Raw genomic sequence first — 56241 nt, 5'->3', positions numbered from 1 at the left:
AGCCGGAGGGGCAGGCGCCATCGGTCGACCAGGCACGTCGTTCCCCGGGCCGGGCGCCGCGAGCGGCTCCTCGCGCAGTGCCGTCGTCCGGCGGCCCGCTGCTGTGGGTGCGCCAAGCGCTCCTGGTGGCCGCTCACCTGGTGCCGCGGCCAGGCGGCGCCGCTTCCTCAGCCCGCCCGGCCTTGCCGCCGCCGGCCTCGGGGGCGTAGACGTCCAGGTGGGATCAGGCCTCGTCGCCCCCGCCCGGTGCCTCGCTCCGGTCCCCGCCGCCGTACCGCTTCTCGAAGCGTGCGACTCGCCCCTCGGTGTCCACCGTCCTGGCCTTGCCGGTGTAGAAGGGGTGACTTTCCGAGGAGATCTCCACGTCCACGACCGGGTACGTCCGGCCGTCGTCCCACTCGATCGTCTGGTCGCTGGCCGCGGTGGACCGGGTCAGGAAGGCGTACCCGGCGGCGCGGTCACGGAAGACCACGGACTGGTAGTCGGGGTGCTTGTCCTGCTGCATGGGAACTCCTTGCTTGGGGAGCGGGAGCGGGAGCGGGAGCGGGGGAGCGGACAGGGCGGGACGGAGGCGGAGTCAGCCGGACAGGGCGTCCTCGTCGACGATGTGCATGGCGGCCTCCTCCGCCGAGGCCGCCGCGCCGTCGATGCCCACGTCGGTGGCGATGAGCCCGCTCTCCTCGTCCTCGTGCGCGCCTTCGTCGGGGGCCACCAGACGTCCGGAGCGGACGGCGCCCACTTCGTTGTCCAGGGGTTCCCCGTCCGAGTCGGGACAGTCTCCGATGCCGTCGCCGTCGGCTGCCACGACATCGGGCAGTTCGTCCGCCAGACGTTGGGCCAGGGTCTCGCCGCGCTGCCGCCCAGCTGCTGTCACGTCACTGCGTTCCACCGCCCAGGGGCGCTCCGGAGGGGACCAGCCGCGGTCCAGGGGGTCGCTCACGCCGTCGGTTTCCAGGGTGTCCTCGGCGTCCAGCAGCCCGGCGTCGTCCTGGACCTCGGATCCGTCGGGCTGGTAGACGTCGTCTCCCCATCCGTCGGAGCTGTTCACGGCTACCTCCAGGTGGTGCGGGCCGGCCTGTCGTCACCGCGCTCGGCGGCTGGTACGGGGACTTCCCGGCCCAGGCCTCGCCCGTACGGACCCCGCGGAACCGGTCGGTTCCCGGGCGCTCCCCGAGCCGGTGCCGAGATCCACCCTTCCACCCCTCTTCGACACCGCGCAACGGCACGGAGGCCGGCCACGCGCGACCGGCCCGCTCACCAGGGGCGGAAGCGGGCCGCGAGCGTGACGCTGCGGAGCCCGGCCCCGGCCTCGAGCAGATCTGCTGCGGCCCCCGACCCGCCCGGGGCCGGGCGGCCAGACGCCGGCCTGCCCGCCCGGACCGGCATGTGCGGGTGTCGGCCCGCCTTCGAGGACCTTGGTGGTGTGCAGGCGGCCCGCCCTCGCGGACCGGGGCGGTGCGCTGTCAGCCGGTCGGCAGGGGAGTGCGCGGAGCACCGTCGGCCTGTTGCGGCCGGTCCTGGAACGCCCCGGAGCGGCCCGGAGCGGGCAGCGGGTCGAGACCGGTGGCGATCCGGCCGGTCCAGGCCTCGCCGAGACGCCGGCGACGACCCCACCGGTCCGCGTGGGGCCGAGGCCGCCGGCGACCCCGACGGCATGGGCGCGGCCGGCACGGGTCCTCCCGGACCCGGGAAAACCCGAGGTGGTGGGAGGGCCCGAGGGGGCGGGAGGACCCGAGGACACGCCCACTCAGCCGTGCCAGGACCGCCACAGTGCCGCGTACGCGCCGTCCGCGGCGACCAGCTGGTCGTGGCTGCCGAGTTCGCTGATGCGGCCGTTCTCGACGACGGCGATGACGTCCGCGTCGTGGGCGGTGTGCAGCCGGTGCGCGATGGCGACCACGGTGCGGCCGTCGAGGACCCGGGCCAGGGAGCGCTCCAGGTTCCGGGCAGCTCGCGGGTCCAGGAGCGAGGTGGCCTCGTCCAGGACCAGCGTGTGCGGGTCGGCGAGCACCAGGCGCGCCAACGCGATCTGCTGGGCCTGGGCCGGTGTGAGAGCGACCCCGCCCGAGCCGACCTCGGTGTCGAGGCCGTCGTCCAGCGCCCGGGCCCAGCCGTCGGCGTCGACCGCGCCGAGGGCGGCCCACAGCTCGGCGTCGTCGGCACCCGTGCGGGCGAGGAGCAGGTTGTCGCGCAGGGCGCCCACGAACACGTGGTGCTCCTGGTTGACCAGCGCCACATGGGAGCGAACCCGTTCCGCGGACATGCGGGAGAGTTCCGCGCCGCCCAGCGTGACCTGGCCGGAGCGGGGCGCGTAGATCCCGGCGAGCAGCCTGCCCAGTGTCGACTTGCCGGCGCCGGACGGGCCGACCAGGGCCAGCCGGGTGCCGGGCGCGACCTCCAGGGAGACCTTGCGCAGGACGTCGACGCCCGCCCGGTAGCCGAAGTGCACCTGCTCGGCATGCACGTCGCGTCCGTCGGGGGCCAGTGTCCCGTCGCCCGCGTCCGGCTCGATGTCGCGGACGCCCACCAGCCGGGCCAGCGAGACATGGGCCACCTGAAGCTCGTCGTACCAGCGCAGGATCAGGCCCACCGGGTCGACGAGCATCTGCGCGATGAGGGCCCCCGTCGTCAGTTGCCCCACCCCGATCCAGCCCTGAAGGACGAAGTATCCGCCGATCATCAGGACCGAGCCGAGGACCGTGACATGCGTGGCGTTGATGACCGGGAAGAGCACCGACCGCAGCCACAGGGTGTACCGCTCCCATGCGGTCCATTCCCTGACCCGCTGGTCGGAGAGGCCGATGCGGCGCGCACCGAGGCGGTGCGCCTCCACGGTGCGCCCGGCGTCCACGGTCTCGGCGAGCACGGCGGCGACGGCCGCGTAGCCGGCGGCCTCGGAGCGGTAGGCGGACGGTGCGCGTTTGAAGTACCAGCGGCAGCCGACCACCAGCAGCGGTACGGCGACCAGCACCGCGGGCGCGAGCGGCGGCGCGGTGACCGCGAGCCCGCCGAGCAGCAGCGCCACCCACACCACACCGATGGCCAGCTGCGGCACGGCCTCGCGCATGGCGTTGGCCAGCCGGTCGATGTCCGTGGTGATCCGGGACAGCAGGTCGCCGGTACCGGCCCGTTCCAGGACGCCCGGCGGCAGCCCCACGGCGCGCACGAGGAAGTCCTCGCGCAGGTCGGCGAGCATCCGCTCACCGAGCATGGCCCCGCGCAGCCGCACCTGGCGTACGAAGAGGGTCTGGACGACCAGGGCGAGGGCGAACAGCGCGGCGGTGCGCTCCATGTGGAACTCGCGCGCCGCCGCCGCGCCGTCGGAGACGTGCTGGACCAGGGAGCCCAGCAGATAGGGGCCCACCATCGAGGAGACGACGGCGATCGTGTTGACGGCGATGAGTACCAGGAAGGCCCGGCGGTGCCGTTGGAAGAGTTCGGCCACGTAGGCGCGTACGGTCGCGGGGGCGCCGACGGGCAGGGTCTCTGCGGTCGTCGGGGCCGCCGGATCGTAGGCCGGTGGCGCCACGCCGATCATGCGGTCTCCTCGATTTCTTCCAGTTCTTCCAGCTCCTGCAGGCGGCCCAGTTCGTGCGCGGCGGTTTCGTCGTCGGTCTCACGGGTCACCACCGCGCGGTATCGCGGTTCGCTGTGCAGCAGTTCGCGGTGCATGCCGACCGCAGCCACCTCGCCCTCGTGGACGAGTACGACCCGGTCCGCGTGGTCGAGGAGAAGCGGCGACGAGGTGAACACCACCGTCGTGCGTCCCTGGCGCAGCGACCGGATTCCGTCGGCGATCCGCGCCTCGGTGTGCGAGTCGACCGCGGACGTCGGTTCGTCCAGGACCAGCACGCCCGGCGCCGTGATCAGCGACCGTGCCAGCGCGAGGCGCTGGCGCTGGCCGCCCGACAGGGAGCGGCCGCGTTCGGTGACCCGCGCGTCCATCGGGTCGTCGGCATCCAGCGCTCCCTGGGCGAGCGCGTCCAGGACGTCACCGCACTGTGCGGCGGACAGTGCCTCCTCGGGGCTGACGTCTCCCGAGGCGGGCACGTCGAGCAGTTCGCGCAGCGTTCCCGAGAGCAGGACCGGATCCTTGTCCTGGACGAGGACGGCACTGCGGGCGGAATCCAGGGGCAGTTCGTCCAGCGGCACACCTCCGACCAGCGCCGACGGCAGGTTCGAGGAGACCGCGGTATGACCGCCGAGTCGCTCTGCCAGTTCACCGGCGGCGTCCGGGTTGCCGCACACCACGGCGGTGAGCCGTCCGGCGGGCGCGAGCAGACCGGTAGCCGGGTCGTACAGGTCCCCGGTCGGTACGACGGCCTCGCGCGAGCCCTCACCGTCCGTGGCCCGCTCCAGCGACAGCACCCGTGCCGCGCGCTGGGCGGACGGCCGGGAGAAGGAGTACGCCATCGCGATCTCCTCGAAGTGCCGCAGCGGATAGCTGAGGATCATGACCGCGCTGTACACGGTGACCATCTCGCCGACGGTGACCCGGCCCTCGCGGGCCAGGTTCACGCCGTGCCAGACGACCGCGATCAGCAGGATCCCGGGCAGCAGGACCTGGATCGCGGAGATCAGCGACCACATCCGGGCGCTGCGCACGGCAGCGTGCCGGACCTCCTGCGAGGCACGGCGGTAGCGGTCGAGGAACAGTTCCTCACCGCCGATGCCGCGCAGCACACGCAGGCCCGCGACGGTGTCGGAGGCCAGTTCGGTGGCGTGCCCCGCCTTCTCCCGCTGGAAGTCGGCGCGGCGGGTGGCCCGGGGCAGCAGCGGCAGTACCGACAGCGCCAGGACGGGCACACCCACGGCGACGACGACACCGAGCGCCGGCTGGTAGACGACGAGGGCGGCACAGACCAGCACGATGGTCACCGCGGCCGCGGTGAACCGTGACACGGCTTCCACGAACCAGCCGATCTTCTCGACGTCACCGGTCGAGACCGCGACGATCTCACCTGCCGCGACCCGTCGTGTCAGCGCGGACCCGAGCAGGGCGGTCTTGCGGGCCAGCAGTTGCTGGACGCGCGCGGCCGCGGTGATCCAGTTCGTGATCGCGGCCCGGTGCAGCATGGTGTCGCCCAGCGCGATACCGAGGCCGCTCAGCGCGATCAGTCCGCCCGCGAGACCGAGGCGCGCACCGGAGCGGTCCGCGACGGCCTGGACGGCGAAGCCGACGCAGAAGGGCAGAGCGGACACGGACACGAAGTGCAGCAGCCCCCAGACCAGGGCCTTCACCTGCCCGCCGAGCTGATTCCGGCCGAGCCACACCAGGAACCGGGGCCCCGAGTGTGCGTCCGGCACACCCGGGTCGGGATACGGAAGGTCTTGAATCTGCATGACGTCCCAGGAGACTTGGAGAACGGGGTGGGCGGGAGGCAACAAACCGTGCAAGGTTCGCGTCGCAGCGTGTCCGCAGGCAAACGGTTTTCCGCCGCAGGGCAAAGATTCGGCCCGGAGCGCCCGGTTATGGCCGGGAAGCCGAGGGGCCGGGCGCAATCGTCCGGATCGTGGTGCGACGATGGACCGCATGCGAATAGGCGGTGCGATGCGCACGACGGCCGCGGCCGCGGTTTCCGGTGTCCTTCTGGTGTCCCTGGCGGCCTGTGGCGGTTCGGACGGCGGGAGCGGGAGTCATGGGCAGGCCGGCGACGAGTCCCGCCCCGAGCGGGCGCGCACCGTCGACCTCAAGCGCATCCCCGATGTCGGGGACACACTGCACAAGCAGATCCCCGCCAACTCCCGCCAGGTCGTGGCGGTCTACGGGCAGGGCAAGGACTCGGCGGACTCCACGATCGTCCTCTACACCAAGTCCGGCTCCACCTGGGACAAGACCCGCAGCTGGAAAGGGCACAACGGCAAGAAGGGCTGGACGACCGACCACCGGGAGAACGACAAGCGCAGCCCTGTGGGCGTGTTCACGCTCAGCGACGCGGGGGGCGTCCTCGCCGACCCGGGCGCCATGCTCCCGTACACGCGGTCCGCGGGCTTCCAGGCCCCGCACTACTGGGCGAAGTCGCACTGGAACGACTTCGACTACGTCATCGCCATCGACTACAACCGCGTCAAGGGCACCTCGCCGAACGACCCGACACGCCCGCAGGGCCAGTCCAAGGGCGGCAGCATCTGGCTGCACATGGACCATGGGAGTGGTACGTCGGCCTGCGTGAGCCTGTCCAAGTCGGGCATGGAGTACCTGTTGCGCACCCTCGATCCGGACAGCCACCCGGTCGTGGTGATGGGCGACAAGGCGGATCTCAAGGCCTGACATTCGTCGCTCGGGAACCGAGACGTCCGGCGCGCGGGAACCCGAGACGTCCGCCCTGCGGGAACCCGAGGGCTCATTGCGGCGCGGCCCAACTCCCCGTAGAACTCCGCCCATGAGAAGACGGATCATCATGTCCATGCTCGCCGGAGCGACCCTCGTGGCGAGCACCCTCCTCGGAACGGCACCCGCCCAGGCCGCCACACCGCCCGCCCAGGCCGCCGCACCGCCCGGCCGGTCCGCAATCACCTCCGGGCAGGCCGTCCGCCCCGCTGTCCAGGGCGCCCAGAGCCTCGAAAGCACCCGAGGCCCCCGAGGCGCCCGCGCCGTCGACCCGCCGGCCGAGTTCGGGACCGACTGGCACGATCCCCTGACCGCCGCCCCGCCCGTCGCGAAGCCCGACGGCAGGTCCTGCCGAGTGACCGTGGCCGAGGCGCAGTTCCGCGACTTCACGCCCTACAAGGGCACGTACGCGCCCCCGCGCGGCTGCGGCGACCGCTGGAGCAAGGTCGTTCTGCGCCTCGAAGGCAAGGTCCAGGGACGGCAGTTCGACCGGCTGGGCTATCTGCACATCGGCGGGGTCGAGGTCTTCCGGACGTCCACCCCGCAACCCTCGCCCGACGGCATCGCCTGGTCGGTGGAGAAGGACGTCACGCGCTACAGCGACACGTTCCGCGAGGGCCACGACGTCGAGATGCTGATTGGCAACGTCGTCGACGACACGTACACGGGAATCATCGACGTCAAGGTCGCCCTGACGTTCTACGCCGCCGACAAGTCGACCGCGCCGAAGAAGAGGCCGGGCAGCACACCGGACCGCGTCCTCACCCTCCGGGACGGCACCCTCACCACGCCCCGCAACAGCGAACGCATCGTCGCCGAGGTGTACGCCACCGGGTCCGGCGGTGGCTGCGAGGAGTACTGGTACCTCACGGTGCCCGACGCCGCGCCGTACTCCTGCAAGGCCGAGGACGGCCCCTACCGCGAGGTGCAGATCAGGGTCGACGGCCGGCTCGCCGGTATCGCCTCCCCGTTCCCGACGGTGTGGACCGGAGGCTGGTCCAACCCCTTCCTCTGGTACGTGATTCCGGGACCGCGCGCCTTCGACATCAAGCCCGTGGAGTACGACCTGACTCCGTTCGCGGGACTGCTCAACGACGGCCGCCCGCACCGGATCGACGTCTCCGTGGTGGGCGTACCCGAGGGGCAGAGCGGCTGGAGCGTCCCCGTGAACGTGCTCGTCTGGCAGGACGCGAAGAGCAGGCACGTCACCGGTGGGCTCACCGCACACCGAGCCGGTGACCTCGCCAATACCTCGACGTACACGCCGGGTTCGGAACACCGCCTCGACACCGGGGCCGGGCACCGGCTGACCGTGTCCGGGTATGTCGACACCTCGCACGGCCGGGTCGCGACCACGGTCGACCGCGAGCTGGCCAACACCTCCGTGCACCGGTGGACCGACGGCGAGAACACGGACGCGCTCAAGGGGACCTGGACCGACGACGAGACGGTCACCGTGGACGGACCCGGGCCCGCCGCGACGACCCGCACGCATCGCACGTACACCATGGACGGCACCACGACGCTCGGCGCCGGCGACCGGCTGCGGACCGTCCTGTCCCTGGGGGACCGGGCGTCCGTCGTGGAGACACGCGGCGGCCGGCGCACCGTGTGGTCCCGGCTCGACGACAGTTACGCGGGCGACGCGACCTACACCGCGAACGTGCCGCGCGACCAGCGGCATGCCGTCGGCACGACGAGTGAGCGCTACCGGCTGTACGGCTCGGACGGCTGCCACGACCGTCGCCTGGCGACCGAACAGGGCGTCCTCACCGAGGTCCGCGACCGCTGTTGACCGGCGCGTGTGTGCGGCGTGCCACATCGCGCCAGGATTTACACGCCTGTCACACGGTGGTTTCCGGCGGTAGCAAACTCCCCCGATAGTGATCACCGCGGAAGCAACTTTCCGCATCACAGAAGTCTCTCGGAGGAGTGCCCGTGCCGCCGCCCGTACCGTCCCTGCCGCGACGCGCCGCACACATGCTGCGCACCTCACTGTTCGCGCAGGTCGCCTGCGCGCTCGTGCTCGGAATCGTCGTCGGAAGGTTGTGGCCTGACACGGCCACGACCTTCCAGCCGCTCGGCGACGGTTTCGTGCGCCTCATCAAGACCGTGATCGCGCCGCTCGTGTTCTGCGTGGTCGTCGTCGGCATCGCCAAGGCCGGCAACCTGAAGGCGTTCGGGCGGATCGGGCTGAAGGCGCTGATCTGGTTCGAGGTTGCCTCCACGGCCGCGTTGGTCATCGGTCTGGTCGCGGCCAACGTCTTCAGCCCCGGGTCCGGCATGAACGTAGACCCCTCGAAGCTCGACGCCTCGGCGGTCGAGGGCAAGACCGCCGGCGGTTCACTGCCCTCGACCGGTGAGTTCGTCCTGGAGGCCCTGCCGCAGAGCGCGGTCGGCGCCTTCGCCGAGAACTCCCTGCTGCAGGTACTCGTCCTGGCGTGTCTCGTGGGCGCCGCACTGCTGCACCTCGGCCACACCAAGGTGCCCGCGATCCTGCCCGCCCTCGAACAGGCGCAGGAGGTGATCTTCGCGATCGTCGGCTTCGTCATGAGGCTCGCGCCTCTCGCGGTGTTCGGCGCCATGGTGCACCTGGTGGGCGAGTACGGCCTCGGAGTCATCGAGACGTACGGCAAGCTCATCGCCCTCTGCTACGCGGTCGCGGCCTTCTTCCTGGTGCTGCTCGGGGTCGCCCTGAAACTGGTCACCGGGCTGAGCCTGTGGAAGTTCGTCCGCTACACCCGCGAGGAACTGCTGCTCGCGCTGGGCACCGCGTCCAGCGAGACGGTCATGCCCCGCATGATGCAGAAACTGCGTCAGGCCGGAGCCCGTGACGACGCCGTGGGCCTGGTGCTTCCGACCGGGTACTCCTTCAACCTCGACGGCGCCTCGATCTACCTCTCCGTCGGCACGCTGTTCATCGCGCAGGCCGTGGGCGTGGATCTGAGCATCGGCCAGCAGATCACCGTGATTCTCGTGCTCATGCTGACCAGCAAGGGCATGGCGGGCGTGCCGGGTTCGGCGTTCCTCGCGCTCTCGGCGACCGCGTCCGCCCTCGGGGTCGTTCCCGCCGGTGCCGTCGCGCTGCTCCTCGGCGTGGACCGCATCATGGACTCGATGCGTGTCGTCACCAACCTGCTCGGCAACTGCGTCGCCGTCTTCGCGGTCTCCCGCTGGGAAGGCGCCCTCGACACGGAACGGGCGCGGAAGATGCTCGACGGCGAGATCGCGTTCGTGGAGGAGGACATCGAGAGCGCACCGGTAGAGGGAGCGGCGCCCGACGCGGAGGTGCCCGCGCAGACGCACCGGGCCGAACGGACCGAACGTGCCGAACAGACCGAACGTGCCGAACAGACCGAGGGGGCCGCAGACGTCACGGCGTCGGCCGGCAAGGCGCCGATGGTCAAGGAGACCGCCGACGAGGCTGGTTGAGAGACAGGGCCCGACGCGCCCGCTCGGCGTCGGGCCCACGCACTCGCCCCGCTCGCAGGTCAGCGCGCGGAGGCCGAGGTGGTGCGGCTTCCCCCTCGCGGACGTCGCCGCGGCGGGCCGGCGCGCGGTCCCCACCGCCCCCGCCGCGGCCGGGTCCCAGCCCGCTTCGGCGGCTCTCGCGAACGCGCGTGAATCCGGCGGGGCAAGGCCACCGAGCGGCCTCGACGCGGAGAGCCCCGACGCGTTGGGCGTACCCTGCCGCTGCCGCCCCTTGCCCCGGGTCTGGTCGGTGGCACGGCACCGGTCAGCAGTCGAGCTTCGGCTCCTGTGCCGTGTCCGACCCGCCGACGGCCGTATCCGTACCGTTCGCCGCTGAGCCCGTCCCGTCAGGGACCGTGTCTGCCGCACCCATCGCCGCGCCCATTCCGTCGACCAGTGTGTCCAGCAGGCCGCCGAGCACCGTCCGCTGCTCGTCCGTGAGAGGCGCCAGGATGTCCTCCGCGGCCGCCCGGCGCGCACCGCGCAGTTCCCGCAGGGTCAGTCGTCCGGCGTCCGTCAGCTCGATGCGGATGACCCGCCGGTTGGTGGGGTCGGGAACCCGGCGCACCGTGCCGCTCGCCTCCAGACCGTCGACCAGCGTGGTCACGGCCCGGGGCACCACCTCCAGCCGTGCGGCCAGGTCGGTCATGCGCGGCGGCGAACCGTAGTGGGCCAGGGTGCGCAGCAGCCGGGACTGTGCCGGAGTGATACCGATGCCGCGCTTCTCCAGATGACGCTTCTGGATGCGGTGCACGCGGCGGGTCAACCGCAGCAACTGCTCGGCGAGCAGTCCGTCGGCGTCGGGTGTGTCCATGACGGGAACAATATCAGGACCTCGTTCATTGTGAGTATAGGTAACAATGAGCTATGGTCTGTCAGTCCTCGTTCTCTCACACCCCGTAGGAGCCCATGCCCCGCGACGACATCATCTGGACGCCGCCACCCGTCGAGGCCGGACAGCCCCGGCAGGTGCGCCGCATCCTCACACTCTTCCGTCCCTACCGTGGGCGACTGGCCGTGGTCGGTCTGCTCGTCGGGGCCGCGTCCCTCGTCTCGGTCGCCACGCCCTTCCTGCTGAAGGAGATCCTCGACACCGCGATCCCGCAGGGCCGCACCGGTCTGCTGAGCCTGCTCGCGCTGGGCATGATCCTCAGTGCCGTCCTCGGTGGTGTCTTCGGGGTCCTGCAGACCCTGATCTCCACGACGGTCGGCCAGCGCGTCATGCACGATCTGCGCACCGCCGTCTACGACCGGCTTCAGCGTATGTCGCTGGCCTTCTTCACCAGGACACGCACCGGCGAGGTCCAGTCGCGCATCGCGAACGACATCGGGGGAATGCAGGCGACGGTCACCTCGACGGCCACCTCGCTGGTCTCCAACCTCACCGGCGTCGTCGCCACGATCATCGCGATGATCGCCCTCGACTGGCGGCTGACCGTCGTCTCCCTGCTCCTGCTGCCGGTGTTCGTGTGGATCAGCCGCCGCGTCGGCAACGAACGCAAGAAGATCACCACCGAGCGCCAGAAGCAGATGGCGGTCATGGCCGCCACCGTCACGGAGTCGCTCTCCGTGAGCGGCATCCTCCTCGGCCGGACGATGGGCCGCTCCGACTCGCTCACCCGCTCCTTCGCGGAGGAGTCCGAGGGCCTCGTCGACCTCGAGGTCCGGTCGAACATGGCGGGGCGCTGGCGGATGGCCGTCATCGGCATCGTCATGGCCGCCATGCCGGCTGTCATCTACTGGGCGGCGGGCATGGCCCTCCAGTTCGGCGGCCCCTCGGTCTCCATCGGTACCCTGGTCGCCTTCGTGTCGCTCCAGCAGGGGCTGTTCCGTCCCGCCGTCAGCCTGCTGTCGACCGGCGTCCAGATCCAGGCCTCGCTGGCCCTCTTCCAGCGCATCTTCGAGTACCTGGACCTGCCCATCGACATCACCGAGCCCGAGCGGCCGGTCCACCTCGACCGGGTCAAGGGCGAAGTGCGCTTCGAGGGCGTCGAGTTCCGCTACGACGACCAGAGCGGCCCGATACTCGACGGCATCGACATCACGGTGCCCGCGGGCGGCAGCCTCGCCGTCGTCGGCCGGACCGGCGCCGGCAAGTCCACGCTCAGTCATCTGGTGCCGCGCCTGTACGACGTCACGGGCGGCCGGGTCACCCTCGACGGGGTGGACGTGCGCGACCTGGACTTCGACACCCTCGCCCGGGCGATCGGCGTCGTCTCCCAGGAGACGTACCTCTTCCACGCCACGGTGGCCGACAACCTGCGCTTCGCCAAGCCGGACGCCACCGACGAGGAGCTGCACGCGGCGGCGAAGGCCGCCCAGATCCACGACCACATCGCGTCCCTGCCCGACGGGTACGACACCGTGGTCGGTGAGCGGGGGCACCGGTTCTCCGGCGGTGAGAAGCAGCGCCTGGCCATCGCCCGCACCATCCTGCGGGACCCTCCGGTCCTCATCCTCGACGAGGCGACCAGCGCCCTGGACACGCGCACCGAGCGTGCCGTCCAGGAGGCCGTCGACGCCCTGTCGGCCAACCGGACGACGCTCACCGTCGCGCACAGGCTGTCCACCATTAGGGGCGCCGACCAGATCGTGGTCCTCGACGGCGGCCGCATGGCCGAACGGGGCACGCACGAGGAACTGTTGGAGCGTCAGGGCCACTACGCCGCCCTGGTCCGCAGGGACGCCCAACTGGAGCCAACAACATGAAGATATGTCGAGTTTATGACGTTATGCGGGTTACCGTGCCCGCATGCAGACCTACACTCCCCCCACTCCGCCACGGAGAACGATCCGGCTGACGCGCCGGGGCCGGACCGCCCTCATCGCCTCCGGCGCCGTCGTGGCGGCCGCGGCGGTCGCGGTGCCGCTGCTGAGCACGGACGACAAGAAGGAACCCCAGGCCCTGGTGATCCCCGAGGGATGGCGCTCCGGCCAGGTCTACGAGGCCATGGACAAGGTCCTCGCCCTGCCCGCGGGCACCGCCAAGAAGTCCCTGGACAAGGCGAACCTCAAGCTGCCGAACGATGCGAGCGGCAACCCCGAGGGGTATCTCTTCCCGGCCACCTATCCGATCGACAAGACGTCGACCCCCACGTCCCTGCTCTCGTACATGGTCGACACGGCCAACAAGAAGTTCGGTGGCGGGACGGTCACGGCCGGAGCCGAGCGCAACGCGATGAACGTCTACCAGACCGTCACCGTCGCGAGCATCGTCCAGGCGGAGGCGGCCACCAAGGCGGACATGGGCAAGGTGGCCCGGGTGATCTACAACCGGCTCGACCGGGGCATGCCCCTGCAGATGGACTCCACCATCAACTACGCGCTGAACCGCAGCACGCTCCGCACCAGTCAGAACGACACGCAGCTCGAAAGCCCCTACAACACGTACACGCGGATGGGGCTGCCGCCCACACCGATCGCGAACCCGGGGGAGGAAGCCATGCGGGCCGCGGTCGCGCCGACGCAGGGCAACTGGCTGTACTTCGTCACCGTCAAGCCGGGCGACACCCGCTTCACCGCCGACTACGAGGAGCACAAGAGGAACGTCGCCGAGTTCAACCGCGTCAGCAGGAGCGCCCCGGCCTCGAAGGGCTGAGCCGGGCCGCGGCCACGGCGTGGTACGTGCTCACGCGGGGGACCGCGCCCCTTCGGGGGCGCGGGGGAGTGGCGGTACGCGGCTCTGCCACTTCGCTGCGGCCGGCCCCGCCTCCCCGGTTCAGCCGCCGGCCTCCACGGCGACAGGCGCGCTCCTCGGTGCGTCCGCCAGCAGCCGCCGGATGTCCCGTACGGCCGCCCGACCGGCGCGGTTTGCGCCGATGGTGCTGGCCGACGGCCCGTACCCGACCAGGTGGATCCGCGGATCGGCGACCGCCCGGGTTCCTTCGACGCGGATGCCCCCGCCGGGCTCGCGCAGCCGCAGCGGCACCAGATGGTCGACCGCCGCACGGAAACCGGTCGCCCACAGGATGACGTCCGCCGTCACCCGGCGCCCGTCGTCCCACTCCACGCCGTCAGGAGTGATCCGGTCGAACATCGGCAGCCGGTCCAGGACTCCGTCCGCGATGCCCTGCCGCACCGCGTCGTTGAGCGGCAGCCCCGTCACCGACACCACGCTCTTCGGCGGCAGCCCCTGGCGCACCCTCTCCTCCACGAGCGCGACCGCCTCCCGGCCCACGTCCTCGGTGAAGGGCCCCTCCCGGAAGACCGGCGGCCGCCGGGTCACCCAGGTGGTGGCGGCCGCGTAAGGCGCCATCTCCAGGAGATGCTGCGTACCGGACGCGCCCCCGCCCACCACGATCACGCGCTGCCCGGCGAAATCCCGCGGACCGGGGTACTGGGCGGTGTGCAGCTGCCGCCCCCGGAAGGTCTCCTGACCGGGATAGCGGGGCCAGAACGGCCGGTCCCAGGTGCCCGTCGCGTTGATCAGCGCCCTCGTCGACCACGTACCGTCCGACGTCTCGACGAGCAGTCGGCCACCGTCGCCCTCGCGTACCGCCTTCACGTCGACCGGCCGCCGCACCCGCAGGCCGAACTCGCGCTCGTAGGCGTCGAAGTACTCGGCGATGACCTCGGAGGACGGCCGGTCCGGATCCGCGTCCGTCAGCTCCCTGCCCGGCAGCGCGTGCATGCCGTGCACCTTGCCGTACGTGAGGGACGGCCACCGGAACTGCCAGGCGCCTCCCGCCCGCGGCGCGTGGTCGAGGACCACGAAGTCCCGCTCCGGTTCGAAGCCGGTGCGCCGCAGGTGGTAGGCGCTGGACAGTCCGGCCTGCCCGGCGCCGATCACGACGACATCGACGTCCCGCACTGCCCGCACCTGCGCTCCGGTCTCGTTCACGCTTCTACCAACCCCGCCGATGGCAAGGATCTTCCCGGGACCGGCGCGGGCGCGTGGTCAGGGCGTCACGACTCCCTGGAGGGGCGGGGCGCGGTCGTGGACGGCGGCAGGTCTCCGTTGAAGCGGGTGTCCACGAAGTCACCGAAGTCGACCTTGCGCGGGATGAGCTTCAGGCCGGTGAACGTGTCCGCGATCTCCTGCTCGGAGGCGATGAGCGGTTTGTCGAGGGCGACCGGAATGCGGGTCGCGTTGGTCCGCTTCACCGAGGCCAGTGCCACCTCGTAGGGCAGCCCGGTGTCCTTCGCCCAGACCTCGGCCCACTCCTTGGGGTGCTCGTAGACCCAGTCCTGCGCGCGCCGCAGCCGTTCCAGGTAGTCGCCGATGGCCGCGACCTTCTTCTTGTCCTGGAGCGCTCCGGGCGCAGCCACCTGGAAGGTGAGGCCGTTGGTCACGTCGTCGCCGTCCGTCAGGACACGGCCCCGCTCGCCTTCCAGGACCTGGGACGTGTAGGGGTCCCAGACCGCCCAGGCGTCGACCTTGCCGGCGGTGAACGCGGCCAGTGCGTCGGCGGGCTGCAGGTACTTCACCTCGACGTCGCTGAGCTTCAGCCCGGCCTTCTTGAGCGAGGCGACCAGTTGGTAGTGCGCGGACGAACCCTGCGCCACGGCCACTGACCTGCCCTTCAGGTCCGCGGTCTTCTTCAGCTTCGAGTCCTTGGGTACGAGGATGGTGTCGCCCTTGGCCCTGCCGCGGTAGCCCGCCACGATGCTGATCCTGGAGTCGGCGCCCGCCGCGAAGATCGGAGGGGTGTTGCCGACGCCGCCGATGTCGACGGCCTTGGCGTTGACGGCCTCCAGGAGCGGTGGGCCGGACGTGAACGTCGACCATTTGATCTTGTAGTCGAGGTTCTTGAGTTCTCCGGCGGCCCGCAGCACCGCCTCCGAACCTCCCTTCTGGTCGCCGACGTCGAGTGTCACCGAGCCCTTGCCGTCGGTCCTGCCGCCCGTCGAGGTGGCGGCCGACGAGTTGCCGCCGCAGGCGGCGGCCAGCAGGGCCAGCGGGAGAAGCAGCGCGGCGGGGACGAGTTGTCGTCGCATGGCGATTCCGTTCGATCGGTGCGGGGCGGGGCTGGGGATTTGATGGAAGCACTGGTGCAGCGGTGCACCGGTGCGGATGGGTAGTGCGGGCAGTACGGCCGGGGGCCGAGCGGCAACCGGGTACCGCCGAGAAGGAGTTCGGGGTGTCAGGGCGCGGGCGCCGGGCTGGTTCAGGCGGCCTCGGCGGCTGTGTCGACGCCCAGGCGTTCCAGTAGTTCGGCGCGGAGCTCCGCGAACCGTGGGTCGGTGATGTCGCGCGGGCGGTCCAGCGCGACCGTGGTCTCGTACGCGATGACGCCCTCGTCCATCACGAGGACGCGGTCGGCGAGCAGGACCGCCTCCTCCACGTCGTGCGTGACCAGGAGCACGGCGCAGCCGCGGCGCTGCCACAGTTCGCCGACGAGCCGCTGTGCCTTGATGCGGGTCAGTGCGTCCAGTGCGCCGAACGGCTCGTCGAGCAGCAGGAGATCGGGTTCGCGCACCAACGCGCGGGCCAGCGAGGCACGTTGGGCCTCACCGCCGGAGAGCGTCTTGGGCCAGGCGTCGGAGCGGTGGGTGAGACCGACCTCGGTCAAGGCCTGCTCCGCGACGGCGCGTTCGGGCTTGCCGGGCAGTCCGAGCAGGACGTTGCGCCACACCTTCTTCCAGGGCATCAGCCGGGGTGACTGAAAGGCGACGGCCTTGCGGCGCGGGACGAGCACGGTGCCCTCGATGTCGCGGTCGAGGCCGGCGAGGATGCGCAGGAGCGTGGACTTGCCACAGCCACTACGGCCCAGGAGCGCCACGAACTCGCCGGGTCGGACGTCGAGTTGGAGGTCGTCGATGACCGCTCGGCCGTCGAAGGCCCGGGTCAGGCCTTGGACCCGTACCGCCGAGGCGGGCGCCACCCCGTGCTTCTGGGTGCTCGTCGCGGCCTGGTCGGAGCCGACGGGCGCCGTCCGCGGGCTCACCGTCCGGTGAATGTCGGTCGCCATTGCAGCAACAGCCTTTCGAGAGAGCGGACGATGAAGTCGGCCAGCAGGCCGAGGAAGGCGTAGACGACCAGGCAGACCACGATGACGTCGGTGCGCAGGAAGTCCCGCGCCTGGACCATCAGGAATCCGATTCCGGCGTCGGCGTTGATCTGCTCGGCGAAGACCAGGGCGAGCCAGGCGATGCCCAGCGAGTAGCGCAGACCGGTCATGGCGCTGGGGAGGGCGCCCGGCAGGACGACATGCCGTACGAGCCCCCAGCGGGACAGCCCGAGGGACTCACCGGCCTCGATCAGCTGGGAGTCGACACCGCGGATGCCCGCGTACACGTTGAGGTAGAGCGGGAAGGAGACGCCCAGCGTGATGATCGCGACCTTCGGGGCCTCGCCGATGCCGAACCAGATGATGAACAGCGGGATCAGGCCGACGAACGGCACGGTCCGCAGCATCTGGACACTCGCGTCGACCAGGTCCTCGCCGACCCGGAACAGGCCCGAGACCAGGGCGAGTCCGGTGCCGACGACCGTGCCGAACAGCAGGCCCACGGCGACGCGCTGCAGCGAGACGCCCATGGCGTTGGGCAGCGACCCGTCGGAGATCAGATCGCCGGCGACCCGTGCGATGGTGCCGGGCGAGGCCAGGACGTCCGCGGTCAACGCGCCTGTGCTGCTGAGGACTTGCCACAGGGCGAGGAGCAGGACGGGACCGGAGGTGCGGCGCAGCCAGCGGGGGACCCGGGTGCGGCGGGTCGAGGCGGGGACGATGGGTTCGAGCTCGGGCGGTGTGCGGTCGAGGGGAACAGACCCTGATATAGGAGAAATATCCTCATCGAGTGAATCGGGTGGGGCGTGGCTGATGCTCATGAGGGCTCCACGGCTGAGAGCGACGGGACGAGGCGCGTGAGGAGCGCGTGCTTCAGCGGCCCGGCTTCCGGTTCACGTCAGGCGGACGTGCGGAAGCAGGGAGCTGTGACGCGGGAGGGGGAAAGCGGGTGAGGAGTCGTCAGCTGCCGGTGTGACACGCGGCGGAGGCCACCCGCAGCAGGTCGATGTGACCGCGCGTGGTGAGCAGAGCTGAACGCAACATGCGGCTGAAAGTAGCCAGCGGGACCGCGTACGGTCAATGCCGTCTCGCGGAGTGGACCCGCGTCTCGCGCGGCGGCGGTGTGGGCCGAGGAGCGTACGGCTGTGGGGGCGCACCCGGTGGTGGGGCGGGAGAGCGGCGGACCGGCGTGAGGCCGTGCGTGGTGGCTCGCGTCGGCAGTTTGGAGCGGTTCGGTGAGGGAGCGGAGCGGCATCGGGGAAGGCGAAGAAGCCTGTGGGGTGGCCGGGCCGGGGCGGAGAGAAGGCCGGAGCGGTGAGCGAGCCGGCGGTTCGGCGCGCGGCCGGGGCGGTGTGGAAACCGGTGGACGGGTGAGGATGGGTTCATGTCCGATTCCTTCACCACCCGTGTCCTGAACGTCGCCTCCGGTTCCGGGGAAGCGGTCGTCGACCTCACCCATGAGTGCGAAGCGTTCCTTCGCGAGGCAGCCCGTGACCGCGACGGCCTGCTCAATGTCTTCGTGCCCCACGCGACGGCCGGCGTGGCGATCCTCGAAACCGGTGCGGGCAGCGACGAGGACCTGCTCGCCGCTCTCCACACGCTCCTCCCGGCGGACGACCGCTGGCAGCATCGTCATGGGAGTCCGGGTCACGGCCGCGACCATGTCCTGCCGGCGATCGTGCCTCCGCACGCCACCCTGCCGGTGGTCGAAGGCCGTCTGGAACTGGGGACGTGGCAGTCGGTCTGCCTGGTCGACACCAACCGGGACAATCCGAACCGGCAGGTGCGGCTGAGCTTCCTCGGCTAGGCGCTCCGGCGGGGCGCCGGAGCGGGAACCCGTTTGCCGGTCACCGTGACGGGCCCGGCTCGCCCCTCGTGGCCGCCGGCCGGTCATGCCGGGCGCCGGAGCCTGTGCGGCCCCCGCCGGCGCCCGGGCTCACCTCCCGGACGTGCCCGCGCGCAGCCCGTCCATGACGAGGTCCAGGAGGCGGGCGGCGCGCGGCTGCCAGTCCCCGTGGGGATCGAGCTGCCAGAGCCCCGCGATGGCAAGGAGGAAGTCGTCCGCCGTCACTCCGGGCCGGATGGTGCCGGCCGCTTCCCCGGCGCGGAGCAGGAGTTCGGCCGCGGACGTCACCGGGGTGTGCCCCGGTTTCGCGGGGCTGCCCGGTGCGCTGGTGGCCAGCCGGATCGCGTCCGCCAGACCCGCCTTGGTCATGGCGAACCGGGCGAGGTGGTCCATCCAGTGCCGCAGGGCCCGGTCGGGCTCATGGTGTCCGAGCAGCTCGGTCGCGGCCTCGGCGACCTGCTGCATCTCGTGACGGTAGATCTCCAGGACGAGGGCCTCGCGGTTGGGGAAGTTGCGGTAGAACGTGCCCTGCCCGACGCACGCCTTCTTGGCGATCATGCTGAGAGGGGCGTCCGCGGCGAGCGTCAGCTCGGCCAGGGCCACTTCCAGGATGCGCTCGCGGTTGCGCTGCGCGTCCGAGCGCAGGGGTGCGTCCTTCTTCTGCCGCACTCGTCCTCCTCGCGGGTTCGTGGCCGAATCCCGTCCTTGCTGAGCGGACAAGTGTCCACTACGGTTTTCCGGTGAGCGGACAGCTGTCCGGTTAGGGTCACCTTAGCGATGGGCGGCCGGCGCGGACAGCGGGAGACGGTCGGCACCGGCCTTCCCTCCCCGCATCCTGCCCGCTGTCGGCCCGCCCTCGCCATACGCGGTGTCGTCTCCTCCTCCCGCCCGTCTCCCGATTCCCTCTCTCATTCGCCCCTCCTCATGCGCCTTTCGTCTCTGCGTCTCTTGTTTCCCCGCCAGCCGGACCGTCCTCGCGATGTGGTCCGGATCCGCGAAAGAAGGCTGACCATGGCCCCAGAGTCCTCGTCGACGTACAGCGACATCACCTTGAACATCAACGGGGAGAAGCACACGCTCAGCGTCGACCACCGCACCACCCTGCTCGACGCCCTGCGTGAGCGCCTCGACCTGACCGGCACCAAGAAGGGCTGCGACCAGGGGCAGTGCGGCGCCTGTACCGTCCTGATCGACAAACGCCGGGCCGTCGCCTGCCTGCAACTGGCGGTGGCGGCCGAGGGCCGGGAGATCACCACCATCGAGGGTGTCGCCCAGGGCGAGCAACTGCACCCCGTACAGCAGGCGTTCCTCGACCTCGACGGCTACCAGTGCGGATACTGCACGCCCGGCCAGATCTGCTCGGCCGTCGCGGTGATCGAGGAACACGCGGCCGGCTGGCCGAGCGCCGTCACCGGCGACATGCGCCCCGAAGCGGGGCCGCCACCGCTGACCGCCGAGGAGATCAGGGAGCGGATGAGTGGCAACCTCTGCCGCTGCGGCGCGTACGTGTCGATCGTGCAGGCGGTCGCCCGCGCGGCCGCGGCCGACGAGCGGACCGCCCGGGCCGCGCAGGACACACAGACCGTGAAGCACGAGGAGACGGTGGCATGAGGGAATTCGGATACGAGCGCGCCGTCGACGTCTCAGGCGCTCTCGCGCTGCTGGACGCCGACCTGGACGCCCGGTTCCTCGGTGGCGGCACCAACCTCGTCGACCTGATGAAGACCGGCGTCGAGCGGCCCGGCCGGCTCGTCGACGTACGCGAACTCCCGCTGGACCGGATCGAGTCGACCGAGGACGGCGGACTGCGCATCGGAGCGACCGTCACCAACAGCGACCTCGCGGCCCACCCCGACGTGCGCCGACGCTACCCGGCCCTGACCCAGGCGGTGCTGGCCGGCGCCTCCGGGCAACTGCGCAACATGGCCACCGTCGGCGGCAACCTCCTGCAGCGCACCCGCTGCGGCTACTTCACCGACGTGAGCAAGCCGTGCAACAAGCGCGTCCCCGGCAGCGGATGCCCCGCGAGGGAGGGCGAGCACCACAACCACGCGATCCTGGGCGCCTCCAACCACTGTGTGGCCACCCACCCCTCCGACCTGGGGGTGGCGCTGGCGGCCTTCGACGCCGTCGTCTCCTACGAAACGGCGGACGGGCCGGGCCGGTTGCCCTTCTCCGAGTTCTACCTGCCGGTGGGTGACACCCCGCACCTGGAGACCGCCCTGCCGCCGGGAGCACTGATCACCGGCGTCACCCTGCCGCCCGCCCCGGTGGCTGCCGGCTCCCGCTACCGAAAGGTGCGCGAGCGGGCCTCGTACGCCTTCGCGATCGGCTCGATCGCCGCCGCACTCGACGTCCGGGACGGCGCCGTACAGGAGGTACGCCTGGCCTTCGGAGCGGTCGCGTCCCGCCCGTGGCGGGCCCGCACGGCCGAACGGGCCCTGACCGGCGGGCCGGCCGACGCCGAGGCCTTCGCCGCCGCCGCGGACGCCGAACTGGCGGCCGCCAGGCCGCTGCCGCACAACGGATACAAGGTGACACTGATGCGCAACCTCGTCGTCGCCGTGCTGAGCGAACTCGCCGAGGAGGCCGCCCGATGACCACCACCACGACCGGGACCCCGGCCACGAAGAACGCCGTCGGCACCGCGCACACCCGGGTCGAGGGCCGCGACAAGGTCACCGGCGCCGCCCGCTACGCGGGAGAGATCCCCTTCGCCGAACTCGCCCACGGCTGGCTGGTGCTGTCGACGGTCACCAGGGGCCGCGTCCTCGCGGTGGAGACCGCACCGGTCCTCGGCATGCCGGGCGTCCTGACCGTCCTGCACCACGGGAACGCCCCGCGGGTCGCGAGCGACTACATCGGCCTGCTCGGTGTCCCGCCGGACCCGACCGTCGCCGTCTTCCAGAACGACCGAGTGCCGCACGCCGGCTGGCCGGTGGCGCTGGTCGTGGCCGAGACCTCCGAACAGGCCAGGGAAGCCGCCGAGGCACTGGTGGTGCGCTACGAGGAGGAACCGCACGACGTCGACTTCACCGGCGACGACCCGGACGCCCGGCCGGTGACCGGCCCGAGCGGACCGGGGGTGACGGAGAAGGGGGACCTGGAGGGCGAACTCGCCGCGTCCGCCGTCGTCCTGGACGCCGAGTACACCACGCCGCAGGAGCACCACAACGCGATGGAGCCCCACGCGGTGACGGCCCTGTGGGACGGCGGCCGGCTCGAGGTCGTGGACTCCAACCAGGGCACGATGTGGGTCGCGGACGAGCTCGCGAAGCTCTTCTCCCTCGACCCCGCCTCGGTGCGGGTGCGGTCCGAACACGTCGGCGGCGGCTTCGGCAGCAAGGGCGTCCGCGCCCACCAGGTGTCCGCCGTGATGGCGGCGACCGTCCTGTCGCGCCCCGTCCGGGTCGTCATGACACGCCGTCAGATGTTCTCGATCGCCGGCTACCGGAGCCCCACGACCCAGCGGATCAGGCTCGGTGCCGACGCCGGGGGACGGCTGCGCGCGCTGGAGCACAGCTCCCTGAGCCTCACCTCGACCGTGCACGAGTTCGTCGAGTCGAGCGCCGGTGTGGCACGGGTGATGTACGACGCCCCCGCCCACCGCACCGCCAACCGGGTCGTACGGCTCGACGTGCCCACCCCGACGTGGATGCGGGCTCCCGGAGAGGCACCCGGGTCGTTCGCGCTGGAGTCGGCGCTCGACGAGCTCGCCGAGAAGTGCGGCATCGACCCGATCGAGCTGCGCGTCCGCAACGAACCGGAGCGGGGCCCGGTGTCCGGCCTGCCGTTCAGCACCCGCAACCTGCCCGCCTGCTTCCGGGAGGGCGCCCGCAGGTTCGGCTGGGCGGACCGCGACCCGCGGCCCGGGCTGCGCCGGGACGGGCGCTGGCTGCTCGGCACCGGGACGGCGGCGGCATCCTTCTTCGCGGGAGCCGCCCCCTCCACGGCCGCCGCGACCGCGGAGGCCGACGGCACCTTCACCGTACGGATCAACGCCGCGGACATCGGAACCGGTGCGCGGACGGCGCTCACCCTGGTCGCCGCCGACTCCCTCCAGGTGCCGACCGACCGGGTGCGCGTGCGGATCGGCGACAGCGACTTCGGCCCGGCGATGATCGCCGGCGGCTCCATGGGCACCCGCTCGTGGGCCTGGGCGGTCACGGCCGCGGCCGAGGAGCTGCGGGAGCGGCTCGTCCTGAGCGACGGCATTCCGCCCGAGGGCATCACGGTGCGGTCGGACACCACCGAGGCCGTCGGAGCCCTCGCGCAGAAGGAGCGGCACTCCTTCGGGGCGCAGTTCGCCGAGGTCGCCGTGGACGTGGCCACCGGCGAGGTGCGGGTACGGCGCATGCTCGGCATCTTCGCCGCCGGCCGGATCGTCAACCCGCTCACGGCCCGCGGCCAGTTGACCGGCGGGATGATCTGGGGCATCTCCATGGCCCTGCACGAGGAGGCGGTGCGGGACCGGGCCACGGGCACCCACTACGGCGCCGACCTGGCGGGCTATCACGTCGCCACGCACGCCGACGTCCCGCTCGTCGAGGCGGACTGGGTGGACGACCCGGACCCGGACGACCCGGTCGGGTTCAAGGGCATCGGGGAGATCGGCATCGTGGGGGCCGCCGCGGCGATCGCCAACGCCGTCTGGCACGCGACCGGTGTACGCCACCGCAGCCTGCCCATCCGTCCCGACCGCGTCCTGGGGGCGGGCCCGCATGCTTGACATCGCGGGCGAGCTGAGCCGCTGGGCCGAGGAGGGCCGGGACTTCGCCGTCGCCACCGTGGTGGCCGTCGACGGCAGCGCGCCGCGCGGCCCCGGCGCCGCCCTCGCCGTCGACAGTGCGGGCACGGTCATCGGCTCGGTCTCCGGCGGCTGCGTGGAAGCGTCGGTGTACGACCTGTGCGTCCAGGCGCTCCAGGACGGCGAGACCGTCCGCGAACGGTTCGGGTACAGCGACGAGGACGCCTTCGCGGTGGGTCTGACCTGCGGCGGGGTCATCGACATCCTCGTCACGCCGGTGGACGCGCGGGCGCCCGCCCGCAGAGTGATCCGGTCGGCGCTGTCGGCCGCCGTCAGGAACGAACCGACGGCCCTCGCCCGGGTCGTCCGGGGCCCGGCCGAACTCCTGGGCAAGGCCCTGCTGGTGCACGCCGACGGCTCGTACGAGGGGTCGTACGGCAGCGGCCCGGGGCCGGACCGGACGGAGCTGGACCGGACAGCGCTGGACCGGACGGCGGCGGCCGAGGCACGGGCGATGCTGGATGCCGGACGCACCGGCACCCTCGACCTCGCGGAGGACGGGTCCCGCTGCCCCGGCGGCCTGACCCTGCTCGTCGAGTCGAGCGTGCCGCCGCCCCGCATGATCGTGTTCGGCGCGATCGACTTCGCCGCGGCGCTCGTGCGGGCCGGCAAGTTCCTCGGCTACCACGTGACGGTGTGCGACGCCCGGCCCGTCTTCGCCACCCGGGCCCGCTTCCCCGAGGCCGACGACCTCGTCGTCGACTGGCCGCACCGCTACCTGCGGCACACCGCGACCGACGCACGCACGGTCCTGTGCGTCCTCACCCACGACGCCAGGTTCGACGTGCCCCTGCTGAAGGAGGCCCTGCGGATGCCGGTCGCGTTCGTCGGGGCGATGGGGTCGCGCCGCACCCACGAGGACCGGGACCGACGCCTGCGTGAAGTCGGACTCGGTGACGACGAGTTGGCCCGGCTCAGGTCGCCGATCGGCCTCGACCTCGGCGCCCGTACGCCCGAGGAGACCGCCCTGTCCATCGCGGCGGAGATCGTCGCGGCGCGACGCGGTGGAACGGGCGTCCCGCTCACGGACTCGGGAATGCCGATCCACCGCGACACGGGACAGCGGGACGCGCCGGCGCGGGCGGCGCAGGCCGCCTGAAGGGCCGGGAGGGCGAGGGTGCAGGTGCGGAAGTGGAGAGGTGGTCCGATGACACGGGCCGCCGGGAGGCGTACGAAGGCCGCAGCGAGCCCTTGTCCGCCCCGCCCGTCCCGACCGCTCCCGGGGTGTGCCGGAATGGCCGCCGGACGCGTCGTCCCGGTGCCGCGGGCCCGCGGCGGCGGGTGAGCGGCGCCGGGGCGGCACGGTGAGCGCCGGGGGAGTCAGGCGGCCGCCCGGAAGGTGCGCAGGCGCAGGGAGTTGCCGACGACGAAGACGGAGGAGAAGGCCATGGCCGCTCCGGCGATCATCGGGTTGAGCAGACCGGCCGCGGCGAGCGGCAGGGCGGCCAGGTTGTAGGCGAAGGCCCAGAACAGGTTCGACCTGATGGTGGTGAGGGTGCGGCGCGCGAGACGGATCGCGTCGGCCGCCGCACGCAGGTCTCCCCTCACGAGGGTCAGGTCGCCTGCCTCGATCGCGGCGTCCGTCCCGGTGCCCATGGCCAGGCCCAGGTCTGCCTGCGCCAGGGCGGCCGCGTCGTTGACGCCGTCTCCGACCATCGCGACCGAACGGCCTTCGCCCTGGAGTCGCTTGACGACGTCCGCCTTGTCCTGGGGCAGCACCTCGGCGATGACGTCCTCGGGTGCGACACCGATCTCGCGCGCGACCGACAGGGCCACGGCCCGGTTGTCGCCGGTCAGCAGGATCGGGGTCAGGCCGAGCGCCCGCAGCCGTGTGATCGCCTCCGCGCTGGTCTCCTTGACCGCGTCGGCGACCTCGATGACCGCGCGTACCTCGCCGTCCCAGGCGACCGCGACGGCGGTACGACCGGCGGACTCGGCGTCGGCCCTGGCCGCTGCCAGTCCCGGCGGCAGTTCCATGGCCCACTCGCCAAGTAGACGCTCCCGGCCGACGAGGACGGCGTGGCCGTCGACGACACCCTGCACCCCGAGACCGGGAACGTTCGCGAAGTCCTCGGGCGTGGGCAGCGAACCCAGTTCGCGAAGCGCGCCCTCGGCGACGGCCCGGGCGATCGGATGCTCGGAGGCGTGCTCCAACGCGCCTGCCAGGCGCAGGACTTCGGACTCGTCGGTGTGGGCGGCGGTGTGTACGGCCAGCAGGGTCATGCGGCCGGTGGTGACGGTGCCGGTCTTGTCCAGGACGACGGTGTCGACGCGGCGGGTGGACTCCAGGACCTCGGGGCCCTTGATGAGGATGCCGAGTTGGGCGCCGCGGCCGGTGCCGACCATGAGGGCGGTGGGGGTGGCGAGTCCCAGGGCGCACGGGCAGGCGATGATCAGCACGGCGACGGCAGCGGTGAAGGCGGCTGTCAGCCCGGACCCGTTGCCCAGCCAGAAACCGAGCGTGCCCAGCGCCAGGGCGATGACGACCGGTACGAACACCGCGGAGATCCTGTCCGCGAGTCGCTGGGCCGCGGCCTTGCCGTTCTGGGCGTCCTCCACCAGCCGCGCCATCCGGGCCAGTTGGGTGTCGGCGCCGACCCGGGTCGCCTCGACGACCAGGCGGCCGCCCGCGTTGAGCGTGGCGCCGGTGACGTGGTCGCCGGAGGACACCTCCACCGGCACGGACTCACCGGTGAGCATCGAGGCGTCCACCGCCGAGGATCCCTCGACGACCGTCCCGTCGGTGGCGATCTTCTCGCCGGGGCGCACGAGGAAGCGGTCGCCGGCCACCAAGTCCTCCGTGCGTATCAGCTCCTCCCGGTCGCCCCGGAGGACGGTGACCTCCTTGGCGCCCAGTTCCAGCAGCGCCTTCAGCGCGGCACCCGCCCTGCGCTTGGAGCGCGCCTCGAAGTACCGGCCGGCCAGGATGAAGGCGGTGACTCCGGCGGCGGCCTCCAGGTAGATGTTCCCGGCGCCGTCACCGCGGGCGATGGTCAGCTCGAAGGGGTGCGTCATGCCGGGGGTGCCCGCGGTCCCGAGGAACAGGGCCCACAGCGACCACACGAAGGCCGCCGTGGTCCCCACCGAGATCAGGGTGTCCATGGTGGCCGCCCCGTGCCGGGCATTGGTGAACGCCGCCTTGTGGAACGGCCAGGCCGCGTACGTCACGACGGGTGCCGCAAGCGTCAGGGACAGCCACTGCCAGTACTCGAACTGCAGCGCCGGAACCATCGCCATCGCCACGACCGGGACGGCCAGCACCACGGCGGTGGTCAACCGCTCGCGCAGTGGCCGCAGTTCGTCGTCCGCCTCCCTCGTGGCGTCGTCGTGCCCGGGCCGTGCGGGTTCGGGGACGGGTTCGTGCGCGGTGTATCCGGTCTTCTCGACGGTGGCTATCAGGTCCTGCACCGAGACCGCGCCGGTGTGGGTGACCTTGGCCTTCTCGGTGGCGTAGTTGACGGTGGCGGTGACCCCGTCCATGCGGTTGAGCTTCTTCTCGACGCGCGCCGCGCAGGAGGCACAGGTCATGCCGCCGATGGCGAGTTCCGTCTCGGTGCCGGTCGTCGTGGTGGTCATGGCTGCTCCTCGTGGCGGGAGGTGGAGGGCCGGGCCCCGAAGCCTGGATCACTCAGGGGTACGAGCCCGGGCCCCGCCTGTACGGTGGGGACCATATACGGGGCGGGGGTATCGTCGCTCTCGACCTGTATACCCCTGGAGGGTATCCGACGCAAGTCGCGTCAGAGCCTTGACTTGATACCCCCTAGGGGTATCTTGAAGTGCATGGAGGGGCCCGCGCCATAACGCGGGCTCCCTGTCCCCAGGAGATGACCATGCAGACCGGAGTCAAGATCACCGCGTTCGCCGCCGCACTCGCCGCGACCTTCGGCACTGCCTACGGAGTGGGCCGGGGCATCGATCCCGTCGTCACGGAGGCGAAGCCCGCCGGTCACGACACCCATGCCGAGGCCCCACCCGCTCCGGAGGGGGATGGGGACCACGAGGAGCACGAGCCTGCGGGGGAGGGGCCGCAGGCCCCGGCCGGCGGACTGCAGATCTCGGAGGGCGGCTACACGCTCGACCTGAAGACTCCGCGCGTCGAGGCCGGCCGGCCCGCCGACCTGCGTTTCACCGTCCGGGACGGGACCGGCCGCGCGGTCACCTCGTACCGGCGCGAACACGAGAAGGAACTCCACCTCATCGTGGCCTCCCGTGACCTGGTCACCTACCGCCACCTTCACCCCGCCCGCGCGGCCGACGGCACCTGGAGCATCCCCGTCGAGCTGCCCCGGGCGGGCGGCTACCGGGTCTTCGCCGACTTCACCCCGGCGAAGAAGGGCGCCGAGAACCTCACCCTCGGCGCCGACCTCGCGGCCTCGGGCCCGTACGAACCGAAGAGCCTGCCCGCGCCGAGTGCCACGGCCGAGACCGGCGGGTACGAGGTCGAGCTGACGGGCGGACTGCGTCCGGGTGAGGCCGGCGAACTGGAGCTCGAGGTGTCGCGCGGTGGCAAGCCCGTCACCGACCTGCAGCCCTACCTCGGCGCCTACGGCCACCTCGTCGCCCTGCGCTCCGGAGATCTCGCCTACCTCCATGTCCACCCCAACGGGGAACCGGGCGACGGCAGGACCGAGCCGGGCCCGGGCGTCTCGTTCACCGCGACCGCGCCCAGCGCCGGCGCCTACCGCCTCTTCCTCGATTTCAAGCACAAGGGGGTGGTGCGCACCGCCGCGTTCACCGTCCACGCCGGTGACGCGGCCGACGGCGGTGGCCGGCGTGGCGAGGACGTCGGCAGCGGCTCCGGCAGCGGCTCCGACAGTCATGGGCACTGAGCCGGCGCCACCGGCGCCACCGGCGCCGTCGGGCCTGATGTGCCCTGTTCGATCCCCCGTGGGGTCTTGCCCGGCTGCCGGAAAGGCGTCACACTGGTACCGAACGAATGGTCGGTAGGGAAGCTGGTATCGATGACCACGACACACTCCGCCGAGTCGCCCCTCCCGGAGCAGTTGTTGCAGGAGCACTTCGACGCGACGATCGCGCGGGACCAGCGGATCGAGCCCCGCGACTGGATGCCCGACGGCTATCGCAGGACGCTCGTCCGGCAGATCGCGCAGCATGCGCACTCGGAGATCATCGGCATGCAGCCCGAGGGTGAGTGGATCACTCGGGCCCCGTCACTGCGCCGCAAGGCCATCCTGTTCGCGAAGGTCCAGGACGAAGCCGGGCACGGGCTGTACCTGTACTCGGCCGCCGAGACGCTGGGCGCCGACCGCGCGGACCTGACCGAGCGGCTGATCCAGGGCCGCCAGAAGTACTCGTCGATCTTCAACTACCCGACGCCGACGTTCGCCGACGTCGGCGTGATCGGCTGGTTCGTGGACGGCGCGGCGATCTGCAACCAGGTTCCGCTGTGCAGGAGTTCGTACGGCCCCTACGCGCGCGCGATGGTGCGCATCTGCAAGGAGGAGTCGTTCCACCAGCGGCAGGGCTACGAGCTGCTGCTGACCATGATGCGCGGCACCGAGGCGCAGCGGACCATGGTCCAGGAGTCGGTGGACCGCTGGTGGTGGCCCTCGCTCATGATGTTCGGCCCGCCCGACGGCGACTCGCCCAACTCGGCGGCCTCGATGGCCTGGAAGATCAAGCGGCACAGCAACGACGAGCTGCGTCAGAGGTTCGTCGACATGACGGTCCCGCAGGCCGAGAAGCTCGGCGTGACGCTCCCGGACCCGGAGCTCCGCTGGAACGAGGAGCGCGGACGCCACGACTTCGGCACCCCCGACTGGGCCGAGCTCAAGCGGGTCATCGGCGGCGACGGACCGTGCAACACCGAGCGGATGGAGCGTCGCAGGTCCGCCCACGAGGAGGGCGCCTGGGTACGGGAGGCGGCCACGGCCCACGCGGCCAAGCAGGCGCGGCGCGCGCACGGACACGAAGGAGCTGTGGCATGAGCGACTCCGCCCCGGGCGCCGGCCCGGCCACCCCTGCGGACCCGGCCCAGCCCACCACGAAGGGCGACTGGCCGCTCTACGAGGTCTTCGTGCGCGGCAAGCGCGGACTGAACCACGTCCATGTGGGCTCGCTGCACGCCGCGGACGACACGATGGCCCTCACCCACGCACGCGACCTCTACACCCGTCGCAACGAGGGCGTCTCGATCTGGGTGGTGCGCTCGGAACACATCGCCGCATCCACCCGTGACGAGAAGGACCCGTTCTTCGCGCCGAGCGCCGACAAGGTCTACCGCCATCCGACCTTCTACGACATCCCCGACGACGTCCCGCACATCTGAGGAGCAGGGCATGAGCGACGACCATGTCTACCTGTCCCTCGCCGAGGGGCACGAGGACGACACCCGCTGGGCGTACGGCACCGGCTTCGAGGACCCGCTCCACGGGGTGGACACCACCGTGCCCGCGGGCATCGATGCCGGCCTGCTGGCCGCGGACTGCGTGGCCCTCGCCGACGACGCCCTGGTGAGTGCCCAGCGGCTGGCCGAGTGGACCACCCGCGCCCCCGAGCTGGAGGAGGAGGTCGCGCTCGCCAACATCGGCCTCGACCTCCTCGGCCAGGCCCGCCTGCTGTACGCGCGCGCGGGCCAGGCCGACGGCACCGGGCGCGGCGAGGACGCGTACGCCTACTTCCGGGACGCCGAGGACTTCGGGAACGTACGCCTGGCGGAACTTCCGTGCGGGGACTTCGCGTTCTCGATCGTGCGACTGCTGGTGCTGTCCAGCTGGCGGCTCGCACACTTCGAGAAGTTGTCGTCGCATCCCGACCCCGTCCTCGCGGCCGTGGCGGCGAAGGGCGTCAAGGAGCTGACGTACCACCGGCAGTACGCGGCCGAGTGGGTCGTGCGCCTGGGCGACGGCACCGAGGAGTCGCACCGCCGCACGCGCAGGGCGATGGAGCAGGTCGCCCCGTACTTCGGCGAGTTGTTCACGGCGTACGACGTACGGGACGAGGTCGTCGCCGTCCTGCGGCAGGTCACCGAGGCCGCCGGGCTCCCCATGCCCGTGTACCGGCCGCTGCCCGGCACCGGGCGGAGCGGAGAGCACACCGAGCATCTCGCGCCGCTGCTGGCCGAGTTGCAGAGCGTGGCCCGCGCACACCCGGGGGCGACATGGTGACCGTACTGACGGGCCTGCGGCATGCCCGGCACATCGCCGAGCAGGTGCCGGACCCCGAGCTGCCGATGCTGACCCTCGCCGACCTCGGAGTGCTGCGCGCGGTCGAGGTGACCGGCGACGGGACCGTGGTCGCGAGCCTCACGCCGACCTACTCGGGCTGCCCCGCCATGGCCGAGATGCGCGCGGACGTGGCGGCACGGCTGCGCGGCGCGGGGTACGCGCGCGTCGAGATCCGTACGGTCCTCGACCCGCCGTGGACGAGCGACTGGATCACCGCGGAGGGCCGTCGCAAACTCACCGAGCACGGGATCGCACCGCCGGGCGCCGCACCCGGGCGCGCCGCCGGTCCTGTGCCCCTCGTGCTGTCGCCCGTCCGCCGCATGGTCGCGTGTCCGCGCTGCGGTTCGGCGGACACCGAGGAGACCTCCCGTTTCGCCGCCACGGCGTGCAAGGCGCTGTGGCGCTGCCGCGCCTGCCGCGAGCCGTTCGAGTACGTCAAGGAGATCTGATGGAAGGCCTGAAGGAAGAGCCGACGGGCGGTCCGAAGGGCCAGGCCGCCCCGACTTCGGGTCCCGCCCCCGTCGTGGTCCCGGCCGTGTCCGCCGCCGGGCCGGCGGTGCGTCCGCGGGTCCGCCGCCGTCCGGTCTTCCATGCCCTGCGGGTCGCCGCCGTACAGCCGCTGTGCGAGGACGCGGCCGCGGTGAGCTTCGAGATCCCCGAAGGGCTTGCGGCGGAGTTCGACTTCGCGCCCGGGCAGTCCCTGACGCTGCGGCGCGAGGTGGACGGCCGGGACGAGCGGCGCTCGTACTCCATCTGCTCGCCCGCCGGTTCGGTTCCCCGCATCGGTGTGCGCGTGGTGCCGGGTGGTCTGTTCTCGGCGTGGCTCGTGCGCGAGGTGCGCCCGGGCGACACCGTTGAGGTGATGGCCCCCACCGGCTCGTTCACGCCCGACCTCACCGCCCCTGGCCACCACGTGCTGATCGCGGCGGGCTCCGGTGTCACGCCGATGCTCTCCATCGCCGAGTCCGTCCTGGCCGCGGACCCGGGCTCGACGGTCACCCTCTTCTACGGCAACCGGCGCACGGGCACCGTGATGTTCGCCGACGAGCTGGCGGATCTGAAGGACCTGTATCCGGCCCGGTTCCAGCTCGCCCACGTGCTCTCCCGCGAACCGCGGGAGGCCGAGGTGCTGTCCGGCCGCCTCGACGCGGACCGGCTCTCGGCGCTCCTCGGCTCACTGGTCGACGTGAAGGCCGCGGACCACTGGTGGCTGTGCGGGCCGCACGGCATGGTCCTCGACGCCCAGCGGGTCCTGACCGGTCTCGGCGTCCCCGGCGACCGCGTCCACCGGGAACTGTTCTACGCCGACGACGAGCCCGTACGAGAGGTGCGTCACGAGGAGGCCGCCGTGCAGGGGCCCGTCAGCCAGGTCACCGTCACGCTCGACGGCCGCTCCACCACCTCCGCCCTGGTCAGGGAGCGGAGCATCCTCGAAGGCGCCCAGCGGACCCGCCCCGATCTGCCCTTCGCCTGCAAGGGCGGCGTCTGCGGCACCTGCCGTGCGCTGGTCACCGACGGCAAGGCAGACATGCGCCGCAACTTCGCCCTTGAGGACGCCGAGGTGGACGCGGGATACGTGCTCACGTGCCAGTCGTATCCCGTCTCCGAGACGCTGACCGTGGACTTCGACAGCTGAACGGGCCGCGGGGGGATGTCGGACCGGCACGGAGGGAGGGCCGGTTCGTCTCCGTTCGAACCGCTACTCATAAGTCAGGCTTATGAGGTCATAGATCCAGCCCGGCTACAGACTTAGGCTTGCCTTAGTTTAGGCTCCCCGGTGAGTATTCCTGATCACCGCTCGAAGGGAACCTGATCATGCCTCGCCCCCTGCGGGTAGCCATAGTCGGAGCCGGCCCCGCCGGGATCTACGCCGCCGACGCGCTGTTGAAGTCCGCAGTGGCCGCCGAGCCCGGTGTCTCCATCGACCTCTTCGAGCGGATGCCGGCCCCCTTCGGCCTGATCCGTTACGGCGTCGCCCCCGACCACCCCCGCATCAAGGGCATCATCACCGCCCTGCACCAGGTCCTCGACAAGCCGCAGATCCGCCTCTTCGGCAACGTCGACTACCCGGGCGACATCAACCTGGACGACCTGCGCGCCTTCTACGACGCGGTGATCTTCTCCACCGGGGCGACGGCCGACCGGGCGCTCGACATACCCGGGATCGGCCTCGAAGGCTCGTACGGCGCCGCGGACTTCGTCTCCTGGTACGACGGGCACCCGGACGTGCCGCGCACCTGGCCGCTGGAGGCCGAGAAGGTCGCCGTTCTCGGCGTCGGCAACGTCGCGCTCGACGTGGCGCGCATCCTCGCCAAGACCGCGGACGAACTGCTGCCGACCGAGATCCCGCCGAACGTCCACGAAGGGCTCAAGGCCAACAAGGCCCTGGAGGTCCACGTCTTCGGCCGTCGCGGCCCGGCGCAGGCGAAGTTCAGCCCGCTGGAACTGCGGGAGCTCGACCACTCCCCGAACATCGAGGTCATCGTCGACCCCGAGGACATCGACTACGACGACGGCTCGATCGCGACCCGGCGCGGCAACAAGCAGGCCGACATGGTCGCGAAGACCCTGGAGAACTGGGCCATCCGCGACACCGGCGACCGCCCGCACAAGCTGTTCCTGCACTTCTTCGAATCGCCCACCGAGATCCTCGGCGAGGACGGCAAGGTCGTCGGGCTGCGCACCGAGCGCACCGCCCTCGACGGCACCGGCAACGTCAAGGGCACCGGCGAGTTCAAGGACTGGGACCTCGGCGCCGTCTACCGCGCCGTCGGTTACCTGTCCGACAAGCTGCCCAAGCTGCCCTGGGACGTCGACTCGGGCACGGTCCCGGACAAGGCCGGCCGGGTGATCGAGGAGACCGGGCAGCACCTGCGGTCCACGTACGTCACCGGCTGGATCAGGCGCGGCCCGGTCGGCCTGATCGGCCACACCAAGGGCGACGCCAACGAGACGGTCGCGAGCCTCCTCGACGACCACGCGAACGGCCGTCTGCAGACGCCCGTCGCGCCGGAACCGGAGGCGGTGGACGCGTTCCTCGCCGAGCACGACGTCCGCCACACCACGTGGGACGGCTGGTACCGCCTCGACGCCGCGGAGAAGGCGCTGGGGGAGCCCCAGGGCCGCGAGCGGGTGAAGCTCGTCGAGCGCGAGGACATGCTCAAGGCGAGCGGCGCGTAGGCGCGGGAGTTTCAAGGTCGGTTCATCAGGGGCGGCCCCGCTGTGACAGCGGGGCCGCCCCTGCGTGTGCGCCCCCGGTTTCCGCTCCCGGGCCTGTGCTCGGCGACCGGCGTTCGGCGTCCGGCCACGCACCAGTCGGCGGCCGCCGTGCCCCGGCCCCCCGGCTGGACGGACAGGTCGGGCGTGGACAACTGGCGGGCCAGGATCACCGCGCACGCCCTGGCGTACAAGGGGCGTCCACCTGCTCATGCCGGCGGGGCCACCGGCTCACCCCCGCGGAGCCATCCGTGGACGGCCCGGGCCGTGAACTCGTCCTGGCCGCCCCGCAGAAGCAGTTCCGCCGTCGCGAACGCCGGGTCGTCGGCCTGCGCCGCGAGGTACGGGATCGCGACGCACCGCATCCCGGCCTCGTGCGCCGCCGCGACGCCCGGCGCGGCATCCTCGAATACCACGCACTCCCCGGGCGCCGCCCCGAGACGGCGCGCCGCTTCAAGGAACACGTCCGGAGCGGGTTTGCCGTGGGCGACCTCCTCCGCCGAGACGACGGTGTGCAGGTACGCGTCCAGGCCCGTGCCCGCCAGGATCGCCTCGATGGCCCGGCGCGAGGACCCCGAGGCCACGGCCATCGGGACTCCGTCGCCGGCCAGCAGCTCCACGAACTTCCGCATCTCGGGGTAGACCTCGGTGGACGCGCCGGCCAGTTCCAGATAGCGGCGGTTCTTGTCCGCGAGGAGCACGTCGAGCGGGGCGTCGAGGGAGTACCGCTCCTTCCACAGCGCGACCGTCTCCTGGGTGCTGATGCCCACGTACCGCTCGTGGTCGGCCCAGCTGAAGTCCGTGATGCCCTGCGCGGCGAGTGTCCGGCGTCCCGCCTCGTAGTAGTTCGGTTCACTGTCCACGAGTGTGCCGTCGAGATCGAAGATGACCGAAGTGCCGCCGAGGGTGCTCATGAGGTCCAGGATGCCCGGGTCGGCCGAGGGCACTGCGCGCGAGGTCAGCTGCGGGCGTTGAGCCCGATCGCCTCGACCAACGGCAGCACCCGCTGCGGCACCCGCTCGCGCAGCGCCACCTCGGTGCGTGTGCGGACGACACCCGGCATGCTGATCAGCGCCTGGATCACGTCCTCCAGATGCCCGTTGTCCCGGGCGACGACCCGGGTCAGCAGATCTCCGCCTCCGGTGATCGAGAACGCCTCGATGATCTCCGGCACGGCGGCCAGGGCGTCCCCCACGTCGTCGAGATGCCCCTGGGTGACCTCGATGTGGACGAACGCGAGCACCGGATGGCCCAGCGCGGCGGGGGAGAGCGTGGGCCCCGTGCCGGTGATCACTCCGTCCCGCTCCAGCCGGTCGAGCCGCGCCTGCAGCGTGCCGCGGGCGACGCCGAGGACGCGGGCGTACTCCCGCACGCTGGTGCGCGGCTGTTCGAGGAGCAGCCGGAGGATGCGGGTGTCGAGCTGGTCCACGGCCATGGTCCGTTGGCCTCCCTGCGGTCTGGGCTGATCGTTTCCGACTGTACCAATGGCTCAGTCGATCAGCTGCCTGTTGAGCCACCACCCTTCCCGTGCTTAACGTGTCGGTATTCATGGCGCCGCGAAGCGCCGGACGGCGAGGAAGCCGGACCGGACCCACGGCGCCATTCCCATGCCCTGAGAGCCACGACGGCCGCGTCGTGCGCCGACGGGTGCGACCGACGCGAGACAGGGGCGGGCTGCCGACGGTGAAGAAGATGTTCATGGCTCCGGATCCGGGCCTGGTACGGCTGCGGATCTCGCTGCGGGCGGTGCTCGGCATCGGCCTCGCGGTGACCGCGTCGGAGCTCGCCGGACTCTCACTGCCCGCCACCATCACCGGCGGCCTCACCGCACTCCTCGCACTGTTCACGGTCGGCGACCCGACCGTGCGCGGTCAGGCCCTCACCACCGCGCTGCTGCCCGCCGTCGGCTTCCCCGTCCTCGCCCTCGCGGCCGTGCTGCACGCCGTGCCGACCGCGCGCGACGCCATCTGGCTCGCGGTGGTCTTCTGCGGGGTGTACGCCCGCCGCTGGGGTCCCCGCGGCCACGCGCTCGGCATTTTCGCGTTCATGACCTTCTTCATCACCCAGTTCCTGCACGCGGTCCCCGGCCAGCTCCCGCAGCTGTACGCCGCGATGGCGTTGGCGCTGGCCGCGTCCTCGGTGGTGCGTTTCGGCGCATGGTGCATCGAGCGGCGCACTCCGGCGCCGGTCACGCCCGCCGCACCGGCCGGCCGCGGCCTCTCCCGGCCGACCACCCGTCAGGCCTTCCAGGCGACGGCCGCCTGCGCGTTCGCGATGGCGGCGGGCCAGGTCCTCTCGCACGAGCGCTGGTACTGGGCCGTCGGCACCGCCTGGTGGATCTTCGTCAACACGTCCTCACGCGGCGAGACCCTCGTACGGGGCTTCCGGCGCGTCGTCGGCACGGTCACCGGCATCGCGGCCGGGCTGCTGGTCGCGGTTCCCCTGGACGGCGCTGTGGCGCCCACGGCGGCGATCGTGGCCGTCTGCGTCTGGGGCATCTTCTACACGGCGCCGCTCTCGTACAGCTGGATGATGTTCTTCGTCACCGTGATGGCGGGCCTGCTCTACGGGCTGCTCGGTGTCCTGCACCCGGGTCTGCTGGGGCTGCGCCTCGCGGAGACCGCCGCGGGCGCGCTCGGCGCCGCGCTCGCCGTCGCGCTGATCCTGCCGGTCAGCACGCACGCGGTCACCGACCGCTGGGTGGGCCAGGCCGTGCGTGCCGTGCACGGCTGCACCGCGGCGGCGGCCCGGCGCCTCGCCGGTGATCCCACCGCTGACCCCGCGCCGTCGGCGGCGGAACTGGAGGCGATGCTCGGCCGGGTCAGGTTCGCCCTGGCCCCGCTCGTGCACCCCCTCAACCCGATCCGTGCCCGCAGGGCCCGGGCCCTGCGGGTGCTGGCCCTCCTCGACGACTGCGCCCGGGAGGCGCGGGGCCTCGCGGCCGTCGCGGCCGATCCGGACGCCTCGCACGACGCACGCCTCACCGCCGCCTGCGGGCGTGTCGAGGCGGCGGTGGAGGTCCTGGTCGGCGCGGTGCCGGAACGCGCCGTGACGGCGACCACGGGCGTGCCCAGCCACCATCCCGGCGCCGAGCAGGCCCTCGCTCACCTCCACGGCCTGGAACGCGCGCTCGCCTCCCTGGCCACGCCGCTCCGCCGCCCCTCGGCCGTGGGTGCCTGAACACTCGTTGCTCCCGCCCCCGCCGCCTGAACAGCCGCCGCGGGAATGCGAGCCGGCTGCCCTGCCGCACGGAGCCGCCGCACCGGCCGCGCGGACGGCGTACTCGGGGCACGGGCCGGTAGACCCTGAGGCTGCCGGATGTCTTGGTCCCTGCGGACCTCTGCGGACATCTGGGGTCCTCTGCGGTCCTCTGCGGCCTGCGGACCCCCGCGGACACTGCCCGTCCGTGCGTGCCGTGTGGGAGCCGTGCGCGGCGTCCCGCCCACATGCACCATCGAAGGCAGGCGTGCAGGCGTGCAGGCGTGCAGGCGTGCAGGCGTGCAGGCGTGCGGCGGGGCGGAGGAGGGTTCCCGTTTGGTCTAGGCCTTTGGCTGCTACCGTCGCCACCCAAGGACGTGCACCGAGAGGGGACGGCAGTGGCGGACGGCGGCGGACGGCAGCGACGGGCGTACATCGGCTCCTTCACGGCGGCGGGGGGCCTCGGCGTCCTCACCGCCGCCGTGGACGAGGAAACCGGCGCGCTGGCGCTGCTGAGCGCGGTGAACACCGTCGCCGACCCCTCGTACCTGGCCCTGTCGCCCGCCGGGGACATGCTCTACGCGGTCAGCGAGACGGCACAGGGCGCGGTCGCCGCCTACCGGGTGAAGGGTGACGAACCGTCCCTCGCAGGCCCGTTGGTCCCGGTCGGCGGCAGTGGACCCACACATCTGAGCCTCTTCGACGGGCACGTCCTGACCGCTAACTACGGCTCCGGCAGCGTCAGCGCCGTACCCGTACGCCACGACGGGAGCCTCGCCCCCGTCTCCGACGTGCTGAGCCACGAGGGCGCGGGCCCCCACACGCAGCGCCAGCAGGGCCCGCACGCCCACCACGTCCAGCCCGATCCGAGCCGCCGGTGGGCCGTGAGCGTCGACCTCGGTACCGACTCGGTGCGGGTGTGCGCCCTGCGCAACGGTGCGCTCGCGCTGCACCGGGAGGTCGCGCTGCGGCCCGGCTCGGGGCCCCGCCACCTGGCGTTCCACCCGGACGGCGAACGCGCCTACGTCCTCAACGAACTCACACCGACCGTCACGTCCTGCCGCTGGGACGCCGTCAAGGGCGCGCTGAGGCCGGTCGGTGAGACGCCCGTGCTGCCCGACCTCCCGGACGGCGACGCCTACCCCTCCGGCATCGTCGTGTCGCCCGACGGCCGCTTCGTGTGGACCGCCACGCGCGGCCAGGACGTGATCTCCGTGCTCGTGCCCGGCGCGGCCGACGAAGGGCTGCGGCTGGCCGCCACCGTGTCGTGCGGCGGCACCTGGCCGAGGGCGCTCGCACTCGACCCGGCGGGCCGCTTCCTGTACGTGGCGAACGAGCGCTCGGGAAACGTCACGTGGTTCGTGGTGGACCCCGATACGGGTGTGCCACAGCGAGGAGGGTCGGTCAGGGCGCCCGCGGCGTCCTGCGTGGTGCTCGACCAGGGGTGACTCGAGCAGGCCCCCGGTCCGCGCGGTTCGGCTCCGGCCGCCGGAAACCCCGAAGGGCCCGGCTCCGGAGACGGAGCGGGCCCTTCGGGGTTGGTGCGGGGATGCGGGACCTGCCGGTCAGCGGACCGGCGCGCCCTGCGGCTGCGGCGGCGCGATGCCGAGAGCCGTCGTGTACTTGGCGAGCGCCAGCTTGCCGATCGCCGGGTACGGGCCCAGCGCCTCGGCGGCGGAGCAGCCCGCCTCCTTCGCGGCGTCCTCGAGCAGTCCCGGGTCGAGCTCGGGGCCGATCAGGTACGGCGCGAGCGCCAGGTGCTGGGAGCCCGAGGAACGCAGCTGCTCCGCGATGGCCGCGATCGAGCCCTCCTCGTCCAGCGCCGCCGCCATCACGGGCACGGCGAGCCTGGCGGCGAGCAGCATGCCCGTGATCCCGGCCGCCTGCACGGCCTCGCTGCCGCCCACGGACGCCAGGATGATGCCGTCCGCGGCCGTCGCCACGGTGAAGAGCCGGGCGCGGTCGGCGCGCGCCAGGCCCGCCTCGGACAGGCGCACGTGCAGTGCCTCGGCGAGCAGCGGGTGCGGGCCGAGCACATCGGTCAGCTCGGCCGCGACACGGCTGTCCATGACGGCCTGGCGGACGCGGCGCAGCAGCGCGCTGTCCGGACCGGCCAGCAGCGGCACGACCACGGCGACGGGGCCGTCCGGCTCCACCACGTCCACACCGGCCGCGCGGGCCTGCTCGAAGCGGGCGGTACGCTCCTCGGCGGCGTACGCGAGGATCGACTGGAGGGTGGGGAACTCACCGTCGTCCCCCTCGAGGTAGCCGATCCGGGCGTCGAGGCCGGGCAGCTCGGAGCGCGCGATGCTCACGACCTCCTCGACGAGGCTGCGGGTCGCGGCGCTGGGCAGGCCCGGCACCGCGAGGACGAGCGCGGGCGCGCCCTCGGGAGCCGCCAAGGGCTCCGGTCGGCGGTGCCGACCGGGCTGGCGGGGTCGCGGCATTCGTACTGGCAGGCCGGACGCGGGCCCAGTGGGGGAGCTCATGGCGCCGAATGTTACTGGTTTCCTGGGCTCCCCTGTTCGGGGAGGGTGCAGGTGAGCGGTATCCGTCCGGTTTTGTCTGATGAGTTCCGTACGGATTGATCTCACTGGTTATCCGTGGATCACGGTGAACTGTCCTGCGAACGACGGTCCGTGCCGTCCCTCACGACGTACAGCATGCTGTCGTCGCGCGGCAGCGTCAGCCGGTCCTCGGCCAGTTCGGCGGCGATGCCGACGGCGCCGTCGAGCGGGTCACCAGCGGGCGGCACCAGCCGCGCGTGCGGCAGCCGGTCCGCCAGCGCGGCCCACAGCGGTACGAGCAGCGGGTCACCCAGTTTGAACAGCCCGCCCGTGAGGGCGAGGCGGACCTCTGCCGGTGCCTGGCCGGCCCCTTCGGACCCCGCCGGGGGAACATCTGTCCCGGTGGGGCACACGGCGGCGGCCGAGTCGGCGATGTGCCGGGCCGCGGCGGCCAGGATGCCGGCCGCCGTCGGGTCGCCGCCGTCGGCGCAGGCGGCCACCTCGGGCGCGAAGGACGCGAGCACGGCCGGACGGTCCGGGCGCGGGTAGAGCTGTCCCGGGACCGCCGTCGCCGAGCCGAACACCGCCTCGGCGCGCGCCAGGAGCGGGGCCGATCCTCCGGGGCGCCCGTCGTAGGCGCGCAACGCGGCGTCCAGGCCCGCCTGGCCGATCCAGGCTCCGCTGCCGCTGTCACCGAGGAGATGACCCCAGCCGTCCGCCCTGCGCCAGCCACGCAGGTCCGTGCCGATGGCGATCATCCCGGTACCGGCCGCGACGACCGCGCCCACACGCTGCCCGAGGGCACCCGTGTACGCGGCGACGGCGTCGGCGACCAGGGCCAGCCGCCGCACGCCGAGTTCACGGGCCAGCCCTGTGGGCAGGTCGGCGCGCAGAGAGTCGCCCAGAGTGGAGAGGCCGGCGGCGCCGACGGCGACGGCGCGCAGTGTCCCCACCCCGGCGTCGTCCATCAGCCGACGGGCCATCGGCACCAGTTGCTCCAGCAGATGCCCGGCGTCGATGCCGCGCGGCCCGGTGCGCACCGGCACCCTGGACGTGAGTGGTGCCGTGACACCGCCTCCGTCGACGGACAGGACGACCCGCAGCCCGGACCCGCCGGAGTCCACACCGAGCACGCCCGACCCGTCTGCGGGAGGGGTCACGGCAGCCGCCAGTCCACGGGGTCGCCGCCCTGTTGGGTCAGCAGGTCGTTGGCCCGGCTGAAGGGCCGCGAGCCGAAGAAGCCGCGGTCCGCCGACATGGGTGACGGATGCGCCGACTCGACCGAGGGCAGGTCGCCCAGCAGCGGGCGGGCGTTGCGGGCGTCGCGGCCCCACAGGATCGACACGAGAGGGCGTCCCCGCGTGGCCAGCGCCCGTATCGCCTGCTCGGTGACCTCTTCCCAGCCCTTACCGCGGTGCGCGGCCGGACGCCGCGGCGCCGTGGTGAGCGCCCTGTTGAGCAACAGCACGCCCTGCTGGGTCCAGGGGGTCAGATCACCGTTCGACGGCGGGGGAAGTCCCAGGTCGGTGCTCAGCTCCCGGTAGATGTTGATGAGACTGCCGGGCAGCGGCCGCACCTCGGGCGCGACCGAGAACGACAGTCCCACCGCGTGTCCCGGTGTCGGATAGGGGTCCTGGCCGACGATGAGGACCCGGACGTCGTCGAAGGGCTGTTGGAAGGCGCGGAGAACGTTCGGGCCCGCCGGGAGATAGGTGCGTCCCGCGGCGATCTCCGCGCGCAGGAAGTCCCCCATCTCCGCGACCCGTCCGGCCACGGGTTCAAGGGCCTTGGCCCAGCCCGGTTCGACGATTTCATTCAACGGTCGTGGTGCCACGGCGTCACCCTACTGCCGTACACGGGCGGTCGATCAACCGGAGGGCACCGTACGGCCCGAGGTGGTATGCGCGGTGCCTGTCACGGCTGTTGACGCTCAGGCAGGTGACGCGGTTCGCGCGGGCACCGGGGACCGGCGGGGTGCCGGCGGCCGGTCGCGGGCGGGAGCTCAACCGATCACCGCGGCCCGGACACAGAGCACGTCCGGCAGATGGGACGCCAGCTGCTGCCAGCTGTCGCCGTCGTCGGCCGACGCGAACAACTCGCCGTTGCGGTTGCCGAAGTACACGCCCGCCGGGTCGGCGTCGTCCGTGCACAGTGCGTCGCGGAGGACCGTTCCGTAGTGGTCCTCCTGCGGCAGGCCCGCCGAGAGCGGCTCCCAGCTCTTGCCGGCGTCCGACGTGCGGAAGACGCGGCAGCGGCGGTCCGCCGGGATGCGGTCCGAGTCGGCGTTGATGGGGAAGACGTACGCGGTGTCCCCACGGTGCGGATGTGCGGCCGCGGCGAAGCCGAACGTGGACGGCAGGCCTTCGCCGATGTCGGTCCAGTGTGTCCCCGCGTCGTCGCTGCGGTACACGCCCCAGTGATTCTGGAGGTAGAGACGGTCCGGTGTCGCCGCGTCCCGTGCGACCTTGTGGACGCACTGGCCGAACTCCGGGTCGGGATCGGGCAGGAACACCGCCGAGACACCGGAGTTGGACGGCTCCCAGCTCTCCCCGCCGTCCCTCGTGCGGAAGACACCGGCAGTGGAGACGGCGACCGTCATCGCACGCGGGTCGCGGGCGTCGGTCAGGATCGTGTGCATACCCTCACCGCCGCCGCCCGGGACCCAGCGCGAGCGGGTGGGGTGCTCCCAGAGCGGGCGGACGAGCTCGAAGGACTCGCCCCGGTCCGTCGAGCGCCACAGCGCGGCCGGCTCCGTGCCCGCGAACACCACGTCCGGTTCGGCCGCCGAGGGGTGGAGCTGCCAGACCCGCTCCAGCGAAGCCCCCGTGTCCTGGGGGAACTTGACGGCGGCCTTCGCCGGTTCGGTCCAGGTACGGCCCAGGTCGTCGGAGTGGAACACGGACGGACCCCAGTGCGCGCTGTCGCCGCCGACGAGAAGCCGCGGGACGTCGGTCCGGGTGTCGACGGCGATCGAGTACACCGCCTGCGCGTTGAAATACGGGCTGTCGTCGAACTCCCAGGCGCCACCGCGCCGCCGCCCGATGAACAGTCCCTTGCGTGTGCCCACCGCGAGCAGTACCTCGGCCATGCCGCCACCTCCGGACGTCGTTGTCTCAGGTACGGGCCAGTCTGCACCCAGGCACTGACAGTCACCCCTGGACGTCATATCGGTGCAGGTCAGGGCGCTTTTCGCGGAGTGTCGGCGATGTGGGGAACATCTCGTGAGCATCGAGGCCGCCGCTCCCGTATGGGAGGGCATCCCGTGTGCGTGAGGAGAGGGGCCTGCGATGGCGTTACGTGGTCCGAGGGCGCTGCTGTGGCGTTGGTGGCCCAACCCTCTGCGGCGCAGGAGCGACAAGTTAGAGGCCTGGACCGTGCTCGCCGTGTGGCTCCTCGCCCTGCTCGCCGGGACGCTCGCGGGCCTGGCCGCGACGCGGTCGGTCGAGCACAGCCTCGCCCGGGAGCGCGTCGAGTGGCGCCCCGTGCTCGCCCAGCTCACCGAGCGCGCGCCCGGCACGGCCTCCGGTCCCGAGCGGGTGTGGGCCGAGGTGCGCTGGTCCGCCGCCGACGGCACCACGCACCAAGGGCAGACCCGGGTCGAGCCGGGCAGCACGGCGGGCACCCCGGTCAGGGTGTGGACCGACCCCGAGGGCCGCCTCGTCACCCGACCCGTCACGGAGGCCCAGGCGAGCCTGCGGGCCGGACTGATCGGAACATTGCTGGGTGTGATCGCGGCGGCCGTGCCCCTCGCGGGCGGGCGGCTGGTCCGGGGCCGTATGGAGCGGCGGCGGCTGGACCAGTGGGACGCGGAGTGGGCGCGGGTCGGTCCGCAGTGGGGGTGGAAGACCGGCTGAGGTGACCGGCCGAAGCCGATGAGGAAACGATTCGGCTCGAGGGTCTCCTCTCGGGCACGGAGTGCGCCGTGTCCGTGGCCCGGTCCGCGCCCGTGAAAGGATCGACGGGTTCACCGGAGGGGCACCCAGCGGCGGAGGACGAGCGGGCGATGCACTCGGACCACCAGGACAAGGGTGCGCTGGACGAGGCCGCGTCGGTCTTCGTCGGCGTACGGCGGCAGCTCTTCGGCATCGCCTACCGGATGCTCGGCAGCGCGGTGGAGGCCGAGGACGTGGTTCAGGAGGCCTGGCTGCGCTGGCAGTCGACGGACCGGACGGTCGTGGCGGACCCGCCCGCCTATCTGGCCACCGTGGTGACGCGCCTCGCGATCAACGTCGCCCGGTCCGCGCGGGTGCGCCGCGAGACGTACATCGGTCCCTGGCTCCCCGAACCCGTGGACACGAGCGCCGATCCGCAGCTGGGGGCCGAACGCGGCGAGGCGCTGGAGCTCGCTGTGCTCCATCTGCTGGAGAAACTGACGCCGACGGAGCGGGCGGCGTACGTCCTGCGCGAGGCCTTCGACTACCCGTACGAGCAGATCGCGGCCATCGTCGAAACGGGCCTGGCCAACGCCCGGCAGCTGGTCAGCCGGGCGCGCAGGCGGCTCGCCGCCGAGCGGCGCGAGCCGGTGGACGCGGGCGAGCACCGGCGTCTGTTCGAGGTCTTCCTGTCGGCCGCGAGGACCGGCGATCTCGCGGCGCTCGAAGAGCTCCTCGCCGACGACGCCGTCAGCTACTCGGACGGCGGGGGAGTGCGTGGCGCGTCGAGGATCGCGGTGTCCGGCGGTGCCCGGGTGGCCAGGTACCTGGTGGCCTTCACGCCGAGGTTCTGGCCCGGAGCCGGGATCGAATGGACGGAGGCGAACGGCCGGCCCGCCGTGCTCGTCTCGCACGAGGGGCGCGCCACCGCTCTGCTGTCCCTCGACGTGTCCGCGCAGGGAATCGACCGGATCATGTGGGTGATGAACCCCGTCAAGCTCGACGGGTACGTCCGGTCGCTCCCGGGATCACGCGGAGCCTCGTAGGAGGCGGCGACCCGAGGAGACGAGCCGGGCTGTCACAAACCCGGACCCTGTCCGGTCTACCCGGTCAGCAGGTCCGAGTCCGTCGGACCGAACCGGAAAGGTCGCACCATGAAGATCGTAGTGATCGGCGGTACGGGGCTCATCGGGTCGAAGCTCGTCGCCAGGCTCGGGGCGGACGGCCACGAGGTGCTCCCCGCCTCCCCGAACACGGGCGTCAACAGCATCACCGGAGAGGGCCTGGACGACGCCCTGAAGGGCGCCGCGGTCGTCGTCGACGTGTCCAACTCGCCCTCCTTCGAGGACAGCGCGGTCCTGGAGTTCTTCCGTACGTCCACCGCCAACCTCGTCGCGGCCGAGGCGGCGGCCGGCGTGGGACACCACGTCGCCCTGTCCGTCGTGGGGAGCGAACAGCTGCCCGCCTCGGGCTACCTGCGTGCCAAGGTCGCCCAGGAGGAACTGATCAAGGCCTCCGGCATCCCGTACTCCATCGTCCGCGCCACACAGTTCTTCGAGTTCGCGAAGGGCATCGCCGCCGGGGCCACCGAGGGCGGCACGGTCCGGCTGCCCTCCTCGCTCGTCCAGCCGCTCGCCTCCGACGACGTGGTCGCGGCGGTCGCCCTGGCCGCCGCGGGGGATCCGCTGAACGGCACCACCGAGGTGGGAGGCCCCGAGGAGATCCGCCTCGACGAGTTCGTCCGCAGGGGCCTGGCGGCCGAGGAGGACCCGAGGGAGGTCGTCACCGACGAGTCCGTCGGCTACTTCGGCGCGCACCCCGCGGGGCGCGAGCTTCTCCCCGGCCCGGGCGCCCACCTCGCCGGGACCAGCTTCGCCGACTGGCTCGAACGGCGGTAGCGGCCTCCGCGGCGCCGCTCAGACAGAGCGGTGGTACTGGTCCGGCACGTGCACGTCGCCCCCGAGCTCGCGGGCCGCGTGCCGGGCCCAGGAGGGGTTGCGCAGCAGTTCCCGACCGAGCAGCACGGCGTCCGCCTCGCCGTTGGCGACGATCTTCTCGGCCTGCTCGACATCGGTGATGAGACCGACGGCGGCGACCGCCATGGACGTCTCGTCCTTGACGCGTGCGGCGAAGGGGACCTGGTAGCCGGGCTCGAGGGGGATGCGTACGCCGGACGCGTTGCCGCCCGAGGACACGTCGATCAGGTCGACACCGTGGGCGGTCAGTTCGGCGGCGAAGCGGACCGTGTCGTCGGCCGTCCAGCCGTTCTCCTCCAGCCAGTCGGTGGCCGAGATGCGGAAGAACAGCGGCTTGTCCTCGGGCCACACCTCACGCACGGCGTCCACGACCTCCAGGGCGAGGCGCACCCGGTTCTCGTACGAGCCGCCGTACGCGTCCGTGCGCCGGTTGGAGTGCGGCGAGAGGAACTCCCCGATCAGGTAGCCGTGGGCGCCATGGATCTCGGCGACCTCGAAACCGGCCTCCAGCGCGCGCCGCGCGGCGTCGGCGAACTGCCCGACGACCTCGCGGATGCCGTCCACCGTCAGCTCGGTCGGCACGGGGTGGTTCTCGTCGAAGGCGAGCGGGCTCGGACCGACCGGCTGCCAGCCGTGGCTGTCGGCACCGACCGGCGCGCCGCCCATCCAGGGACGGTCGGTCGAGGCCTTGCGGCCGGCGTGGGCGAGCTGGATCGCGGGGACGGTGCCCTGGGACACCAGGAAGCGCGTGATCCGTCGGAACGCCTCGGTCTGGGTGTCGTTCCAGAGGCCCAGGTCGTAGGGCGAGATCCGGCCCTCGGGGCTGACCGCCGTGGCCTCGACGATGATCAGGCCGGTGCCGCCCGCGGCACGGGCCGCGTAGTGGGCGAAGTGCCAGTCGTTGGGGACGCCCGTCGACGGGCCCTGCGGCGCGGCCGAGTACTGGCACATCGGCGGCATCCAGACCCGGTTCGGGACGGTCAGCTCGCGCAGGGTGTAAGGCTCGAAGAGGGCGCTCACGGCGGACTCCAATCTTGGCGGGGCTCCGTTGACTACTCGTACGATAGGCATCGTAGTACGGCGGATGTCAAACTACGAGAGTTCTCGTACAATGAAAATCTCCGGAGGAACCACCGGACCCGACGGACTGGAGCCGCCGTGACGACCGCCGCCCCGACCAGCAGCAGCCGCGACCTACCGCACCCCGGGCGCGGGGAGATCCGGCTCGAAGCCGTACTCCACGCGTTCTCCGACCCGATGCGGCTCCTGGTCGTGCGAGAGCTCGCCGCCGATGCCGGTGAACTGTCCTGCTCGCACTTCGACCTGCCCGTCACCAAGTCCACGACCACGCACCACTTCAGGGTGCTCCGCGAGGCGGGCGTGATCCGCCAGGTCTACCGGGGTACCGCCAAGATGAACGGGCTGCGGCGGGACGACCTGGACGACCTCTTCCCGGGGCTTCTCGACAGCGTCCTCGACGCCGCCACCCGGCAGGCCGTCCGCCTCGGCGGAAGCTGAACCGCCTTTCGGGGGAAGGCGCCTGACGGAGCGTCAGGCGCAGGGCTCCTCACCGGCCGTGCTCGGCTGCTTCCCGTAGTGCCTGCCAGTCGGGGAGCTTGACCACGCCCCGGCCGAGCGAGGCGCCGAGTTCCGCCTCCGCCCGTTCGATCGCCTGCCATCCCGCCCATTCGACGGGGCGCAGGCCCTCCGCCCTCAGCGCGGCGAGCGGATCCGTCGGCACCTCGCGGCGTACGAGTACGGGTGCGTCCGCCAGGAGCGAGGTCACCGTCTCCTTCGCGCAGGGCCGGTTGGTGCCGATGACTCCCGTCGGGCCGCGCTTGATCCAGCCGGCCACGTACTCGCCGGGGGACACCGATCCGTCGCGCAGGACGCGGCCCGCGAGATGGGGCACCGTGCCGCGGGCCGCGTCGAAGGGCAGACCCTCCAGCGGTACGCCGCGGTAGCCGACCGAGCGCAGGACCAACTGGGCCTCGATGTCCTCGTGTTCACCCGTGCCCGCCACGCCGCCGCGGCCGTCCGGGAGCGTCCGCTCGAAGCGGACGGCGCGCACACGCCCTGTCTCACCCGGGAGCAGCGCGACCGGCCGCAGGAAGAAGCGGAGCCGGATCCGCCGGGAGCCGCCGGCCGGCGGCCGCTCGGCCCACCCGCGCAGCACCTCGATGTTGCGCCGCTGTGCGGCAGGCAGGGCGGACGGATCCAGGTACGCCGGATCGAGCGCCAGTTCGGCGGGATCCACGACGACGTCGGTGTCCGGCAGACCGCCGAGCTCCCGCAGCTCCTTGGTGGTGAAGCGGGCCTGCGAGGGGCCGCGCCGCCCCACCATCCGGATCTCCCGCACCAGGCTGCCGGACAGTGCGTCGAACGCCGCCTGGGGCATGTCCGTCGGACTCAGCTCCGCGGCGCCGCGGGCCAGCATCCGGGTCACGTCCACCGCCACGTTCCCCACGCCGATGACGACCGCCGCCCGCGCGCCGAGCACGAAACCGTCGGACACGACGTCCGGATGCGCGCTGTACCAGGACACGAAGTCGGTCGCCGACCAACTGCCCGGCAGGTCCTCCCCGGGCACGCCGAGATGCCGGTCGGTGGCGGCGCCCACGCAGTACACGACCGCGTGGTAGAGCTCCCTCAGCCGAGCGGCCGGCAGCCCGTCCGGGCCGACCCGGACACCGCCGAGGAACCGCACCCGCTCGTGCTCCAGGATCGTACGCAGCGTGCCCTGCAGCGACTTGATCTTCTCGTGGTCGGGCGCCACGCCGTAGCGCACCAGACCGTACGGGCACGGCAGCCGGTCCAGGACGTCGACCCTCACCCCGGGCACCTGCTCCTGCTGGACAAGACCCTGCGCGGCGTACACCCCACTCGGCCCCGAGCCGATGACGGCGACCTGCAGCACGGCACAACCCCTTCCCCGAGGAGAACGAGGAGTTCGCTGGTGCTTCCAGCATCGCACCGCACGGCCCGTCGGGGGAGGGCCACAACCGGGCGCTTGCGCCGACGGTGTGCCGCGGCGGCCCCCCGAGCGCGCCTGTCCGCAAAGATCTGATCATGCGGTTACGTTGCGTATGTGCTGGAACCATCCTTTCTTAATCTTTCCGATCGTGATGAGCCGGACGGGGCGGTGTCCGTACGACCTGCCTGGAAAGTGCGGGAGAACGGCACCGCGACGACGTGGTGCACCGTCCGGCTCGCCTTCGACGACGGTGCCGGAGTCGACCTGCTCGCGGCGGTGTGCGAGGGATGCGTCGCCATCGAGGACGTACGCGCCCGGCCCGCGCTCTCGCTCGACGACCTCGCGGTGCTCCCCGACTGGATCGAGGGCCCGCTCCTGGAGGCGTGCGGGGGCGCGGCCGGAGCGCCGGGCGACGACACGTCCGACGAGGGGAGTCCCGACAAGCGGCACGCGCGCCCTGCGCGGCCGCGCGGCGTGGAGGGCCTGCGCCTCGTCGCCGCAGAGTATTCCGAGGCTCAGCGGGCGGGGCGGGATCCGGTGCTCGCGGTGATGGCCGCGACCGGGCACAGCCGTCGGCGCGCGCTCGGACTGATCGCCGGGGCGCGGGACGCGGGTCTTCTCGCGCCCCGCCACGCCCGCCGCTGACGGAGCGGCGCGTCACATCTCGCGCATCCGGCTGATCTCGGACGTCTGCTGGGCGATCACGTCGTCGGCCATCTCGCCGATCTGGATGTTGTTGCCCTGCGAGAGGACGTCCGTGGCCATGGTGACCGCCCCGTTGTGGTGGGTGATCATCAGCTTCAGGAAGAGCTCGTCGAACGCCGTGCCCTTCGCCGCGCGCAGGTTCTTGAGCTGCGGACCGGTCGCCATGCCCGGCATCAGGTCGTGGGTGTGGCTCTTGCCCTTCTTGGCGCCGCCGTGGTTCTTGAGCCAGGCCTCCATCGTCTCGATCTCCGGGCCCTGGGCGGCCGAGATCCGCTCCGCGAGCCGCTTCACCCGGGTCGACGCGGCGCGTTTCGGGACGAGTTCGGTCATCTCCAGCGCCTGGGTGTGATGCACGATCATCATCCGGGCGTAGTCCGTGTCCGCCGAGTTGGGCGTGTCGTCGTCGGAGCGCTGCTCCGCGGCGTCCGCGGCGGAGAGCGTCTCGGCGGCCTCACCCGGCTTGCCGGGGGCGATCACGGAAGGGCCCGTTCCCGACGCGGACTTGGTGTCGTCGTCCGAGCCCGTGCAACCGCCGAGCGTGAGGACGACGGCCGTCACGGACGCCGTGATCAGACGGCGGGGCGTACGGCGAGCGAGCACAGTGACCTCCTGCGGCACATGAATCGGCTGACACCTCGTGAGTGTTGATGACCGTCCTAACATGCTTCCGAACACCGCTGATCAAAAACATTCATTACGAATGCGTTGCCGTCTGTTGATCTGTGCATGATGAAGACGATACTGCGGAGGTACCTGGACCGTTCGACTGTGAACGGCTACAAGGGAGGACGCAGTGACCCTGTTGAACAACCACCGAACGCGGCGCAGACGTCTCGGAGTTGCCGCCACCGCGGCCGGACTTCTGGCCGCCCTGCTGACAGCCGGTCCGGCGGTCGCGACCCCTGACCCCGGGGACGCGCCGGTGACGTCGGAGAAGGTCTCCAAGGGCGAGGCCGCCGAGGCCAGGGCGGCGATCGCGAAGGGCGAGATACCCGGGCAGGACGAGATCGTCCACTCGGCCAACATCGAGCACCTCGCGAACATCCCCAAGGACGCGCTGCCCGGCACCAATTCGGACCTCGCCTTCCAGGGCAGGTACGCGTTCGCCGGCAACTACGACGGCTTCCGCATCTTCGACATCAGCAACCCGAAGTCCCCGAAGACGGTCTCGCAGGTGCTCTGCCCGGGCTCGCAGAACGACATCTCCGTCTCCGGTGACCTGCTCTTCCTCTCCACCGACTCCTCGCGCAGCGACAACTCCTGCAGCAGCACCACGCAGCCCGCGAGCGAGAAGTCGTCGTGGGAGGGCATGAAGGTCTTCGACATCAGCGACAAGAAGAACCCGAAGTACGTCGCTGCCGTCGAGACGGCCTGCGGCTCCCACACCCACACGCTGGTGCCGGAGCGCAAGAACGTCTACGTGTACGTCTCCTCGTACTCGCCGAGCACCGCGTTCCCCGACTGCCAGCCGCCGCACGACGGCATCTCGGTCATCAAGGTCCCGCGCAAGGCTCCGCAGAAGGCGGCGGTGGTCAACTTCCCCGTCCTGTTCCCCGGTGACGGAGCGGACGGCGGCGGCAACCCGGGCGGGCCCACCAACCCGGGCGTCTCCAAGACCACGGGCTGCCACGACATCACCGTGCTGCCCTCCCGGGACCTCGCCGCCGGCGCCTGCATGGGCGACGGCATCCTCTTCTCCATCAAGGACCCGGAGAACCCGAAGATCATCGACCAGGTCCAGGACAACGTGAACTTCGCGTTCTGGCACTCGGCGAGCTTCAACCAGAAGGCCAACAAGGTCGTCTTCACCGACGAGCTGGGCGGCGGCGGGGCGGCCACCTGCAACGCGACCGTCGGTCCGAACCGCGGCGCGGACGGCATCTACGACATCGTCGGCAAGGGCGACAAGCGCAAGCTCGTCTTCAAGAGCTACTTCAAGATCCCCCGTCACCAGGCGGACACCGAGAACTGCGTGGCCCACAACGGCTCGCTGATCCCGGTCAAGGGCAAGGACATCATGGTCCAGGCCTGGTACCAGGGCGGCATCTCCGTCTGGGACTTCACGAACTCCTCGAAGCCGAAGGAGATCGCCTTCTTCGAGCGCGGCCCGCTGAGCACCACGACCATGGTCGGCGGTGGCTCCTGGTCCGCGTACTACTACAACGGCTACATCTACTCGAACGACATGGTCAAGGGCTTCGACGTCCTGAAGATCAACGACCGTCGTACGGACCCGGCGAAGTGGAACCGTCAGCGCGAGCTGAACGTCCAGACGCAGCCGGACTACTTCGACTGACCGGCCCCGTCCGCCTCACGACTGCGCTCCTGACCGTCACCGTGGCCCGCCTCGCGGCTCTCGGGAGCGAAGAACCGTGAGACGTCCTCGCGGTACGTCCCGTCGGGTGCTTCGGCGCCCGGCGGGGCACCCCGCTCCCAGTCGAGCCCGTACCGCCGGAACAGCTCGGCCCGCAGCACCGGCAACGGCATCGCGGCCCCGGGCACCAGAGCGGTGTAGACCGAACCCATCAGCAGCGCCCGCAGCATGGGGTAGTCGACGGCGGCGTCAGGCGAGCCGTAGCGGGCCATCGTGTCGCTGAGCAGTTCCGCCAGGCGCCGCTGCTCCGGACACTGCTTGAACCCCTCGCCCTGCAGGATGCCCGCCATGTGCTGGCGCATCAGCACGGGGTGGTCGCGGGTGAGTCCCAGGATCGCGTCGATGGCCCGGGCCATGCGCTCCCTGCCGTCCTCGGTGCGCGGCTCGCGCTCCAGGGCCTCCTCCAGCGTGCGGTGCATCAACCGGTGCACGGCGGACTGGACGAGCAGACGCTTGCCGGGGAAGTAGTACGAGACGAGACCCCGGGCGGAACCCGCGCGGTCCGCGATGTCGCCCAGCGTCGTGGCGTCGTACCCCCGCTCGCCGACGAGCTCGAGCGCCGCCTGCAGGAGCCTCTCCCGGGAACGCCGCCGCAACTCTTCATTGACCGAGGCGCTGCGAGGGGACATCCTATGTACTCCTGCGTTGACTGGCTGCCAGCCAACTATACTCAACGCGTCCGGACCGGCTCCTTCAGGGGCCTTGTCCGGGCTGCCGTCCGCTCGGGGCGACGCGGGGGATCGTCCCGGGCGGACGGGAAGGACGTGTCCCGTCCCTGTGACCGGGTGCCGGTCGAGCGGGACGGGGCACAGACGCACGGGGCCGCGGACGCCACGTACGCCGGATGCCGGAACCGGTGCTTCTTCAGCGCCCCGACGCCGCGCACCGCACCCAGCCGCTACCGATCGCCCGGCGCCGACCTGCCCAGGGCCGGCCACCTCGACCTGCTGGACCCGAGGGACGGACGCGTCCTCAGCGGATCAGCTCCAGCACGGCCCGCAGGGCGTCCGGCCGCTCCGTCACCGGGAGATGGTCGACGAAGTGCACTCGGCACCCCAGGGCCGCCGCCCCGCCGTCGGCGCGCCGGTCGTCGCCCACCATGAGCGTCTCGCGCGGATCCGCCCCGAGCGCGTCGCACGCGGTCGCGAAGAGCCGGGGGTCGGGCTTCTGGATGCCGTGCTCGTACGACAGGACGTAGGCGCCGACGTACGGGTCGAGGCCGTACTCGCGGAACACGGGCCGCGGATCCCAGCCGATGTTGCTGACCACGCCGACGGCCACACCGCGCTCATGGAGTGTGCGCAGCACCTCGGCCGCGTCGGAGTACGGCCGCCAGGCCGCCGGCGTCATGTGCCGGTCGTACAGCGCGTCGTGGAGCCCCGGAAGGGGCAGCGCCACCCGACGGGAGGCCCCGGTGTACGCGGCCCGGTGCAGCTCGGCGCTCTGGTCCCGGACGGCCCACAGCGCGGTCAACTCGTCCGGAACCGGTACCGGATCCGACGAACAGGCCCCGCCGGGCAGCGCACCCGCCGCCTCCAGCTCCTTCGCCGTCCGGAGCAACTCCTGCTCGGACAGGGACACTTCGGCATCGGCCAGTACGGCGCGCAGCCAGGACTCGGTGGATTCGATCCGGAAGAGCGTCCCGGAGAAGTCGAACAGCACGGCAGTCATGCGGGGACCCTACCGGCCGGTCCGTCCGGCCAGTGTGTGCTGCCGGGCCGTCGGGCAGCGCAGGCGCGTACCGTCAGCGCAGTTCGGCGGTGCCCCGGAACCGCGCGTACGTGGCCACGGCGAGCGCCACCGCCAGCGCGCCCAGGAGCCAGCCGCCGAGCACGTCCGAGGGCCAGTGCACACCCAGCCAGACACGAGTGAGCCCCACGCCGACGACGGACACCACCGACACGGTCAGCGCGACACGCCACAGGACGCGTCCGGCGCCGTACAGGTGGAGGAGCCACAGCAGCAGGCCGCACACCACCGTGGCCGTCATGGCGTGCCCGGAGGGGAAGGCCGCGAAGTGGGCGGAGTCCACGGGGTCGGACCAGACGGGCCGCTTCCGGTCGACCGCCGCCTTGAGCCCCTGCTGGAGCAGTGTGCCGAGAAGACAGGTGGCCGCCACCCACAGGCCGAGCCACCACGCACCGTGGTGCAGCACCAGCCAGAGCACGGTGACGGTGACGATGGCGCGCATCGTCCACGGGTCCCACACCCAGTCCGTGAGGATGCGGAACGTCTGGGTCACATCAGGGTCGTCGACCGCCCAGCGGTGGGTGGTGCGGGCGATGTCGCCGTCGAGGGTCATGAGTGGATCCCAGGAGAGCGCGACGAGAACGAGCAGCAGCACGGTGGGCAGGGCGAGAGCCGCGGCAACGCGCAGGGCGATCCCGGTGCCTGACGCGTGGGGCGGCGAGTCGACGGGAGAGTGCATGCATCGATCCTCGCCGACCGGTGGGGCCGGAGGCGAACCCGGGGTGCCCGGAGCGTGGTGGATCCGGCTATCCGAGCGCCCGCAGGCCTGGTACGAAGGTCACCAGGACGGGGACCACCGGCACCAGCGCCGCGGCCGCGGTGAGCCTCAGCCGACGGACGGCCGGGAGGCGGTTCGGGGGAGTGAGCAGCCGGTGGACGCGCAGCGGGACGTGGGCCTGCGGGGTGGGGCAGGGGCCGAACACCCCGCGGTCCTCGTTGAGTTCCACCAGGGCGAGGGCGATCGTCAGTCGGCCGAAACGGCGCGACGCCATGTCGTCGGCGGCGAGTTCCACCAGCCGGTGCATCTCGTCACGGAACGCCGCGAACACCGGAACCCGCGGAAAGCCAGTGGCCAGCGCGGCCGAGGAGTGCAGCAGCCAGTCGTGCCGGGCGCGCGCGTGCCCCTGTTCATGGGCGAGCACGGCGTCCAGTTGCTGTCCTTTGAGCCGTCGCAGTGCGGCCGTGGTGATGACGAGGCGGGGCGCGGCTCCGGGCAGCCACCAGACGTCGGGACGCTCGCCCTCCAGGACCACGAGGCGCTCGCTGCCCGGCTGCTCGCCGGGCAACAGCGGTGCGCGCAGGAGGAGTTCGCCGCTCTGCTGACGGCGTCCGGTTCTGGCCCGGGTGATCTCGCGGGCCAGCATGGTCGCGCTCCACGCGGCGCCGAGTGCGAGCGTCACCGCCGTCGCCGCGGCCCAGGGGCCTCCGGTGAGCGCGTAGGCCTCCACCACGGCGTGCGGGGCGGGGGCGAAGACATGGCCGCGGACCCCCTGCCAGGCGGCGGCCGCGCTGAGCGTCATCGACAGCGCGCAGCACAGCAGTACGGCCACCACCACGCACTGCCACACCCACAGGGCGACCACCGGTTCGCGGTCCTGCCAGTCCGTCCGGGCGAGCAGCCTCGGAGCGAGGACGGCGGCCAGGGCGCCGAGCAGCAGCAGTGCCGCGGGGACCATCATGGGTGCAGCCTATGAGCGCGGCGGCGCCCCGGGATACGACCGCTCGCGGCAAGTGACGCAGACCACGATCGGGCCCGGCCGGTCCGGGGCGTGGAAAACGCCGGTCCAGAGCGTGAGAAGGACCTGCTCAGAGTGTGAGAAGCATGGCGAGCATGCCGATGCCCATGGAGAGCCGGCAGGCCCGCGCCAGCTCCAGCCGGTCGCCCCAGCCGGTCGCGCGGACACCTCCCGAGCGGACACCTCCCGGGTGGCCGGCGACGGCGAGTGGGACGAGTCGCGTACCGGTCCAGAGCACGTACGCCGTGAAGTACATGAGCAGTGCCCCGGTGAGGGCGGGAACTCCGGAATGCGCCCCGCTCGCCATCACCGCGGCCATGTAGACCATGGCGAACGCGCCCACCAGGTGGTGGAGATGGTGGGTGCCGCTCCGCGCCGCCCACAGGGCGCGCAGGGCGGCCGCCCCGAACACGGCAGCGTAGGCGGCCCAGGCCCAGCGCGGCGGCGCCAGGGCCACGGCGGGCACGGCCATCGCGGCCATGCCGAATCCCATCAGCGCCTCACCGCCCGCGGTGCGGCGCTGCTCCTCGACGGTGCTGCGCATGCGCAGCAGACAGTAGGCCCCGGTCGCCGCGCACAGCGCGACGAGCAGCCAGCCGGACGACGCCGGACCGTGCACCGCGTACCTCCCCGCTCGACGGTGTCGGACAGTCCGGTCGAAGAGATGCCCGGGCCGGGCGGAGCGCAAGCGAGCGCAATGGGGTACGCGGGGAGCGTGCGGGGGTGCACCACGGATCGGAGACCAGAAGGGGGTAATGTTTTACGAGTAAAACACCTGCTAACCTTTTGTTCATGAGCAGTGCCGAACCGAACCCCGTCCGCGTGCGCCGACTGCCCCTCGCCGGGGTCCTGCGGATCGGCCGGCCCTCCGACATCTGGTTCAAGCCCGCGCTGAGCGTGGTCGTCGCGGTCGGCGTGCCGAACCTGACGCTGCTGGCGCTCGGCCGACTGGATCTCGCCCTCTACACCATGGCCGGATCCCTCTGCGCGCTCTACGCCCACCACCTCCCGTACGCGGCGCGCGGCCGTGCTCTGGCCTGGGTGGTGCTCGGCATGCTCGCCTCGGTCGCGACGGCGCTGGTCACGGCGTCGCTCACATCCTCCGCGGTGATCCTGGTCTGCGTCGGCGCACTGCTGGCCGCCGCGCAGAAGGCGCTGTGCGACGCGACGCGCATCGGACCGCCCGGACCGGTGATCTTCACCTTCATCAGCTCGGCCTCCCTCTTCGCTCCGCAGACGCTCGGACAGGTCCCCGGCCACCTCGCCCTCGGTGCCGCGGCGGGCGCCTGGGCGTGGCTCGTCGGCATGGCACCGGGCCTCGTGCGCCCGCACGGGCCGGAAC

Annotated in this window: 51 protein-coding genes and 1 pseudogene; 26 read left to right on the top strand and 26 right to left on the bottom strand. The window is 72.0% G+C overall.

Annotated elements, in window-relative coordinates:
- Nucleotides 1–223: 223 nt before the first annotated feature.
- From KUF83_RS22325 to KUF83_RS22310, 4 genes are all read right to left on the bottom strand, one after another.
- The gene (locus KUF83_RS22325; RefSeq protein ID WP_217456552.1) at nt 224–505 is read right to left on the bottom strand and encodes a type B 50S ribosomal protein L31; all 282 of its coding nucleotides are present in this window, start codon (nt 503–505) and stop codon (nt 224–226) included.
- Nucleotides 506–577: 72 nt separating this feature from the next.
- Nucleotides 578–1048 (bottom strand): DUF5709 domain-containing protein, encoded by a 471-nt coding sequence (locus KUF83_RS22320; protein WP_217456551.1) that lies wholly within the window; start codon nt 1046–1048, stop codon nt 578–580.
- 699 nt (nt 1049–1747) lie between these two features.
- The gene (locus tag KUF83_RS22315) at nt 1748–3538 is read right to left on the bottom strand and encodes an ABC transporter ATP-binding protein (protein WP_217456550.1); all 1791 of its coding nucleotides are present in this window, start codon (nt 3536–3538) and stop codon (nt 1748–1750) included.
- Nucleotides 3535–5343: an ABC transporter ATP-binding protein gene (locus tag KUF83_RS22310; RefSeq protein WP_217456549.1), complete on the bottom strand. Its 1809-nt coding sequence runs from the start codon at nt 5341–5343 to the stop codon at nt 3535–3537. Before KUF83_RS22310 ends, KUF83_RS22315 begins: the two co-directional genes overlap by 4 nt.
- Nucleotides 5344–5533: 190 nt before the next feature.
- Here KUF83_RS22310 and KUF83_RS22305 point away from each other — a divergent pair, with 190 nt between their 5' ends.
- The 3 genes from KUF83_RS22305 (at nt 5534) to KUF83_RS22295 (ending at nt 9763) form a co-directional block, all read left to right on the top strand.
- Nucleotides 5534–6271, top strand: coding sequence for a hypothetical protein (locus KUF83_RS22305; RefSeq protein WP_217456548.1), 738 nt, complete (start codon nt 5534–5536; stop codon nt 6269–6271).
- Nucleotides 6272–6383: 112 nt separating this feature from the next.
- Nucleotides 6384–8126, top strand: coding sequence for a peptide-N4-asparagine amidase (locus tag KUF83_RS22300; RefSeq protein ID WP_302828540.1), 1743 nt, complete (start codon nt 6384–6386; stop codon nt 8124–8126).
- Between the two features lie 143 nt (nt 8127–8269).
- Nucleotides 8270–9763, top strand: a complete 1494-nt coding sequence (locus tag KUF83_RS22295) for a cation:dicarboxylate symporter family transporter (RefSeq protein WP_308403092.1) — start codon at nt 8270–8272, stop codon at nt 9761–9763.
- Nucleotides 9764–10067: 304 nt separating this feature from the next.
- Here KUF83_RS22295 and KUF83_RS22290 read toward each other — a convergent pair whose 3' ends face one another.
- On the bottom strand, nt 10068–10616 hold the full coding sequence (locus KUF83_RS22290) for a MarR family transcriptional regulator (protein ID WP_217456547.1): 549 nt from the start codon (nt 10614–10616) through the stop codon (nt 10068–10070).
- Between the two features lie 95 nt (nt 10617–10711).
- Between KUF83_RS22290 and KUF83_RS22285 the strand changes: the two genes are divergently transcribed.
- Together KUF83_RS22285 and mltG are read left to right on the top strand one after the other, a co-directional pair.
- Entirely contained in the window at nt 10712–12511 is a 1800-nt protein-coding gene (locus tag KUF83_RS22285) for an ABC transporter ATP-binding protein (RefSeq protein ID WP_217456546.1), read from the top strand.
- 43 nt (nt 12512–12554) lie between these two features.
- Nucleotides 12555–13400, top strand: a complete 846-nt coding sequence (mltG, locus tag KUF83_RS22280; RefSeq protein WP_217456545.1) for an endolytic transglycosylase MltG — start codon at nt 12555–12557, stop codon at nt 13398–13400.
- Nucleotides 13401–13520: 120 nt separating this feature from the next.
- On the opposite strand, the gene KUF83_RS22275 is transcribed toward mltG, so the two are convergent.
- The 5 genes from KUF83_RS22275 to KUF83_RS43015 all read right to left on the bottom strand — a co-directional run bounded on the left by KUF83_RS22275 (nt 13521) and on the right by KUF83_RS43015 (nt 17796).
- On the bottom strand, nt 13521–14642 hold the full coding sequence (locus tag KUF83_RS22275; protein ID WP_374106128.1) for an NAD(P)-binding domain-containing protein: 1122 nt from the start codon (nt 14640–14642) through the stop codon (nt 13521–13523).
- 65 nt (nt 14643–14707) lie between these two features.
- Nucleotides 14708–15739: an ABC transporter substrate-binding protein gene (locus tag KUF83_RS22270; protein ID WP_217456544.1), complete on the bottom strand. Its 1032-nt coding sequence runs from the start codon at nt 15737–15739 to the stop codon at nt 14708–14710.
- A 170-nt stretch (nt 15740–15909) separates the two neighbouring features.
- The gene (locus KUF83_RS22265; protein ID WP_217456543.1) at nt 15910–16713 is read right to left on the bottom strand and encodes an ABC transporter ATP-binding protein; all 804 of its coding nucleotides are present in this window, start codon (nt 16711–16713) and stop codon (nt 15910–15912) included.
- Nucleotides 16686–17573 carry an ABC transporter permease gene (locus KUF83_RS22260; RefSeq protein WP_217456542.1) on the bottom strand — a complete coding sequence of 296 codons (888 nt, stop codon included), beginning with the start codon at nt 17571–17573 and terminating at the stop codon, nt 16686–16688. The genes KUF83_RS22265 and KUF83_RS22260 overlap by 28 nt, the downstream gene beginning before the upstream one ends.
- Before the next feature lie 139 nt (nt 17574–17712).
- Entirely contained in the window at nt 17713–17796 is an 84-nt protein-coding gene (locus tag KUF83_RS43015) for a putative leader peptide (RefSeq protein WP_351771982.1), read from the bottom strand.
- 340 nt (nt 17797–18136) lie between these two features.
- Between KUF83_RS43015 and KUF83_RS22255 the strand changes: the two genes are divergently transcribed.
- Nucleotides 18137–18559 (top strand): secondary thiamine-phosphate synthase enzyme YjbQ, encoded by a 423-nt coding sequence (locus KUF83_RS22255; RefSeq protein WP_217456541.1) that lies wholly within the window; start codon nt 18137–18139, stop codon nt 18557–18559.
- Nucleotides 18560–18688: 129 nt separating this feature from the next.
- On the opposite strand, the gene KUF83_RS22250 is transcribed toward KUF83_RS22255, so the two are convergent.
- Nucleotides 18689–19267 carry a TetR/AcrR family transcriptional regulator gene (locus KUF83_RS22250; RefSeq protein ID WP_217456540.1) on the bottom strand — a complete coding sequence of 193 codons (579 nt, stop codon included), beginning with the start codon at nt 19265–19267 and terminating at the stop codon, nt 18689–18691.
- A gap of 342 nt (nt 19268–19609) precedes the next feature.
- On the opposite strand from KUF83_RS22250, the gene KUF83_RS22245 reads away from it, so the two are divergent.
- From KUF83_RS22245 to KUF83_RS22230, 4 genes are read left to right on the top strand one after another with little or no spacing between them, the layout of a single operon-like run.
- Nucleotides 19610–20209 carry a 2Fe-2S iron-sulfur cluster-binding protein gene (locus KUF83_RS22245; RefSeq protein WP_217456539.1) on the top strand — a complete coding sequence of 200 codons (600 nt, stop codon included), beginning with the start codon at nt 19610–19612 and terminating at the stop codon, nt 20207–20209.
- The gene (locus KUF83_RS22240; RefSeq protein WP_217456538.1) at nt 20206–21198 is read left to right on the top strand and encodes a xanthine dehydrogenase family protein subunit M; all 993 of its coding nucleotides are present in this window, start codon (nt 20206–20208) and stop codon (nt 21196–21198) included. The genes KUF83_RS22245 and KUF83_RS22240 overlap by 4 nt, the downstream gene beginning before the upstream one ends.
- Complete coding sequence (locus tag KUF83_RS22235; protein ID WP_217456537.1) at nt 21195–23327, top strand: xanthine dehydrogenase family protein molybdopterin-binding subunit; 2133 nt, start codon at nt 21195–21197, stop codon at nt 23325–23327. Before KUF83_RS22240 ends, KUF83_RS22235 begins: the two co-directional genes overlap by 4 nt.
- The gene (locus KUF83_RS22230; protein ID WP_217456536.1) at nt 23320–24504 is read left to right on the top strand and encodes an XdhC/CoxI family protein; all 1185 of its coding nucleotides are present in this window, start codon (nt 23320–23322) and stop codon (nt 24502–24504) included. The genes KUF83_RS22235 and KUF83_RS22230 overlap by 8 nt, the downstream gene beginning before the upstream one ends.
- 221 nt (nt 24505–24725) lie before the next feature.
- Here the strand turns inward: KUF83_RS22230 and KUF83_RS22225 are convergent, their stop codons facing one another.
- Nucleotides 24726–26981: a cation-translocating P-type ATPase gene (locus KUF83_RS22225; RefSeq protein WP_217456535.1), complete on the bottom strand. Its 2256-nt coding sequence runs from the start codon at nt 26979–26981 to the stop codon at nt 24726–24728.
- A gap of 254 nt (nt 26982–27235) precedes the next feature.
- On the opposite strand from KUF83_RS22225, the gene KUF83_RS22220 reads away from it, so the two are divergent.
- The 7 genes from KUF83_RS22220 to KUF83_RS22190 all read left to right on the top strand — a co-directional run bounded on the left by KUF83_RS22220 (nt 27236) and on the right by KUF83_RS22190 (nt 33772).
- Entirely contained in the window at nt 27236–28234 is a 999-nt protein-coding gene (locus KUF83_RS22220; protein ID WP_254644218.1) for a hypothetical protein, read from the top strand.
- Between the two features lie 132 nt (nt 28235–28366).
- Nucleotides 28367–29353, top strand: coding sequence for a 1,2-phenylacetyl-CoA epoxidase subunit PaaA (gene paaA / locus KUF83_RS22215; RefSeq protein ID WP_217456534.1), 987 nt, complete (start codon nt 28367–28369; stop codon nt 29351–29353).
- Nucleotides 29350–29694: a 1,2-phenylacetyl-CoA epoxidase subunit PaaB gene (gene paaB / locus KUF83_RS22210; protein WP_217456533.1), complete on the top strand. Its 345-nt coding sequence runs from the start codon at nt 29350–29352 to the stop codon at nt 29692–29694. The genes paaA and paaB overlap by 4 nt, the downstream gene beginning before the upstream one ends.
- Nucleotides 29695–29704: 10 nt before the next feature.
- Nucleotides 29705–30532 (top strand): 1,2-phenylacetyl-CoA epoxidase subunit PaaC, encoded by an 828-nt coding sequence (gene paaC / locus KUF83_RS22205; RefSeq protein WP_217456532.1) that lies wholly within the window; start codon nt 29705–29707, stop codon nt 30530–30532.
- Nucleotides 30526–31041: a 1,2-phenylacetyl-CoA epoxidase subunit PaaD gene (paaD, locus tag KUF83_RS22200; RefSeq protein WP_217456531.1), complete on the top strand. Its 516-nt coding sequence runs from the start codon at nt 30526–30528 to the stop codon at nt 31039–31041. Before paaC ends, paaD begins: the two co-directional genes overlap by 7 nt.
- Nucleotides 31041–32228: a 1,2-phenylacetyl-CoA epoxidase subunit PaaE gene (paaE, locus tag KUF83_RS22195; protein ID WP_217456530.1), complete on the top strand. Its 1188-nt coding sequence runs from the start codon at nt 31041–31043 to the stop codon at nt 32226–32228. The genes paaD and paaE overlap by 1 nt, the downstream gene beginning before the upstream one ends.
- Before the next feature lie 179 nt (nt 32229–32407).
- Nucleotides 32408–33772 (top strand): FAD-dependent oxidoreductase, encoded by a 1365-nt coding sequence (locus KUF83_RS22190; RefSeq protein ID WP_217456529.1) that lies wholly within the window; start codon nt 32408–32410, stop codon nt 33770–33772.
- Nucleotides 33773–34017: 245 nt separating this feature from the next.
- On the opposite strand, the gene KUF83_RS22185 is transcribed toward KUF83_RS22190, so the two are convergent.
- Complete coding sequence (locus tag KUF83_RS22185; protein WP_217456528.1) at nt 34018–34722, bottom strand: HAD family phosphatase; 705 nt, start codon at nt 34720–34722, stop codon at nt 34018–34020.
- Between the two features lie 44 nt (nt 34723–34766).
- Complete coding sequence (locus KUF83_RS22180) at nt 34767–35243, bottom strand: Lrp/AsnC family transcriptional regulator (RefSeq protein WP_217456527.1); 477 nt, start codon at nt 35241–35243, stop codon at nt 34767–34769.
- A gap of 257 nt (nt 35244–35500) precedes the next feature.
- Here KUF83_RS22180 and KUF83_RS22175 point away from each other — a divergent pair, with 257 nt between their 5' ends.
- Together KUF83_RS22175 and KUF83_RS22170 are read left to right on the top strand one after the other, a co-directional pair.
- Complete coding sequence (locus tag KUF83_RS22175; RefSeq protein ID WP_217456526.1) at nt 35501–36988, top strand: FUSC family protein; 1488 nt, start codon at nt 35501–35503, stop codon at nt 36986–36988.
- A gap of 416 nt (nt 36989–37404) precedes the next feature.
- Nucleotides 37405–38454, top strand: a complete 1050-nt coding sequence (locus KUF83_RS22170) for a lactonase family protein (protein ID WP_217456525.1) — start codon at nt 37405–37407, stop codon at nt 38452–38454.
- A gap of 117 nt (nt 38455–38571) precedes the next feature.
- Here KUF83_RS22170 and KUF83_RS22165 read toward each other — a convergent pair whose 3' ends face one another.
- From KUF83_RS22165 to KUF83_RS22150, 4 genes are all read right to left on the bottom strand, one after another.
- Entirely contained in the window at nt 38572–39495 is a 924-nt protein-coding gene (locus tag KUF83_RS22165) for a sirohydrochlorin chelatase (RefSeq protein ID WP_217456524.1), read from the bottom strand.
- 119 nt (nt 39496–39614) lie between these two features.
- On the bottom strand, nt 39615–40673 hold the full coding sequence (locus KUF83_RS22160; protein WP_217456523.1) for a BadF/BadG/BcrA/BcrD ATPase family protein: 1059 nt from the start codon (nt 40671–40673) through the stop codon (nt 39615–39617).
- Nucleotides 40670–41347 (bottom strand): uracil-DNA glycosylase, encoded by a 678-nt coding sequence (locus KUF83_RS22155; RefSeq protein ID WP_217456522.1) that lies wholly within the window; start codon nt 41345–41347, stop codon nt 40670–40672. Before KUF83_RS22155 ends, KUF83_RS22160 begins: the two co-directional genes overlap by 4 nt.
- A gap of 168 nt (nt 41348–41515) precedes the next feature.
- Nucleotides 41516–42601: an exo-alpha-sialidase gene (locus tag KUF83_RS22150; RefSeq protein WP_217456521.1), complete on the bottom strand. Its 1086-nt coding sequence runs from the start codon at nt 42599–42601 to the stop codon at nt 41516–41518.
- 199 nt (nt 42602–42800) lie between these two features.
- Between KUF83_RS22150 and KUF83_RS22145 the strand changes: the two genes are divergently transcribed.
- The 3 genes from KUF83_RS22145 (at nt 42801) to KUF83_RS22135 (ending at nt 45283) form a co-directional block, all read left to right on the top strand.
- Entirely contained in the window at nt 42801–43367 is a 567-nt protein-coding gene (locus tag KUF83_RS22145; RefSeq protein WP_217456520.1) for a hypothetical protein, read from the top strand.
- Between the two features lie 149 nt (nt 43368–43516).
- Nucleotides 43517–44431, top strand: a complete 915-nt coding sequence (locus KUF83_RS22140; RefSeq protein WP_217456519.1) for an RNA polymerase sigma-70 factor — start codon at nt 43517–43519, stop codon at nt 44429–44431.
- Nucleotides 44432–44539: 108 nt separating this feature from the next.
- Nucleotides 44540–45283, top strand: coding sequence for an SDR family oxidoreductase (locus tag KUF83_RS22135; protein WP_217456518.1), 744 nt, complete (start codon nt 44540–44542; stop codon nt 45281–45283).
- Between the two features lie 18 nt (nt 45284–45301).
- On the opposite strand, the gene KUF83_RS22130 is transcribed toward KUF83_RS22135, so the two are convergent.
- The gene (locus KUF83_RS22130; protein WP_217456517.1) at nt 45302–46381 is read right to left on the bottom strand and encodes an NADH:flavin oxidoreductase/NADH oxidase; all 1080 of its coding nucleotides are present in this window, start codon (nt 46379–46381) and stop codon (nt 45302–45304) included.
- A gap of 138 nt (nt 46382–46519) precedes the next feature.
- Between KUF83_RS22130 and KUF83_RS22125 the strand changes: the two genes are divergently transcribed.
- Nucleotides 46520–46879 (top strand): helix-turn-helix transcriptional regulator, encoded by a 360-nt coding sequence (locus tag KUF83_RS22125; RefSeq protein ID WP_217456516.1) that lies wholly within the window; start codon nt 46520–46522, stop codon nt 46877–46879.
- Between the two features lie 49 nt (nt 46880–46928).
- Here the strand turns inward: KUF83_RS22125 and KUF83_RS22120 are convergent, their stop codons facing one another.
- Complete coding sequence (locus tag KUF83_RS22120) at nt 46929–48278, bottom strand: FAD-dependent oxidoreductase (protein ID WP_217456515.1); 1350 nt, start codon at nt 48276–48278, stop codon at nt 46929–46931.
- Nucleotides 48279–48503: 225 nt separating this feature from the next.
- Between KUF83_RS22120 and KUF83_RS22115 the strand changes: the two genes are divergently transcribed.
- Complete coding sequence (locus KUF83_RS22115; RefSeq protein ID WP_217456514.1) at nt 48504–48980, top strand: DUF6214 family protein; 477 nt, start codon at nt 48504–48506, stop codon at nt 48978–48980.
- 12 nt (nt 48981–48992) lie between these two features.
- Here the strand turns inward: KUF83_RS22115 and KUF83_RS22110 are convergent, their stop codons facing one another.
- The gene (locus tag KUF83_RS22110; protein WP_308403090.1) at nt 48993–49640 is read right to left on the bottom strand and encodes a DUF305 domain-containing protein; all 648 of its coding nucleotides are present in this window, start codon (nt 49638–49640) and stop codon (nt 48993–48995) included.
- 193 nt (nt 49641–49833) lie between these two features.
- On the opposite strand from KUF83_RS22110, the gene KUF83_RS22105 reads away from it, so the two are divergent.
- Nucleotides 49834–51336 (top strand): LVIVD repeat-containing protein, encoded by a 1503-nt coding sequence (locus KUF83_RS22105; RefSeq protein ID WP_217456512.1) that lies wholly within the window; start codon nt 49834–49836, stop codon nt 51334–51336.
- Here the strand turns inward: KUF83_RS22105 and KUF83_RS22100 are convergent.
- The 5 genes from KUF83_RS22100 to KUF83_RS22080 form a co-directional block, all read right to left on the bottom strand.
- Nucleotides 51324–52043, bottom strand: a complete 720-nt coding sequence (locus tag KUF83_RS22100) for a TetR/AcrR family transcriptional regulator (RefSeq protein WP_217456511.1) — start codon at nt 52041–52043, stop codon at nt 51324–51326. The two genes, KUF83_RS22105 and KUF83_RS22100, sit on opposite strands and share 13 nt — an antisense overlap.
- A 343-nt stretch (nt 52044–52386) precedes the next feature.
- Nucleotides 52387–53085 carry an HAD family hydrolase gene (locus tag KUF83_RS22095; RefSeq protein WP_217456510.1) on the bottom strand — a complete coding sequence of 233 codons (699 nt, stop codon included), beginning with the start codon at nt 53083–53085 and terminating at the stop codon, nt 52387–52389.
- 73 nt (nt 53086–53158) lie between these two features.
- Complete coding sequence (locus KUF83_RS22090; RefSeq protein ID WP_217456509.1) at nt 53159–53842, bottom strand: phosphatase PAP2 family protein; 684 nt, start codon at nt 53840–53842, stop codon at nt 53159–53161.
- A 67-nt stretch (nt 53843–53909) separates the two neighbouring features.
- The gene (locus KUF83_RS22085) at nt 53910–54842 is read right to left on the bottom strand and encodes a M56 family metallopeptidase (protein WP_217456508.1); all 933 of its coding nucleotides are present in this window, start codon (nt 54840–54842) and stop codon (nt 53910–53912) included.
- 127 nt (nt 54843–54969) lie between these two features.
- Complete coding sequence (locus KUF83_RS22080; protein ID WP_217456507.1) at nt 54970–55518, bottom strand: DUF5134 domain-containing protein; 549 nt, start codon at nt 55516–55518, stop codon at nt 54970–54972.
- Between the two features lie 173 nt (nt 55519–55691).
- On the opposite strand from KUF83_RS22080, the pseudogene KUF83_RS22075 reads away from it, so the two are divergent.
- Nucleotides 55692–56241 (top strand): annotated as a pseudogene (locus KUF83_RS22075) (FUSC family protein); the annotation flags it as partial.

This window comes from Streptomyces sp. BV286 (assembly GCF_019090165.1).
In the GTDB taxonomy this organism is placed as follows: Bacteria; Actinomycetota; Actinomycetes; order Streptomycetales; family Streptomycetaceae; genus Streptomyces.
This window is presented reverse-complemented; position numbering and strand designations above follow the sequence as displayed.

What these genes read in the sequence shown, in the direction of transcription:
- KUF83_RS22325 (WP_217456552.1), bottom strand. Translation starts at nt 505, where the DNA reads ATGCAGCAGGACAAGCACCCCGACTACCAGTCCGTGGTCTTCCGTGAC.
- KUF83_RS22315 (WP_217456550.1), bottom strand. Translation starts at nt 3,538, where the DNA reads ATGATCGGCGTGGCGCCACCGGCCTACGATCCGGCGGCCCCGACGACC.
- KUF83_RS22310 (WP_217456549.1), bottom strand. Translation starts at nt 5,343, where the DNA reads ATGCAGATTCAAGACCTTCCGTATCCCGACCCGGGTGTGCCGGACGCA.
- KUF83_RS22305 (WP_217456548.1), top strand. Translation starts at nt 5,534, where the DNA reads ATGCGAATAGGCGGTGCGATGCGCACGACGGCCGCGGCCGCGGTTTCC.
- KUF83_RS22300 (WP_302828540.1), top strand. Translation starts at nt 6,384, where the DNA reads ATGAGAAGACGGATCATCATGTCCATGCTCGCCGGAGCGACCCTCGTG.
- KUF83_RS22290 (WP_217456547.1), bottom strand. Translation starts at nt 10,616, where the DNA reads ATGGACACACCCGACGCCGACGGACTGCTCGCCGAGCAGTTGCTGCGG.
- KUF83_RS22285 (WP_217456546.1), top strand. Translation starts at nt 10,712, where the DNA reads ATGCCCCGCGACGACATCATCTGGACGCCGCCACCCGTCGAGGCCGGA.
- mltG (WP_217456545.1), top strand. Translation starts at nt 12,555, where the DNA reads ATGCAGACCTACACTCCCCCCACTCCGCCACGGAGAACGATCCGGCTG.
- KUF83_RS22270 (WP_217456544.1), bottom strand. Translation starts at nt 15,739, where the DNA reads ATGCGACGACAACTCGTCCCCGCCGCGCTGCTTCTCCCGCTGGCCCTG.
- KUF83_RS22265 (WP_217456543.1), bottom strand. Translation starts at nt 16,713, where the DNA reads ATGGCGACCGACATTCACCGGACGGTGAGCCCGCGGACGGCGCCCGTC.
- KUF83_RS22260 (WP_217456542.1), bottom strand. Translation starts at nt 17,573, where the DNA reads ATGAGCATCAGCCACGCCCCACCCGATTCACTCGATGAGGATATTTCT.
- KUF83_RS43015 (WP_351771982.1), bottom strand. Translation starts at nt 17,796, where the DNA reads ATGTTGCGTTCAGCTCTGCTCACCACGCGCGGTCACATCGACCTGCTG.
- KUF83_RS22255 (WP_217456541.1), top strand. Translation starts at nt 18,137, where the DNA reads ATGTCCGATTCCTTCACCACCCGTGTCCTGAACGTCGCCTCCGGTTCC.
- KUF83_RS22245 (WP_217456539.1), top strand. Translation starts at nt 19,610, where the DNA reads ATGGCCCCAGAGTCCTCGTCGACGTACAGCGACATCACCTTGAACATC.
- KUF83_RS22240 (WP_217456538.1), top strand. Translation starts at nt 20,206, where the DNA reads ATGAGGGAATTCGGATACGAGCGCGCCGTCGACGTCTCAGGCGCTCTC.
- KUF83_RS22235 (WP_217456537.1), top strand. Translation starts at nt 21,195, where the DNA reads ATGACCACCACCACGACCGGGACCCCGGCCACGAAGAACGCCGTCGGC.
- KUF83_RS22230 (WP_217456536.1), top strand. Translation starts at nt 23,320, where the DNA reads ATGCTTGACATCGCGGGCGAGCTGAGCCGCTGGGCCGAGGAGGGCCGG.
- KUF83_RS22225 (WP_217456535.1), bottom strand. Translation starts at nt 26,981, where the DNA reads ATGACCACCACGACGACCGGCACCGAGACGGAACTCGCCATCGGCGGC.
- KUF83_RS22220 (WP_254644218.1), top strand. Translation starts at nt 27,236, where the DNA reads ATGCAGACCGGAGTCAAGATCACCGCGTTCGCCGCCGCACTCGCCGCG.
- paaA (WP_217456534.1), top strand. Translation starts at nt 28,367, where the DNA reads ATGACCACGACACACTCCGCCGAGTCGCCCCTCCCGGAGCAGTTGTTG.
- paaB (WP_217456533.1), top strand. Translation starts at nt 29,350, where the DNA reads ATGAGCGACTCCGCCCCGGGCGCCGGCCCGGCCACCCCTGCGGACCCG.
- paaC (WP_217456532.1), top strand. Translation starts at nt 29,705, where the DNA reads ATGAGCGACGACCATGTCTACCTGTCCCTCGCCGAGGGGCACGAGGAC.
- paaD (WP_217456531.1), top strand. Translation starts at nt 30,526, where the DNA reads ATGGTGACCGTACTGACGGGCCTGCGGCATGCCCGGCACATCGCCGAG.
- paaE (WP_217456530.1), top strand. Translation starts at nt 31,041, where the DNA reads ATGGAAGGCCTGAAGGAAGAGCCGACGGGCGGTCCGAAGGGCCAGGCC.
- KUF83_RS22190 (WP_217456529.1), top strand. Translation starts at nt 32,408, where the DNA reads ATGCCTCGCCCCCTGCGGGTAGCCATAGTCGGAGCCGGCCCCGCCGGG.
- KUF83_RS22185 (WP_217456528.1), bottom strand. Translation starts at nt 34,722, where the DNA reads ATGAGCACCCTCGGCGGCACTTCGGTCATCTTCGATCTCGACGGCACA.
- KUF83_RS22180 (WP_217456527.1), bottom strand. Translation starts at nt 35,243, where the DNA reads ATGGCCGTGGACCAGCTCGACACCCGCATCCTCCGGCTGCTCCTCGAA.
- KUF83_RS22175 (WP_217456526.1), top strand. Translation starts at nt 35,501, where the DNA reads ATGTTCATGGCTCCGGATCCGGGCCTGGTACGGCTGCGGATCTCGCTG.
- KUF83_RS22165 (WP_217456524.1), bottom strand. Translation starts at nt 39,495, where the DNA reads ATGAGCTCCCCCACTGGGCCCGCGTCCGGCCTGCCAGTACGAATGCCG.
- KUF83_RS22150 (WP_217456521.1), bottom strand. Translation starts at nt 42,601, where the DNA reads ATGGCCGAGGTACTGCTCGCGGTGGGCACACGCAAGGGACTGTTCATC.
- KUF83_RS22145 (WP_217456520.1), top strand. Translation starts at nt 42,801, where the DNA reads ATGGCGTTACGTGGTCCGAGGGCGCTGCTGTGGCGTTGGTGGCCCAAC.
- KUF83_RS22140 (WP_217456519.1), top strand. Translation starts at nt 43,517, where the DNA reads ATGCACTCGGACCACCAGGACAAGGGTGCGCTGGACGAGGCCGCGTCG.
- KUF83_RS22135 (WP_217456518.1), top strand. Translation starts at nt 44,540, where the DNA reads ATGAAGATCGTAGTGATCGGCGGTACGGGGCTCATCGGGTCGAAGCTC.
- KUF83_RS22100 (WP_217456511.1), bottom strand. Translation starts at nt 52,043, where the DNA reads ATGTCCCCTCGCAGCGCCTCGGTCAATGAAGAGTTGCGGCGGCGTTCC.
- KUF83_RS22095 (WP_217456510.1), bottom strand. Translation starts at nt 53,085, where the DNA reads ATGACTGCCGTGCTGTTCGACTTCTCCGGGACGCTCTTCCGGATCGAA.
- KUF83_RS22090 (WP_217456509.1), bottom strand. Translation starts at nt 53,842, where the DNA reads ATGCACTCTCCCGTCGACTCGCCGCCCCACGCGTCAGGCACCGGGATC.
- KUF83_RS22085 (WP_217456508.1), bottom strand. Translation starts at nt 54,842, where the DNA reads ATGATGGTCCCCGCGGCACTGCTGCTGCTCGGCGCCCTGGCCGCCGTC.